Source organism: Proteiniclasticum aestuarii (assembly GCF_017368455.1).
Taxonomy (GTDB): domain Bacteria; phylum Bacillota; class Clostridia; order Clostridiales; family Clostridiaceae; genus Proteiniclasticum; species Proteiniclasticum aestuarii.
On the sequence record NZ_JAFNJU010000004.1, the window covers coordinates 114,752 to 172,422 of the forward strand.

56 protein-coding genes and 1 tRNA gene (2 of these 57 running past the window's edge) are annotated in these 57,671 nt (G+C 48.0%); 4 read left to right on the forward strand and 53 right to left on the reverse strand.

Annotated elements, in window-relative coordinates; genetic code table 11:
• The 11 genes from J3A84_RS06570 to J3A84_RS06620 all read right to left on the reverse strand — a co-directional run.
• Positions 1 to 247: the beginning of a hypothetical protein gene (locus J3A84_RS06570; RefSeq protein ID WP_207599207.1), read on the reverse strand. Its footprint begins 704 nt before the window's first position; only the first 247 of its 951 coding nucleotides appear in the window; it begins with the start codon at positions 245 to 247; its stop codon lies off the left edge, out of view.
• Positions 228 to 464 (reverse strand): helix-turn-helix domain-containing protein, encoded by a 237-nt coding sequence (locus J3A84_RS06575; RefSeq protein ID WP_207599208.1) that lies wholly within the window; start codon positions 462 to 464, stop codon positions 228 to 230. The genes J3A84_RS06570 and J3A84_RS06575 overlap by 20 nt, the downstream gene beginning before the upstream one ends.
• A 12-nt stretch (positions 465 to 476) precedes the next feature.
• Positions 477 to 1,445, reverse strand: a complete 969-nt coding sequence (locus J3A84_RS06580; RefSeq protein WP_207599209.1) for a hypothetical protein — start codon at positions 1,443 to 1,445, stop codon at positions 477 to 479.
• 153 nt (positions 1,446 to 1,598) lie between these two features.
• Complete coding sequence (locus tag J3A84_RS06585; RefSeq protein WP_207599210.1) at positions 1,599 to 2,471, reverse strand: ROK family protein; 873 nt, start codon at positions 2,469 to 2,471, stop codon at positions 1,599 to 1,601.
• Positions 2,472 to 2,762: 291 nt separating this feature from the next.
• Complete coding sequence (locus J3A84_RS06590; RefSeq protein WP_207599211.1) at positions 2,763 to 3,554, reverse strand: DUF4412 domain-containing protein; 792 nt, start codon at positions 3,552 to 3,554, stop codon at positions 2,763 to 2,765.
• Positions 3,555 to 3,801: 247 nt separating this feature from the next.
• Positions 3,802 to 4,707 (reverse strand): glycine betaine ABC transporter substrate-binding protein, encoded by a 906-nt coding sequence (locus J3A84_RS06595; RefSeq protein ID WP_207599212.1) that lies wholly within the window; start codon positions 4,705 to 4,707, stop codon positions 3,802 to 3,804.
• Between the two features lie 57 nt (positions 4,708 to 4,764).
• Entirely contained in the window at positions 4,765 to 5,604 is an 840-nt protein-coding gene (locus J3A84_RS06600) for an ABC transporter permease (RefSeq protein WP_207599213.1), read from the reverse strand.
• Positions 5,597 to 6,790, reverse strand: a complete 1,194-nt coding sequence (locus J3A84_RS06605) for a quaternary amine ABC transporter ATP-binding protein (protein ID WP_207599214.1) — start codon at positions 6,788 to 6,790, stop codon at positions 5,597 to 5,599. The genes J3A84_RS06600 and J3A84_RS06605 overlap by 8 nt, the downstream gene beginning before the upstream one ends.
• 428 nt (positions 6,791 to 7,218) lie before the next feature.
• The gene (locus tag J3A84_RS06610) at positions 7,219 to 8,862 is read right to left on the reverse strand and encodes an ABC transporter permease (RefSeq protein WP_242694054.1); all 1,644 of its coding nucleotides are present in this window, start codon (positions 8,860 to 8,862) and stop codon (positions 7,219 to 7,221) included.
• Between the two features lie 17 nt (positions 8,863 to 8,879).
• Entirely contained in the window at positions 8,880 to 9,956 is a 1,077-nt protein-coding gene (locus J3A84_RS06615) for an ABC transporter ATP-binding protein (RefSeq protein WP_207599216.1), read from the reverse strand.
• 10 nt (positions 9,957 to 9,966) lie between these two features.
• Entirely contained in the window at positions 9,967 to 10,980 is a 1,014-nt protein-coding gene (locus J3A84_RS06620; protein ID WP_207599217.1) for an ABC transporter substrate-binding protein, read from the reverse strand.
• A gap of 194 nt (positions 10,981 to 11,174) precedes the next feature.
• On the opposite strand from J3A84_RS06620, the gene bsh reads away from it, so the two are divergent.
• From bsh to J3A84_RS06635, 3 genes are all read left to right on the forward strand, one after another.
• Positions 11,175 to 12,158, forward strand: coding sequence for a choloylglycine hydrolase (gene bsh, locus J3A84_RS06625; RefSeq protein ID WP_207599218.1), 984 nt, complete (start codon positions 11,175 to 11,177; stop codon positions 12,156 to 12,158).
• Between the two features lie 152 nt (positions 12,159 to 12,310).
• Positions 12,311 to 13,186, forward strand: coding sequence for an aldo/keto reductase (locus tag J3A84_RS06630; protein ID WP_207599219.1), 876 nt, complete (start codon positions 12,311 to 12,313; stop codon positions 13,184 to 13,186).
• Positions 13,187 to 13,667: 481 nt separating this feature from the next.
• Entirely contained in the window at positions 13,668 to 15,041 is a 1,374-nt protein-coding gene (locus tag J3A84_RS06635) for an MATE family efflux transporter (protein WP_207599220.1), read from the forward strand.
• A 226-nt stretch (positions 15,042 to 15,267) separates the two neighbouring features.
• On the opposite strand, the gene J3A84_RS06640 is transcribed toward J3A84_RS06635, so the two are convergent.
• The 41 genes from J3A84_RS06640 to glmS all read right to left on the reverse strand — a co-directional run bounded on the left by J3A84_RS06640 (position 15,268) and on the right by glmS (position 53,382).
• The gene (locus J3A84_RS06640; RefSeq protein ID WP_207599221.1) at positions 15,268 to 15,549 is read right to left on the reverse strand and encodes a hypothetical protein; all 282 of its coding nucleotides are present in this window, start codon (positions 15,547 to 15,549) and stop codon (positions 15,268 to 15,270) included.
• A gap of 217 nt (positions 15,550 to 15,766) precedes the next feature.
• Positions 15,767 to 15,857, reverse strand: a tRNA-Ser gene (locus J3A84_RS06645).
• 87 nt (positions 15,858 to 15,944) lie between these two features.
• Positions 15,945 to 16,859 carry an aldo/keto reductase gene (locus tag J3A84_RS06650; RefSeq protein WP_207599222.1) on the reverse strand — a complete coding sequence of 305 codons (915 nt, stop codon included), beginning with the start codon at positions 16,857 to 16,859 and terminating at the stop codon, positions 15,945 to 15,947.
• Between the two features lie 46 nt (positions 16,860 to 16,905).
• Entirely contained in the window at positions 16,906 to 20,004 is a 3,099-nt protein-coding gene (locus J3A84_RS06655; RefSeq protein ID WP_207599223.1) for an AAA family ATPase, read from the reverse strand.
• A complete protein-coding gene (locus J3A84_RS06660) occupies positions 19,994 to 21,139 on the reverse strand; it encodes a metallophosphoesterase family protein (protein WP_207599224.1) in 1,146 nt (381 codons plus the stop codon). The genes J3A84_RS06655 and J3A84_RS06660 overlap by 11 nt, the downstream gene beginning before the upstream one ends.
• A 315-nt stretch (positions 21,140 to 21,454) precedes the next feature.
• Positions 21,455 to 21,874 (reverse strand): SRPBCC family protein, encoded by a 420-nt coding sequence (locus tag J3A84_RS06665; RefSeq protein WP_207599225.1) that lies wholly within the window; start codon positions 21,872 to 21,874, stop codon positions 21,455 to 21,457.
• 154 nt (positions 21,875 to 22,028) lie between these two features.
• Positions 22,029 to 22,502 carry a GNAT family N-acetyltransferase gene (locus tag J3A84_RS06670; protein ID WP_242694056.1) on the reverse strand — a complete coding sequence of 158 codons (474 nt, stop codon included), beginning with the start codon at positions 22,500 to 22,502 and terminating at the stop codon, positions 22,029 to 22,031.
• 105 nt (positions 22,503 to 22,607) lie between these two features.
• Positions 22,608 to 23,147 (reverse strand): hypothetical protein, encoded by a 540-nt coding sequence (locus J3A84_RS06675; protein ID WP_207599227.1) that lies wholly within the window; start codon positions 23,145 to 23,147, stop codon positions 22,608 to 22,610.
• Positions 23,148 to 23,302: 155 nt separating this feature from the next.
• Entirely contained in the window at positions 23,303 to 24,646 is a 1,344-nt protein-coding gene (glmM, locus tag J3A84_RS06680) for a phosphoglucosamine mutase (protein WP_207599228.1), read from the reverse strand.
• Between the two features lie 124 nt (positions 24,647 to 24,770).
• Positions 24,771 to 25,652, reverse strand: a complete 882-nt coding sequence (locus J3A84_RS06685; RefSeq protein ID WP_207599229.1) for an AIM24 family protein — start codon at positions 25,650 to 25,652, stop codon at positions 24,771 to 24,773.
• A 235-nt stretch (positions 25,653 to 25,887) separates the two neighbouring features.
• Positions 25,888 to 26,607 carry a bactofilin family protein gene (locus J3A84_RS06690; protein WP_207599230.1) on the reverse strand — a complete coding sequence of 240 codons (720 nt, stop codon included), beginning with the start codon at positions 26,605 to 26,607 and terminating at the stop codon, positions 25,888 to 25,890.
• Positions 26,608 to 26,691: 84 nt separating this feature from the next.
• Positions 26,692 to 26,883, reverse strand: a complete 192-nt coding sequence (locus tag J3A84_RS06695) for a hypothetical protein (protein ID WP_207599231.1) — start codon at positions 26,881 to 26,883, stop codon at positions 26,692 to 26,694.
• Positions 26,884 to 26,937: 54 nt separating this feature from the next.
• Positions 26,938 to 27,129: a hypothetical protein gene (locus tag J3A84_RS06700; RefSeq protein ID WP_207599232.1), complete on the reverse strand. Its 192-nt coding sequence runs from the start codon at positions 27,127 to 27,129 to the stop codon at positions 26,938 to 26,940.
• A 56-nt stretch (positions 27,130 to 27,185) separates the two neighbouring features.
• Positions 27,186 to 27,377, reverse strand: a complete 192-nt coding sequence (locus tag J3A84_RS06705) for a hypothetical protein (RefSeq protein ID WP_207599233.1) — start codon at positions 27,375 to 27,377, stop codon at positions 27,186 to 27,188.
• 55 nt (positions 27,378 to 27,432) lie between these two features.
• Positions 27,433 to 27,624, reverse strand: a complete 192-nt coding sequence (locus tag J3A84_RS06710; protein ID WP_207599234.1) for a hypothetical protein — start codon at positions 27,622 to 27,624, stop codon at positions 27,433 to 27,435.
• A 9-nt stretch (positions 27,625 to 27,633) separates the two neighbouring features.
• A complete protein-coding gene (locus J3A84_RS06715; protein WP_207599235.1) occupies positions 27,634 to 28,353 on the reverse strand; it encodes a polymer-forming cytoskeletal protein in 720 nt (239 codons plus the stop codon).
• A gap of 14 nt (positions 28,354 to 28,367) precedes the next feature.
• Positions 28,368 to 28,988, reverse strand: a complete 621-nt coding sequence (locus tag J3A84_RS06720; RefSeq protein ID WP_207599236.1) for a DUF4004 family protein — start codon at positions 28,986 to 28,988, stop codon at positions 28,368 to 28,370.
• 374 nt (positions 28,989 to 29,362) lie between these two features.
• Positions 29,363 to 29,911: a 2-oxoacid:acceptor oxidoreductase family protein gene (locus J3A84_RS06725; protein ID WP_207599355.1), complete on the reverse strand. Its 549-nt coding sequence runs from the start codon at positions 29,909 to 29,911 to the stop codon at positions 29,363 to 29,365.
• On the reverse strand, positions 29,908 to 30,675 hold the full coding sequence (locus J3A84_RS06730) for a thiamine pyrophosphate-dependent enzyme (protein WP_207599237.1): 768 nt from the start codon (positions 30,673 to 30,675) through the stop codon (positions 29,908 to 29,910). The genes J3A84_RS06725 and J3A84_RS06730 overlap by 4 nt, the downstream gene beginning before the upstream one ends.
• A complete protein-coding gene (locus J3A84_RS06735) occupies positions 30,675 to 31,745 on the reverse strand; it encodes a 3-methyl-2-oxobutanoate dehydrogenase subunit VorB (protein WP_207599238.1) in 1,071 nt (356 codons plus the stop codon). The genes J3A84_RS06730 and J3A84_RS06735 overlap by 1 nt, the downstream gene beginning before the upstream one ends.
• 12 nt (positions 31,746 to 31,757) lie before the next feature.
• Complete coding sequence (locus tag J3A84_RS06740) at positions 31,758 to 31,967, reverse strand: 4Fe-4S binding protein (RefSeq protein ID WP_207599239.1); 210 nt, start codon at positions 31,965 to 31,967, stop codon at positions 31,758 to 31,760.
• Positions 31,968 to 31,987: 20 nt separating this feature from the next.
• Complete coding sequence (locus tag J3A84_RS06745) at positions 31,988 to 32,650, reverse strand: nucleotide-binding protein (RefSeq protein WP_207599240.1); 663 nt, start codon at positions 32,648 to 32,650, stop codon at positions 31,988 to 31,990.
• Between the two features lie 267 nt (positions 32,651 to 32,917).
• Entirely contained in the window at positions 32,918 to 33,985 is a 1,068-nt protein-coding gene (gene buk, locus J3A84_RS06750; protein ID WP_207599241.1) for a butyrate kinase, read from the reverse strand.
• Between the two features lie 59 nt (positions 33,986 to 34,044).
• Positions 34,045 to 34,947, reverse strand: coding sequence for a phosphate butyryltransferase (gene ptb, locus J3A84_RS06755; RefSeq protein ID WP_342590945.1), 903 nt, complete (start codon positions 34,945 to 34,947; stop codon positions 34,045 to 34,047).
• Positions 34,934 to 36,025: a butyrate kinase gene (gene buk, locus J3A84_RS06760; protein WP_207599243.1), complete on the reverse strand. Its 1,092-nt coding sequence runs from the start codon at positions 36,023 to 36,025 to the stop codon at positions 34,934 to 34,936. Before buk (J3A84_RS06760) ends, ptb begins: the two co-directional genes overlap by 14 nt.
• 227 nt (positions 36,026 to 36,252) lie before the next feature.
• The gene (locus J3A84_RS06765) at positions 36,253 to 37,845 is read right to left on the reverse strand and encodes an NAD(P)/FAD-dependent oxidoreductase (protein WP_207599244.1); all 1,593 of its coding nucleotides are present in this window, start codon (positions 37,843 to 37,845) and stop codon (positions 36,253 to 36,255) included.
• A 47-nt stretch (positions 37,846 to 37,892) separates the two neighbouring features.
• Positions 37,893 to 39,176 carry a CdaR family protein gene (locus J3A84_RS06770; protein WP_207599245.1) on the reverse strand — a complete coding sequence of 428 codons (1,284 nt, stop codon included), beginning with the start codon at positions 39,174 to 39,176 and terminating at the stop codon, positions 37,893 to 37,895.
• Complete coding sequence (gene cdaA, locus J3A84_RS06775; protein WP_207599246.1) at positions 39,143 to 39,994, reverse strand: diadenylate cyclase CdaA; 852 nt, start codon at positions 39,992 to 39,994, stop codon at positions 39,143 to 39,145. The genes J3A84_RS06770 and cdaA overlap by 34 nt, the downstream gene beginning before the upstream one ends.
• A gap of 233 nt (positions 39,995 to 40,227) precedes the next feature.
• A complete protein-coding gene (gene trxA, locus J3A84_RS06780) occupies positions 40,228 to 40,542 on the reverse strand; it encodes a thioredoxin (RefSeq protein WP_207599247.1) in 315 nt (104 codons plus the stop codon).
• Between the two features lie 128 nt (positions 40,543 to 40,670).
• Complete coding sequence (locus J3A84_RS06785) at positions 40,671 to 41,105, reverse strand: DUF1801 domain-containing protein (protein ID WP_207599248.1); 435 nt, start codon at positions 41,103 to 41,105, stop codon at positions 40,671 to 40,673.
• 137 nt (positions 41,106 to 41,242) lie between these two features.
• Positions 41,243 to 41,461, reverse strand: coding sequence for a hypothetical protein (locus tag J3A84_RS06790; protein ID WP_207599249.1), 219 nt, complete (start codon positions 41,459 to 41,461; stop codon positions 41,243 to 41,245).
• Between the two features lie 140 nt (positions 41,462 to 41,601).
• Positions 41,602 to 43,218 (reverse strand): phosphoenolpyruvate--protein phosphotransferase, encoded by a 1,617-nt coding sequence (gene ptsP, locus J3A84_RS06795; protein ID WP_207599250.1) that lies wholly within the window; start codon positions 43,216 to 43,218, stop codon positions 41,602 to 41,604.
• A 64-nt stretch (positions 43,219 to 43,282) separates the two neighbouring features.
• Entirely contained in the window at positions 43,283 to 43,858 is a 576-nt protein-coding gene (gene citX, locus J3A84_RS06800; RefSeq protein WP_207599251.1) for a citrate lyase holo-[acyl-carrier protein] synthase, read from the reverse strand.
• A 342-nt stretch (positions 43,859 to 44,200) separates the two neighbouring features.
• Complete coding sequence (locus tag J3A84_RS06805; protein ID WP_207599252.1) at positions 44,201 to 44,797, reverse strand: class I SAM-dependent methyltransferase; 597 nt, start codon at positions 44,795 to 44,797, stop codon at positions 44,201 to 44,203.
• A 4-nt stretch (positions 44,798 to 44,801) separates the two neighbouring features.
• Positions 44,802 to 47,165 carry a DEAD/DEAH box helicase family protein gene (locus J3A84_RS06810; protein WP_207599253.1) on the reverse strand — a complete coding sequence of 788 codons (2,364 nt, stop codon included), beginning with the start codon at positions 47,163 to 47,165 and terminating at the stop codon, positions 44,802 to 44,804.
• 165 nt (positions 47,166 to 47,330) lie between these two features.
• Entirely contained in the window at positions 47,331 to 47,897 is a 567-nt protein-coding gene (locus J3A84_RS06815) for a Fe-S-containing hydro-lyase (RefSeq protein WP_207599254.1), read from the reverse strand.
• Positions 47,897 to 48,739: a fumarate hydratase gene (locus J3A84_RS06820; RefSeq protein ID WP_207599256.1), complete on the reverse strand. Its 843-nt coding sequence runs from the start codon at positions 48,737 to 48,739 to the stop codon at positions 47,897 to 47,899. The genes J3A84_RS06815 and J3A84_RS06820 overlap by 1 nt, the downstream gene beginning before the upstream one ends.
• A 100-nt stretch (positions 48,740 to 48,839) precedes the next feature.
• On the reverse strand, positions 48,840 to 50,087 hold the full coding sequence (locus J3A84_RS06825; protein ID WP_207599258.1) for a methylaspartate ammonia-lyase: 1,248 nt from the start codon (positions 50,085 to 50,087) through the stop codon (positions 48,840 to 48,842).
• Entirely contained in the window at positions 50,087 to 51,547 is a 1,461-nt protein-coding gene (locus J3A84_RS06830) for a methylaspartate mutase subunit E (RefSeq protein WP_207599259.1), read from the reverse strand. Before J3A84_RS06830 ends, J3A84_RS06825 begins: the two co-directional genes overlap by 1 nt.
• A 9-nt stretch (positions 51,548 to 51,556) precedes the next feature.
• The gene (gene glmL / locus J3A84_RS06835) at positions 51,557 to 52,948 is read right to left on the reverse strand and encodes a methylaspartate mutase accessory protein GlmL (RefSeq protein WP_342590946.1); all 1,392 of its coding nucleotides are present in this window, start codon (positions 52,946 to 52,948) and stop codon (positions 51,557 to 51,559) included.
• 2 nt (positions 52,949 to 52,950) lie between these two features.
• Entirely contained in the window at positions 52,951 to 53,382 is a 432-nt protein-coding gene (gene glmS, locus J3A84_RS06840) for a methylaspartate mutase subunit S (protein WP_207599261.1), read from the reverse strand.
• Between the two features lie 562 nt (positions 53,383 to 53,944).
• On the opposite strand from glmS, the gene J3A84_RS06845 reads away from it, so the two are divergent.
• A complete protein-coding gene (locus J3A84_RS06845) occupies positions 53,945 to 54,883 on the forward strand; it encodes a P1 family peptidase (RefSeq protein WP_207599263.1) in 939 nt (312 codons plus the stop codon).
• A 136-nt stretch (positions 54,884 to 55,019) separates the two neighbouring features.
• Here the strand turns inward: J3A84_RS06845 and J3A84_RS06850 are convergent, their stop codons facing one another.
• Positions 55,020 to 57,671 carry the 3' portion of a SpaA isopeptide-forming pilin-related protein gene (locus J3A84_RS06850; protein ID WP_207599265.1) on the reverse strand. It continues 4,788 nt past the right edge of the window, so 2,652 of the gene's 7,440 nt are visible here — the last part of the coding sequence; its start codon lies beyond the right edge, outside the window — the gene reads right to left on this strand; it ends in the stop codon at positions 55,020 to 55,022.

A 57,671-nucleotide genomic window follows, 5' to 3' on the forward strand; every position in this document is an offset into this window, starting at 1 on the left:
CACTCCTGTTTTCATATTCCTCCAGAATCAGTACGCCATCTTCCATGTCCTCAAACATCTCAGGAGTCAGCTCCTGCTCTCCCCACAAGGAATTCATGGAGTCTGTAGTGATCAGCGCTCCGATGAGCCTGTCCTCCACAGAAGTTTCACTGCCTTCCTCCACGGCCAGCTGACATCCTGCCAGAATCATCAACATGGACAGGAAGAGAGTCACAATTCCAGTCTTCCTACTCTTTTTCATTTTCATCATACTCCTCCAGATTTCCATCGAATTTCAGAATGTCTCCCACGTCACAGCTGAGAAAGTAGCAGATTCTGTTCACGGTGCCGAAGCGGATACCCTTGGCTTTTCCGCTTCGGAGGATGGACAGATTCGCCTCTGTGATGCCTACCTTCTGACAAAGCTCTTTGGAGGTCATCCCCCGGTCTTTCAGCACCTCTTCCAGATGCACTGTAATGGCCAAATCATCCACCTCCTATATGAACAGATCATTGTCTTCCTTCAGCCTCTTGTTCTCACTGAGAAACTGGGTCGCAAGAAGCACACCGAGCACAAAGATCATGGGCATCACCGGTATCACAAGCGATGCGTTGATGGACAGAATCTCCTTCATGAAAAGAAGCTGCAGAATGTGGATGCCCATACCCGATAAGACGATCCCCACCAGGACCTTCACGGAAAGCCTGGTAAGCACATGGGCTTTCTGCATGGTCTCCTCAGAGAATCGATCTTTTCTGATTTCATCAGAAAGCACCATGAGATGATTCACAAGGAAGATGCTGAGAAAATAGGGCAGTGCCCTGACCAGGTGCTGAAGCAGAAGAAACACCTCGCTCAGAAAGAGATTCTGACTGGGGTCCGTGTTTCCTGCAAGAAAACTCTTCCTGGCTTCCAGATAGCCTCCGAAGGACAATCCGAATACGTTGAATACGAAAAGGATGTTCAGAAACCCGAGAAGCCAGACCAGATACTTCGACACCTCACTTTTCTCCGCTCCCAGAAAAATCCGCAGGGCCTTGAGCACCCCATAGGCGATGAGGACCGAGTAGACACTTCCTCCGAGGAAGGCTTTGCCCACAGGCGCCCCTGCAGCACTGCCAAACACCATACCCATTTTGCCGGGATTGATCATGTAGTACAGAACCAGGAGCAGCACTCCGCTTAGGAGCAGAAGCAGATGGTCTTCCTTCTCCACCTTCTTCTTTCTGAATCGGAAGAGATAAATCACTGCCGGAATCAGGCTCAGAAGAAGATAGAAGACCAGGGCCAGGATATTTTCTGCACTGCCTGAGAGAGACAGCGTTCTCAGAATCTTTCCGATCTGCTCAAAAGGAAAGGCCATGAGGGAACTGAAGACTTCAGGCAGGCTTGCTTTCAGAAGGAAAAACGCCACAAGGAGAACCCCTTCGACTACGAGTATTTTCTTAAAGATATTCTGTTTCATACCATCCTCCATGAATTATTGTCTTACGATAATTTAATACCTGTAGTATACGCCATAAATTATTGTTTTACAATAATTTATAAAAAAAATAATCCGCGAAATAAAAAAAGCAGGCTCTTCGCTCTGCTTTACCACACGCTTCACAATGCTGCTTCAGTTCTGATCCGGCTGAAGGAAATTCAATACGGCTCCAAAAAGATTGGCGTCATTTCTGAAGGTGCAGGGAACAATGGATACGTCAAGAGCCTCTGCACCCCGGTCCTTCAGGTGCTGCACCACTTTCCCTGAAATGCGTTCTATGAGGTCTTCCCTTTCGGAAATTCCTCCCCCTAGAATCACAAGGTCCGGATTGAATGCCACGGAAAGATTGTAGATGCCCCTGGCCAGTGCATCCATGAGACTTTCCACATGCTTCATCGCTGCGGGTTCCCCTCGGTCCGCTTCAGAGAAAAGAAGGGTTCCATCTGCCGCATCCAGCCCCATTTCTATCCTGTAGCGCTCCGCCGCTTTCACAGGACTGCCCAGGTCACTTAACGTATGGGTCTCATCCAGCAGCATGTAGCCGAACTCGCCTCCGAAAAGATTTTTCCCTCTGTGCAGCTTTCTTCCCTGAATCACCGTGCCCCCGATGCCGGAGCCGATGATGAGAAAAAGAGCATGGTCCGCATCTTTCGCGGCCCCTTCATGAAGCTCTGCCAGGGCAGCGCAGTTGGCATCATTCTCCATGCTGACCGGCAGGTGAAAGAGCGCTTCCAGTTCTTCCCGGATCGGAAAGTCATGGATGTAGGGCACCGCACTGAGCCCCCCAATGATGCCGGTCTCCCTGTTCACTGCTCCCGGGCAGCTCAAGGCAATTCCCTGGATTTCGCCTGTGGAAGCATGTGAACTTATCATCCTGCCCATTTCCTCATTCATCTCCTCCCAGGTTGCCGGAGTGGGAAAAGCCCCCTTTCCTTCCAGATGGTCTTCTGTCCAAAGGGCATACTTTACACTGGATCCTCCGACATCAAAAACTGTCAGTCTCATAATAGTTCCCCGCCTTCTCTTTATTCTTTTGAATCCTTCTCCGCAATTTCTCCGTGGCCATGGAAACCTTACAGCTGGTCTCCAGGATCTTTCATTTCAGTATACCGAAATGGACCTCTTCAAACAATGATGATACATCCGATTTCACCCGTTCATCCTTGGCCCGCAGACTTCCTCTTTTCCTTTTTCTTGCCAGCCCTGCATATGGAAAAAGAGCCGTCCTGAAGGTGCAAGCACTCTTGGTGCTCGGGACAACTCTTTATAATCTTGACCTTTCAATGGAACTCCAGACTAAGGTGCCGTAGGCATCATGCTGTCCAGATCCATAATCTGATATCCTTCAGGTATTTCAAAGAGGTCGTCGGATAGACCGCCCACTTTGAAGTCCGTGACTTCGGACACATATATTTCATCATTCTCCATTCTGGTTTCCACTCTCATGGGAAAACCGTACTGCTCATGAAGCCACATCTTCACCTGGTATCCGGAATCCCGATCTCTGGATTCCACCACATGACAGGACACACCGTTTATGGTTTCCTTTCCCAGGTAGTTCATACTGCTCTCATCCACATCCTCCGTGAAATCCTCCAGTGTCGGAATGTCTCGATCCTCACCATCGTCCATCCCCATGGGCATCCTGATGGCTGTTTTTGACTGAGGATCCAGTGTATAGAATGCATCCTCCGTGTAGATCATCATGGCGCTCTGGCCCATGACTTCACTTTCCATCCTCATGAGTCCGCTTTTCATGTACATCTTTGTGGTGTAGTCTTCTTCTCCCATACCGGTGACTTTCATCTCATAGTAGAACTCATCCATTTCCCTTCCACCGGTGAATAGATCAGAGAGTTCCTCCTCACTGAGTTCATTCTCCGCTTCCGGCTCTTCAGCTTCTTCCGGCTCCTCTGAAGGAGTCTCTTCTCCTGGCTCAGGAGTCCCTTCTTCTCCCTGAGAAGGCTGCTCTCCCTGGGGCTCTTCCGCATCCCCGCCTCCTCCGCATCCCCAGAACAGGAATGCACCCATCAGAAGCAGTACACCAATGACAATCCACTTGTTCTTTCTTCTTCCAGTTTTGTTCATCTTCATCACTCCAAATCAGTCGAAAGTTCATGTAATGGCAAGTAAAGAGAACGAGGCTGCTGGCTTTTACTCTGCGTGTGTCACGAATCCCTATCGCTCTATGGTTATGCCCATTATACCACCTACATAAGAAATAAAAATGAAATAACTGTTACAACCCATTGCTTTTCAGCATCTGCGCTTCCTTTTTTCTGTGCACAAAGAGGCGTCCCCTTTGCGGGAACGCCTCTTCATTCGTCTTATTCTACTAGTCTTCGATGAGATCTTCTATGGAATCAATGTCCATGTATGCTGGTACGATGAGGCCGATGGCAGCACCTTCCAGGTTGGGTCCAAGATCATCGATTTCCGCTTCAAACTTCTCATAGTGGTCTCCATGGGTTCCAGGAAGCCATGCTGCCACGATGGCATCTGTCTTCGCAGAAGCTACCGCTTCCCACATAGGTCCGTTTTCCACCTGAGTCAGGGTCACATCATAGCCAAGGTCACCTAAAACAGTTCCGATGACATTGGTGGACGCGATTTCAGTGTCCCAGGCCACATAGGCCAGATTGATTTCCTGTCCATCTACAGCTTCTACGCCTTCTGTCCATACGGATACCTTCTCCTGATTGTTGTCCACCCATTCTCTAGCAACTTCTTCAGGTTCTCCGCCTTCATTGATCTGTACCATGACATCTTCCATGTCAGAGCCTTCCCAGTAGAAGTTGTCCAGTACCTGATAGGCTTCTGGCATATCCTCTTCCAGTCCCAGTCTTGCGATGGTGTGGATGTTTTCCGCTTCACCGAAGGATCCCTTAGGATCTTCCAGATACTTCAGATCATACTTTGAGAATTTCCAGTGGGGATTCCATCCGGTTACAATGATGGGTTCCTCATTTTCAATGGCATCAGACAGCGCCTGGGTCATGGCTGCCCCTGAACTGGTCTGAACCGTGTACTCAAGGCCGTAGGCTTCCACTGCTTCTTCAGCAGATCGTACGACACCTGCACCGGCATCGATTCCTGTGATGGTGTAGTCCAGCTGCTCACCGAGAGAAGTCTCTCCTGATGCAGGGTCTTCCCCTTCTGCGGCTCCTGAACACCCTGCGACGAAAATCGCCATGGCTGCTATGGATGCGGTGATGAGTTTCTTGTACTTCTTGTTTAACATATGTTGTATTCCTCCTTGTGTATGTGAAAACCTGCCTGATGACAGGTTACTTCTAACCTAGTGCTTCCTGCGGTTCATGGCCTGAATCAGTCGATCCAGAATGATGGCAAGAATGACGATGGCAAGTCCGGATGCGAAGCCCATTCCAGCCTGGTTTCTACCGATGGCTCTGTAGACTTCTGTTCCAAGACCCTCTGCTCCGATCATGGAAGCGATGACCACCATGGACAGTGCCAGCATGATGGTCTGGTTCACGCCCTGCATGATGGTGTTCTTGGCCAGTGGAATCTGCACCTTGAACAGTTTCTGGGCGCCGGTGGAACCGAAGGCATCCGCTGCTTCAATGAGCTCGGTGGACACTTCCCGGATTCCCAGGTTTGTCAGCCTGACCACCGGCGGCATGGCGAAGATCACCGAGGCGATGATGCCTGGGACCATTCCGATGCCGAAGAATGACACGGCCGGAATCAGATAGACAAAGGCCGGCATGGTCTGCATGAAGTCGAGAATCGGCTTCACGATACTTTCCACGGTGGAGTTCTTGGCCATCCAGATACCCACCGGAATCCCTATGACAATGGCCACAAGACTTGCCGCCAGGATCAGAGACAGGGTCATCATGGTGCCTTCCCAGAAATCCAGGTTCCAGATGAGCAGCAGTCCGAAGAGAATGAATACGGGCAGTCCCCATATCTTCTTCGTGAAATAGACGGTCAGGCCCACCAGAACCAGAATCAGCACCCATGGTGGAAGAAACAGCAGGGCGTCGCTGATATAACCCACGAAGGTATCCAGAAACTCGCTGATGGGTTCAAAGATCCACTGGGCATTCTGCCTCAGATAGCTGACCATGGTGTCGGTCCATTCCACCAATGGAATCTGTGGTATGTTATTCATCTGCTTTCACCTCGTTTCTGGATAGTGCTGCTAGAACTGCGCCTCTGACGATGATTCCCTTAAGGATTCCATCCTCTGTGACCGCCATGGGAATCTGTGTATTGTGGATCTTATCGAAGAGATCGATGAGGGCCACATCCTGTGAGACGGTGGGCACATTGGTGTCCACGATCTCACCCAGATCCTTCACTCCGTTTTTGATGGCCTCCGCTGCAGCTTCCGCTGTAACGATGCCATAGAGTTCATTGTTGTTTTTTGTCACGTAGACACTGGAGATCCCCGCCTGCTTCATTCTCTGCAGCGCAACTCTGGGTCCTGCTTTTCCAAGCTGGATGGTTTCAGGACGGATCATGACGTTCCCTGCTGTGAATACCTTGGATCTGTCCACGTCTTCCACGAACTTCTCCACATAGTCATCTGCAGGATTGGTCATGATTTCCTCCGGTGTCCCGATCTGAACGATGACGCCATCTTTCATGAGGGCGATCCGGTCACCGATCTTCAGCGCTTCATCCAGATCATGGGTGATGAAAAGGATGGTCTTCTGCATTTTCTGCTGCAGGTCCAGAAGCTCATCCTGCATTCCTTTTCGGATGAGCGGATCCAGCGCGGAAAACGCCTCATCCATCAGCAGAATATCCGGGTCGTTGGCCAAGGCTCTTGCAAGGCCGACCCTCTGCTGCATACCACCGGAGAGCTGATTGGGATACTGGTCTTCATAGCCCTTCAGGCCAACCAGTTCCAGCGCCTGTCTGGATTTCTCCGCAATGACGCTTTTGTCCTTCTTCTGGACTTCCAGTCCATACCCGGTATTTTCCTGTATGGTTCTGTGGGGAAAGAGTCCGAAATTCTGAAACACCATGCCCAGCTTCTTTCTTCTTGTTTCCATGAGCTGCTTCTTGTCCATCTTGGAGATGTCTTCCCCGTCAATGAGAATGGTACCGTTACTAGGCTCGATGAGTCTGTTCACCAGACGGATCAGCGTCGATTTACCACTTCCTGACAGCCCCATGATGACGAAGACTTCTCCCGCTTCCACATCAAAGGATACTCTATTCACTCCGACGGTCATGCCGGTTTCCTTTAGAATCTCATCTTTGGATTTTCCTTCCTTTAGCATACGCACACCCTGCTTCGGATGCTTGCCGAAGATCTTTGTCAGATCTCTGACTTCAATTTTCTTCATTTGACCACCTACCTTTTCATGTTGTTTATTGTAGTGAAATAAAAAAGAGCCTTAATGATATATAAAGCTCTAAACTTATATAATATAACAATATTCCAGTTATTAATTATATAATACTAATTGTGTTTCGTCAAATGATGTATACCATTTCATAGATTGGTGACACTTTATCTCGCTAAACCATATCACAAATACGCCCAAATACGCTCCTATTCTCATATATGCGGCAAATCTCATTTTTTCATGAAGTTGTCACTTGGCGGCACTTCCTGATGGGTGTCTTCCTCCTCTCCTCCAAGGTACGCATCATTCCTCTTCTCCTACATCTCCTCTGGATCCAGTTTCAGCGCACCGTCTGCGTTGGAGCTCTGTTCTCCCTTGAAATGGGGAAAGCCGGATTCCTTTCGGCATCCGGCTGAGAATAGTGATTACATTGTAATGTCTTCCGTTCTTCCTACCTTGTTCAGGATGAGAAGAGAAAGAACCGTTAATAGAGTCAGAATGGTTGATAGTGCTCCTGCAACGCCATAGTTTCCACGGATAACCTGCGTATAGATGGCTATAGTCATGGTCTGTGTTCTCACCGTATAAAGAAGTATGGCCGTAGACAGCTCCGAAATCATGGTGATCCAGCTGAGTATGGCACCGGCTATGATGCCTGGAAGCATCATGGGTATGGTGATTCTGATGAAAGTATTCAGTTTACTGCTCCCAAGACTGTATGCAGCCTCTTCCGTGGACATGGGAATCTGCTGAAGCGCATTCACCGATGACCGGATGGAATAAGGAAGCCTCCTTATGACCAGTGCAATGACCATGATGGTAGTGGTTCCGCCGATGGCAAGAATTCCTGAATCGGCAATACCATTATTGAATGCCATGAGAAATGCGATACCCATGACTGTACCAGGAATGATGTAGGGGATCATCGATACGATATCAATACTTCCCGTTGAAACATTGCTTCTTCTCACCGTGAGATAAGCAATGATCACGCCTACCGCTACAGTCAGGATCAGCGCAACAAAGGGTATCCTGATGGTATTCCAGATGATATCCGACATTCCGGAAAATGCTCTGCGATAGCTGTCTAAAGAGTATCCTTCCACAAACACCATACCGCTGGTGTTCTTGAATGAGGTGTACATGATATACACCTGAGGCAGGATCGACACCAGAACCACGATATAGATGAAGAGATGCATGATCACTTTCAGCACACCTTTAGGCTTCTGAATCTCGATGGGTCTCAAGGTATGCATGGTGATGGCTTTCCTGTTGGCTATATACTTCTGGATCAGGAATATGATGGTCGTGATGATGACGGCAATGATGGAGATGGCACTGGCAAAGCCTGCGCTTCCCCCCACTTCCCCCACAAACTCGTTGAAGATCAGCACAGGAAAAGTACGATACCCTTCCCCTATGAGCATCGGTGTTCCGAAGTCAGCAAGGGCTCTCATGAAGACCAGAAGGGAGGAAGACAGCAGTGTAGGGACAACCAGAGGCAGGATCACCTTATAGAATCTCTTGAATCCCGTTACCCCCATATTTTCCGCAGCTTCCAGAAGGGACATATCGATCTTTTTCATGGACCCACCCACCATCAGGAAGATCAGCGGATAAAGCTGAAGGGTGAACACCAGAACGATACCGAATACCCCATAAATCTCCGGTGTCTGAATACCCAGATCCGCGAAGAAATTCGTGATGACTCCGTTTCTTCCTAATAAGAGGATCCAGGAGTATGCTCCGATGAAGGGTGCGGACATGGAAGCAAGGATAATGAAAATCCGCAGGGTCTTTTTCCCGGCAATGCTGTACATTGTAAAGAAATAAGCGATGAGCGTGCCTATGATCAGTGCAAACACCGTCCCCAGTGTGGACACCACAAAGGAGTTCTTCAGTGTTGCAGAATAATAGGACTGAGAAAAGAATTTCTGGAAATATTCCAGCGTAAATCCTGAGTCTGTAAACAGTGCAAGTTTCAGCAGATTTGCAATGGGGTAAATCAGAAATACAACATAAAGTAGAACTACGAGAATGGTTTGAGCGTCCCATAGATCAAACATTCTCCTTGATTTCGTCTTCATAGGATACTGAGATTGGAAGAACCATCCAGTGTGAATACATTGATCTTATTGATCTTCACACCCAGAATCGTCTCCTGTCCATCCTCAAAAGTATCATTGAGACTGGACTCTTCCACCATCTGGATTTCTGTTCCATCTTCCAGCACACAGTAATATTCAGTATTTAAACCAAGGTACACACTGTGCACGATTTTCGCTTTCATCCCATCTGCTTCACCGGGAAGAAAGTCTTCGGGACGAATACTCACTTGTATTTTCTGATCTTTTTCATCGCTTAATCTTGGATACAGAAAGCTGTATCCGCAGTTCAGGTTGATTTTCGCCACTCCATTCTCGTGAACCAGTTCTCCTTCCAGGAGATTGGTTCTACCGATGAAGGAAGCCACGAACACATTCTGTGGTCTGTGATAGATTTCTCTGGGTTTGCCCAGATGCTGTATGATGCCATCCTTCATTACTGCGATCTCATCGCTGATGGCCATGGCCTCTTCCTGGTCGTGGGTCACATAGACGGTGGTGATGCCCACCTTATGCTGGATGTCACGAATGGCTTCTCTCATCTCCACCCTGAGCTTTGCATCCAGGTTGGATAAAGGCTCATCCATGAGCAGCACATCCGGCTCTATGACCAGAGCTCTGGCCAGGGCCACACGCTGCTGCTGACCACCGGATAGCTTGTCCGGCTTGCGGTCGGCATAATCATAGATCTGCATCAGTTTCAGAAAGTGGTCGACTTTTGAGGTGATGGTCTCTTTATCCATTTTTCTCTGTTTGAGACCAAATGCAACATTTTCACGGACGGTCAGATGCGGGAAAATCGCATAGTTCTGAAACACCATGCCGATGTTTCGTTTGCTTGGATCCATATTGTTGATGAACGTTTCATTGAAATAGAATTCTCCGCCCTCGATGGTATTGAATCCGGCAATCATTCTCAGCAAAGTTGTTTTTCCGCATCCGGATGGACCCAGAAGGGTAAAGAGCTGTCCGTCCTTTACCCTCAGGCTCAAATCCTTTATCACCGTGATGCTGCCGAATCGTTTCACTGCATCATTAATGATAATTTCACTCATATGAATCTCCTTATTTGTTCGATTCTATTTCTGCAAATATGGTCTTATACTTTTCCACCATTTCATCCTTATGCTCTCTTACATAATCAATATCCTCAGTGATGGTATTGATTTCACTCATAGGTGTCATGGTATCACTGGTCTCCACATCTTTCAGTACAGGTCGGTTGGTTGTCTGGGTTCCATATACATTCTGAATTTCCTGGGAGATGATGAAGTCTATGAACAGCTTCGCATTGTCCATGTTCTTTGCGCCTTTGATGATGGCGGACCCTGCGGGAAGAAATACAGTTCCTTCTTCAGGATATACGATGGTGACATCGGCGCCGTTATTCAGAAGTGCAACAGATGGATCTTCATAGGTCAGCCCCACAACCATTTCTCCATCGGATACGGATTTGTATACGTTGGAAGAACCGGAAGCCAGCTTACCATCGATGTTGGTGAAGAGTTCCTTGACATAATCCCAGACACCTTCATCTTCATATCCGCCCATGGCCAGAAGCATATTCGTCAGCTGGGCAAAAGCACTGGATGAACTGGCAGGGTCCGCTGTGGCGATCTTTCCTTTCAGCTCAGGATTGAGAAGGTCGGCATAACCGTTGATCTCCAGATCTCCGATGAGATTGTTGTTCACGATGAGCACACTGCCATCCAGAACATATGGCGTGATGTATCCGGTCTTGTTCTGGTAATCTTCTATGACCATATCATTATTGGGTGAGGTATAGGGTTCGAAAAGATTCTCATTCTGTGTGAATGTGGAGTATGCACCACCGAACATGACGTCTGCCACAGGGTTGTTCGCTTCAGAATTCATCTTTGTGAACAGTTCCCCCGTCCCTGCCTGAATCAGATCCACCTTGATGTCATACTTCTCTTCAAAAGCCGGAATGGTGGAGGCGATAAGTCCTTCTGAGTTTGGAGAATACACCACCAGCGATTTGGAATCTCCCCCATCACTGGACCCGCAGCCTGCAAGGATCATTGTTGCAGTAAATAGAGCAGCCAATACTTTTTTCATTTCTCTTCCTCCTTGATATCTTGTTCGAAAACATCAGATAACGTTTTCATATCACCATTGTAAACTATTTTGTCCATTTCGTAAACGCATCCGTATTTCGTTCAAAAACTGTTCTCTTCTGATTCTCAAATCCTCTGAACTCATATGATATGATAGCGGAAACGGATAACTTTTATTCTGAAGGAGGAAGACAAATGTGCACAGCGATAACCTATAAAACAGAAGACAGCTATTTCGGCAGAAATCTGGATCTTCACTATTCCTATGACGAGAAAGTCACCATAACACCAAGAAATTTCCCTTTCCATTTCAAAGCAGCAAGCCTCTCTCTGGAGCGGCACTATGCCATGATCGGCATGGCTACCATTATAGACGGCTATCCATTGTATTATGAGGCATCCAATGAAAAGGGCGTAAGCATGGCTGGACTGAATTTCCCTGGAAATGCGGTCTTCAAGCCTTTTGATGAGAACAGAACCAACATTTCGCCCTATGAGTTCATCCCCTATATTCTGGGACAATGCAAGAACATGTCTGAGGTGAGAGAACTCCTTTCAAAGATGAATCTTGTGGATATTCCTTTCAGCAAGGACCTTCCCTTGGCACCCCTACATTATATGATTGCCCATGGGGAGGAATCTCTCACTATTGAAGCGGTGGAAGAAGGACTGAAGATTTACGACAATCCTGTGGGTGTTCTGACGAACAACCCTCCTTTTCCTTACCATCTCCAGCGGCTTCAGGACTTCATGCACGTCACGAGCCATGCCCCCGAAAATCTGTTTTCTCCTAAGATCAAGCTCAGAGCAGACAGTCTTGGCATGGGCAGTATAGGGCTTCCTGGAGATTATTCCTCAAACTCCAGGTTCATCCGCGCTGCTTTCGTGAAGCTGAACTCCCCTTCTCCTTCTTCCGAGAGGGAGAGCGTCCATCAGTTCTTCCACATTCTCTCCTCGGTCTTTCAGCCTAAGGGCTGTTCTCTGGTCGATGATGAGCACTATGAGTATACGATCTACAGCTCCTGCATCAATACGGACAAAGGGATCTACTACTACAGAACCTATGACGATTCTGAGATCCATGCGGTGAAACTGTTCCTGGAAGATCTGGAATCCACTGGACTGACGTCCTACCCGCTGGCCCAGCCGAAAGGCTTCCATGTTCAGAATCCCAAATAGCATCCAGAGGTACAGATTCTCCTTTTCTGACCCACTGCATATCAGAACTGGTCTGCAGGAGAACTCCGAGGGCAGAGACTGTTCCTTGCTGTCAGAAAAGAATCCGTTCCTGTATGGTATGATGGAATCACTATAATAAAGGAGATTGATTAATGAATACATATACTTTATCCAATGGATTCGAAATCCCGGTGATCGGATACGGCACCTGGCAGAATGAGGATCCCAAGGAATGCATACGTGGCGTGAAGGATGCCTTAGCAGTGGGATTCAGGCACATAGACTGCGCCAGAGCCTACGCCAATGAAGATCTGGTGGGGCAGGGAATCCGTGAAAGCGGTGTGCCCAGAGAAGAGATCTTTCTCACCGGCAAACTGAGAAACGCTGCCCATGGCTACGAAAATGTCCTGAGAGAAGTGGAAACGACCCTGAAAGATCTGGGCACCGATTATCTCGACCTCTATCTCATCCACTGGCCGGTGGTCAAAGGGCATAAAAGCGACTGGAAAGAAGATAATATCGAGACCTGGAGAGCCTTCGAGAAACTCTATGAAGAAGGAAAACTGAAAGCCATAGGCGTCAGTAACTTCTCCAGAGAGCATCTCGAGAATCTTCTGGAAAACGCGAAAATCAAGCCCATGGTGAATCAGATTCTCATTCACCCCGGTGTGCTCCTTGATGAAGATATGGCCTTCTGCAGAGAAAACGGGATTCTTCTGGAAGGATACTCACCCCTTTCTCCCATCCATACACTAAGTGAAGAGGAAACCTTCAAAGAGATCTTGAGAAACCATGGGAAGACGCCCGCACAGGTGCTGCTTCGCTTCGTACTGGAGCTGGGTGCTCTTCCTCTTACAAAAACCATCCATAGGTCCAGAATGGAAGAAAACATCGACGTATTGGACTTCTCCCTCACGGAAAAAGAGATGGACTACCTGAAATCCTGGTCTCATCCGGATTTTTCTCCAAGAGATAACGTGAATGAACGTCCCCCTCAGAAGCTGGATGAAGTGCTGGCTGGAAAATAATAGTTGTAATGAACCTGCTTCTGACTCCATGAACAGATCAGCCATCTCGAATACCCTAATCAGGTGTCACCCGCGGATCTTTTCAGTGCACTGATACTGATCACACCATAGATCCGTAATCATTAAGGGAGTACACCGGTTTCGATATCTTTCATAATTCAAGAAAAAGCAGCATCTCTGATAATGATTCAGGGATGCTGCTTTTCTTACATGACTGTACGATTATTTCTACTTTTCTCATCCATAGCCCGCTCAGCAGGAAGATCTCCTGTTCTGGTTAAAAATGAGCTTATGCATTCTTATTTCTGATTTATCGGAGATTTTCTCCTGCATTTTTGCTACAATGTATAGAGATTATCGGATCCGTTTCGAACGGTAGGATTACTCGGAATCATCCCTGAGCAGATCGCCTGAATCTTCAGGTGAGCGTATATCAACCGGTTGCCTAATAATGAAATCAGACTGGATTTTGGAGGCCTTCATGAAAGATAACAACACTTCCTTCTATAAAAAAATGCTCTATTTCGCTCTACCCGTCACCCTGCAGCTGCTTATCACTTCCGGACTCAATATGGTGGATTCTCTTATGGTGGGTGGACTTGGTGTCACTGCCATCGCCGCAGTGGGCATCGCCAATAAGTACTCTCAGTTTCTCATCATTACCCTCGCTGGCTTTGTCAGTGGGGCGTCCATCTTCTCCGCCCAGTATTTCGGCAGAAAGGACAAAGACGGCGTGAAGAGGACCCTGGACCTGGTCTTTATCTATGTGACGCTGTTCTCGCTTTTCTTCGGCGCAGTGACACTCTTCTTTACAAAAGAGATCCTGGGCATTTTCTCCAGCGATCCCGTCGTCATCGATTCCGCCGTCTCCTATGTGAGAATCATCGCTTTCACCTATCTTCTGACAGGGTGGAGCATGCTTTTCGGTGTGATACTGAAAACCATGGGGATTGTGCATAAACCCACTGCCTACAGCATCACAGCACTCATCGTGAACACTTTTTTCAACTGGGTGCTCATCTATGGAGCGCTGGGGTTTCCGGAGCTTGGTATAAAGGGTGCTGCCTTTGCCACCCTTCTCGCCCGTCTGATTCAGACGCTGCTCCTTCTTCAGCTTCTCTTCAAAGAAAAGCTCGTCGGAAGAAAGACCTACGGGACTCAGAAGAACTACGGATTCACACGCAGATACTTTGCGCTCACCCTGCCCTCCATTTTCAATCATCTCACCTGGACCCTGGGCGACATCACCTTCTTCTATATCTTCACCCAGGTGGGCACCAATGAAACTGCAGCTGTTGCCCTTGTTGACCCTCTTGTGTTCATCTTCGTCTGCGTCTATACCGGCATCAGTGACGCTTCCTCTGTGATGATCGGTCATGAGCTGGGGAAGAAATCCTTTGAGAAGGCAAAGGAATATGCAGGGAAATTCCTGCTTCTTACGCTGAAGCTCTCGGCTTTGACCGCTTCACTCATTCTGCTCTTCAGCCCGAGACTGCTTACGCTGTACAACATCACTCCGGAGGTGGAAGAGCTTGCAAGGACCCTTCTCTTCATCTTTGCCGGGCTCTCCGCCTTCAAGCACCAGAACTATGTGAACAATGTCGGAATCCTCCGCGTGGGCGGAGATACCACCTATGTACTCTGGCTGGATACCCTGACTGTATGGGCTTTCAGTATTCCGATCACATTCTACCTGCTTTCGATCTCCGCCCCCTTCCCGCTGATCTATTTCTCCGCAGGAGCGCATGAAATCCTTCGTATCTTCTTTGGTCTGTCTCGTACCAGAAGCGGTAAATGGGTAAACTCTCTGGTGGATGACACTGTGGATGGAAAATCTCAGGCAGAGATCTTATGAACTCTTTTATCAGATCCTTCTCCTCATGAATAGCTGGGCGATTCCGAGGGATATAAACTGTACAAAGAAGATCTCATGCCTGAGTCTCGAAATCATCCTATTAACCGAAAATATTATGATTAAAGCAAGCGAAAAAGCAGCATTTCTCTCCGAGAAACACTGCTTTTTCGCTTTTTAAGAATCCGGGTCAAACTGCCTGATAGGATGTTCTTCTGATGTTTACAGGCTAAAGATTCATAATAAATGTAACACCAAAAACAGCAATACCAATGAAAGAAACAAAGAGTGACTTTCCTTCTTCTTTCATATAGTAATAGATTGCACCTCCGGCAGTCAGGGCAAAGGGAATCAGAAGCCCCACATATTTACTGGCGTTGTTTCCCATGGACCCATCCATCTGAATCTGAAGACCTATGGTCTCTGGCAGTATTATGATTCCTATGATATACAAAGCCAGGGCAATCAGAACGAGAGCTCCACTAAGCATGATTCGACCATTTTTACTCATATTGCACTTCCTTCCATTATTGTTAATATTACTAAAACCACTTTTCTCAATACTTACACCTAAATCTAAATCATTTTCCATAAGACATCAGTTATTGATTAAATTATAACACTATCTGAAACCGATATTAATTTTTAAGAAAAAAACACACCCGTTAATGAAAGTAAATAAGTTAAAAGCAGCTCCCCTCATCACAAGGGAAGCTGCTTTTCATTTCTGGCGGAGAGAGAGGGATTCGAACCCTCGGTACGCGGTTAGCGTACAAAAGTTTTCGAGACTTTCACCTTCGACCTCTCGGACATCTCTCCACAACAGAACTAGTATACCTTTTTTTAGGGTGTTTTGACAAGAGAGAAGTGCAATCTTACCAGACATAAGACTGCACTTTTTTCTGTCTATCTGAAAATCGTACTGATTTCTTGGAACTCCTCTTCCGTGACCTTCACCTTTCTCGTCTTCTGATTGGCTCTGATCTGATCCGCTTGCTTCGCTCCTGGAATCACTGCATCAATGAAGTCCGTTTCCAGATACCAGGCCAGTACCAGCTGATAGACTTCGCAGTCCTTTTCCCGTGCCATTCTCCTCAGCAGATCGATCTTTCTCAGGTTCTCCTCGTACTTGGTGGAGAAATTGAGATTCTTTCTTCTTCTTTCGGGAATCTCCGTTTCCATCGTGTATTTTCCGGTCAGAAGACCAGCTGCCAGAGGAAAATATGGAATAAAGGCGATGTTGTTTCTCCTCAGATAGGGAATGAACTTCTCTTCCTTGTCTCTAACCAGAAGATTGTACTCATCCTGAACCACATCGATGTATCCGTCTCTGTTGGCTTCCTCGATCTGTTCCAGAGAAAAATTGGACACGCCGATTTCACGGATGATGCCTTTCTCTCTGAGCTTCTGGAGGGCTCCTACAGCCTCGTACTTCGGTGTCTTCTCATCAGGAAAGTGGATGTAGTAGATGTCGATATAATCGGTCTTAAGCCGTTTCAGGGACTTGTAGACCTCCTCCACCAGAAAGTCCGGATGGTTGTCCACCACAATCTCTCCCTTTTCCATTCTGTGCGCACCTTTTGTTGCCAGAAGGATCTTGTTTCTCGCATTGCACTTCTTCAGCACATCACCGATGACTTCCTCGGAACCGCCCATGCCGTAGTAGTAGGCCGTGTCGAAAAAGTTCACCCCCAGGTCCAGCGCCGTCAGAATCATGTTATGGGATTCCTCGTCGCTGATGGGATTGTAGCCGGGATTGCCCACCGCATTGGTGCCCAGCCCCACCGGATTCAGCTGAAAATCGTTGTAGATTTCATTCATTCTCTCATCCCTCTTTTCCTTCTTTTCTTTCTATTCTACCATAGCTTCAGTCAAAAGCGCTCAGCTTTGTGACCTCCGTATCCGGAAGCTCTTTCGCCCACCCAAGGATTCGCTCATGGCAGGTGAAAAGAACGCTCTGGACCGGCACGTCCCGGTCTCTACTGAATTCATGGAGAAACTGAAGCCCTTCTCTGGCCCTCTTGTCATCATACTGGGTGAACACATCATCCAGGAATAAGGGTCTTGTGATGTCTTCCTGAATGATCAGGTCCGATATGGCCAGTCTTAGAGAGAGATAGGCCTGATCTATGGTTCCCCCGCTTAGGAAGGCCCAGTCATACATCTTCTTCGAATCCTGATCCTGGAAAGAGATGGCAAGGTCTCTCGACACCATAACCTCCTCATACTTCCCGCCGGTGAGTCTCTGGAAGATCTTCTGGGTCTTTTCATTGACCCTGGGACCAAAGGAGCTCTGCATCCTGGCGAACGCACCCATGAGGGTTTCTCTGGCAAGTTTCAGCGCTTCATGGTCACTTTCCATTTCCTCATATTCCGTGCGTGCTTCCTCCATCTCATTCTCGATCTGGCTGATGTTCTTTTTCCGTCTGTATTTTTCCCGCACTTCGGACTGCAGGGAGATAATTTCCTCACGGATCTCCTGGATGATACCTTCCTGTTCCTCCAACGCCTTTCTGATTCTCGACTTCTCCTCTTCATCGGTGAAGTCTGTCTCTTCCGCCAGAGAAAGTGCATCCACCTTCTCTTTCTGTGCAGCGAGCTTCTCTTCCAGTTCAGGGATGCTGGTTCTTCTCTCCAGGTCCTTTCGATGCTCCTCCGCCGATTCCAGCTGAAGGGTCAGTCTCTCCTTCTCCGTCAGCACTTCACTCAGGGCGCGTAGGATGTCATCCGCTTCCTCCACAGTGTCCAGCTCCTTGTAGATTCTGAAATGTTTCCGGATTTCCTCTTCGGAGTCTTTGCGTCTTTCCAGATATTCCCCGAAGCTTCTTCTGCTGTTTTCCACTTCCTCGGATTTTCTGTCCAGACGCTCACGATGATTCTTGTAAGCATAGTATTTTCCGGAAAAAGCATCCAGATCCTCACAGCTGTGAGCCTCAAGAATTTCCTCCAGCTCCTTCTTCAGGGCCTGGAGTTCTTCCTCCTGCTGGCTGATCTTTCTTTCCAGCTCCAAGATATCCTCTTCACTCACCTGCTCCTCATCGTCTTTCAGAAGAGCTGAGGCTCTCTTGAGCGCTGCCTCCGAAGCTTCCATGAGACCAAAGAGTCTCGTGACCTGGGTCTTCTTCTCGTCCAGCTTTTCACGTAGCTCCATGCGCCTCTTCTGCACTTCCTCGAATCCTGGCTGCAGGGCAGCCAGTCTTTCCGCCAGGCGGCCGATCTCCCTTTCTGTTTCCTCCAGCTCGGATTTCAGTTTCCTCACGTCGGCTTCTTCCGCCGCATATTTTCTGATGGATTCCCCTTTGGCTTTCTCCAGTCTCTCTTCGCTATCTCTTATGAGCACCTCATTGATGCTTTCCCTCTGAACGATTCTCTTCTCCGTCTTCCGGAAGGAAAGAACGAAGAGGACTGCTGATACAAGTAGCCCTGCAAAGATCAGCTCATCCACCAGGATCCCAAGAAGGACCACAAGGACTGTAAGAAGGATGGCACTGCCAAGCACAGGCTTTCTTAGTTCTCTGCCGCCAGGAATCTCCTCTGTATAGATCTGAGGTTTTCTGGCCTTCTCCAGCTGCTCTCTGGCATCTCGTATTCTCTCTTCCTGTTCCTTCTGAAGCGTAAGGAGATCCTCTTCCTTCTCCAGAAGATTAGAAGACTTGTTCTCCGCCTTACTGGCAAGACCTGATTTCTGCTTCGTGAGCTCTTCCAGGGCATCCTGCTTACCCGCAAAATCTTCCTCAACGGCATCGTAATCCCTTTGAAGATTCGACAGTTCCAGATCTTCCAGCTGGAAGTTTCTTTTCGCTTCGCTAAACTCTTTCCGGAGGGTTTTTCTCTCCTTCTCTTTTTCATAGACATCCCTGCGGTGGCGCAGAAGGTCTCTGTTTTCGGAAAGAACGCCACTTACGATCCTTCTTTCCTTGTCAATGCGGAAGGCATCCCGGAAGGTTTCATCCGATACCGCCAGAGGCACCGTCTCCGTCAGCTTCGCAAGAAGGTCTTCGGATTCCTGAAGCTCCTCCTTCAGATATCTGCCGTCGGAGAGAAGCCCCTCATAGGCCTTTCGCTTCTCCTCCCCCTTCACAACAAACGCTCGATCGATGTTCCCGTAGGGTGTGGTCAGTTTCTTCTTTGTTTCTTCCAGGGCTTCCATAAGCGCAGCTCTTCTCTTTTCCCTGCTTATGGCTTCCTGATATTCTTTCAGGTTGGCGAAGAGAGAAAAGCCTTCATAGTGCGCATCAAGAGACTTTTTCTTGTTCACCTCTTCCTGAAGCTGGGCCTCCTTCTCCTCCACCTTCTTCTGATAAAATGCTTTATCTTCTTCATCGATTCTGGCCTGCCGCTTCTCCTCGGAAAGATCTTCCAGGAGCTGCCCGGCTCTTACAAGAAGTCCGTTCTTCCTGCTTTTCGAAACCAGGGTCTCCTCCTGACTTTGGAGAAGATTCTTCGCTTCCTCATAATTCACTTCTTCACTGCCTGTGGTCACAAGGTTTAAAAGCTTCTCCGTAATCTCATCCTTCTTTGTGGAAGTGCCTAGAAGCGTTCCGCCCTGTCCGATGAAGACACTTCTTGAAAAAGCCTCTTCTCCCACACCGAAAAACGCTTCTCCGGGACCCGATTTGGAGGAAAGCTTCACCTTTTCGGAAGTATCCTCATTCCATAATGTAACCTCATCGGTGGTATTACTGCTGCCAAAGGTTCTTTCCAGACGGTAGTTCTTCCCCTCATGCTCAAAGAAGATCCTGCCTCTCATCTCTTTTCCGTTCCAGGGTCTGTATTTCCTCCTGGGATTTTTCGTAAGATCCGTGGATCTTCCTCCATGGCCATAGAACATCATGAGGATGAACGCCATGATGGTGCTTTTTCCGTCCTCGTTGTCTCCATAGATCACGTTCAGCTGGGGTCCCAGTTCCAGTGCGTAGTCTTCGAATTTTCCGAAATTGTCCAGTTTCACGCTTTTAATAATCACCAAGTCCCACCTGCCCTTCAAATGCTTTCATGCCATAGTCCAGTGCTTTGTCGATCCTTGTAAGGGCCTTTTCATCCCCGCTTTTCTCCGCCTCTTTTCTCTGCAGAAGAAGCTCCTGCACGAAATATCCCCTGAGAGATTTTTCCCGGGCCATCTCCTCATAGTCCACAGCCATTCTTGTTTCATCCACAAGCTTCACGAAGTAGAGCTCCTCTTTCAGCGCCAGCTCCACATTCTTCCAGGGAATCTTCTGGTCCCGGTTCATGGTGCCTTTCACCCTGATTCGATAGAAATGCTTCTCGAAGGACTCTCGGTAGCGCTCCTTCAGTAGCGCGAGAATCTTCTTCTCCGCCTCGATTTCATTCTGAACCTCGGAAAGGTCCATCTCCTCCACGAGATACATTCTCTGGCTGAGCGGTCTGAATTGAAGGTCCATCTTCTCCCTGCTTATAGTGCCCATATAGACGCCCTTTTCTCCCAGCTCATCGAACCCTCTGCCTTCGGGACATCCCGGGTAGGCATACCAGGTGCTGCCTGCCTTCTCTATGGAGGATCTCAGATGAATATGCCCCAGGGCCACATAATCCATGCCGCTTCCCGATAGGACAGACGGCGTGATGCCGTGGTAGTCGCTTTCCTGGTTCTCCGACACCAGATCTCCATGGACAACGCAGAGATTCAGGTACTCCCTTTCCACGGGAAGCTTTGGATCAAATAGGGACCTTCTTACATAGGTGCTTTCAAATCCCGCCCCATAGACTGCCGTCTTCAGATCCGGAAGAACCACCCTCTCCATCTTCCCTCTGAAAATCGTCACATTGTCCGGCCAGTCCTCTTCTGCATAGGGGGAATCCATGGCCACATAGTCATGATTGCCCGGAGAGATGAAGACCCTGGCGGGCACTTCCGCCAGATAGGTTTTCACCGACGCTGCGATCTGAGGATCCACATTGGCTCCTTCAAAAAGGTCTCCTGCGATCAGCAGCAGATCCATCTTTTCTTCTTTGCACAGCTGGGTGATTCTCCGAAAGGTTCTCAGAAGCTCTTTCTTTCTGGCTTCCTGCTTTTCTGGCACCGTGGCGACCTCTGACCCCAGGTGCACATCCGCCACATGCATCAGTCTGATCTCATTCATCTGTCATGCTCCTCCTCATCCTCATTGGCTCTATTCTCATTATTACCTATTCACTATCCCGTTTTATGGACAGAATTTACTCTTCCTTTTCATTATAATATAAAACCCCATGAAATGAGAACTTATGTTTCAGATTTCTCTTTGTGAAGGCACTGTACTTCCCTGATCCTTAGCTTGCATTCATGAAGCCCACGAAAAAACAGCCCCTTGATTAGAGGCTGCATCATCTGCTGAAGTGCTTCTGCCTTAAGGGCTGCCTGCGGGCATCGCTCACTTCTTCATCAAATTCTATCTGGAATCTCCTTCTGAGACAGCTTATCCGAGGCTCTCCGCATAGGCCTGGAAGCGGTCCAGAATCGCCTGCCATCCTGCCTTCTGCATCTCCACGGGAAAGGTGTTCTCCGCTTCGAATACACTGACGATCTCCGTTTTGCCCTCTTTCTCCGTAAAGGTGGTGAGCACCTTTCTACCGTCATCCAGTGTATAGGCGATGCGCTCATAAGGCACGACCTCATCATAGGTTCCGGTGAAATCAAAGCCTTCCTTGCCGTCCTTGGATTCCATGCGATAGGAAAATCTGCCGTTTTCTCTCAAATCATTCAGTGCTCTGGGACTGTGCCAGTCATCCGATGCGCTGTTCCACTGCACAATGTGTTCCGGGCTGGTCCAGTAGGTCCACACTTTCTCTGGTGAGACTTTTACAGTTGCCTGAATCGTTACGTTTGTTTGTTCCATGAGCTTGCCCCTCCTTTCAGGTTTTCTACTCCCACAATTATATTGCTATTTTTTGTCAATGTAATGAGCTGTGTGAAAACATTATGTGAAGGCAGAAACTTGAAGGAACAAGACTCTGTCCGATGGCCTGAATTTCCCCCACCGGTACCAGTGTTTACAGCTTCAGTAAGGCGATGACCTCTCCGCCGATGACATCTCCGGTCTCCTGAAATCCTGTGGAAGTGTATAGCTTCTTTGCCACCGTATTTTCCGGTTCGTAGGAAAGCCAGCAGAGCTTCGCTTCCCCGCAGGGAAAGCTTCTCAGATAGTTCAGGGAAATCTCCAGCGCCTTTCTGCCATAACCTTTTCCCTGAAAATGTTCATCAATCATGAAGCGCCAGATGCCGTAGCTTCCTTTGATGTAGTCCGGGTCCCCTTCCTCGTATCCGTCAAAGCCGAACATGACAAAGCCCACCAGCTCGTCCTCCTCATAGATGCCGAAAGGCAGCGCTACCCCTCCGCTGGTGATGGTGGTATAAGCCTGTAGAATACTCTGCGTATTGGTCGCCACGAAGTTCTTCTGGTCCTCTCTCACACGGAGTCCAACGATTTTCCAGATGTTTTTCTCATCCACTTTTCTAAGCTTCAATTCTGTACCCCCTCTTTTCTCTTCATCATAGCATTTTTCCATATCCGTCTACGAAAAAACTGCAGAAGATTCATGCGATCCTCTGCAGCGTCTTTCACCTGTTTCCTATTTCAGACTGCTGGTTACTTTGACCTCATCCACATTTTTCAGCTCTTCCTGGCTCACCGTAAAGAGGACATGTCTTGTGGCGATATCCATGGTGCCGATTTCCGCTTCCGTTCTGTTGATGAACGCTTCCGCCATGTTGTCCTTGATCACAAGATTTTCTCCCACAACGCTGTTGGAACCGGAACTCTCAACGAGGATCACAGCCACAAATCCCTGTCTTTCAAAATAGGCTTCATCCACTTTCTGAAGCTTCGTCAGACTCAGTTCATCAATGAAGAAGGGATTCTCTAGAATCGTGTAATCCGCGTCATATTGCCTGAACTCCTCATAGGTCCGGATGATGCGATTCTCACTGATCATATCCAATCCGTCTGAGGTTCTGAAATTCATGATTTCGGTCATGGGCGCCTCCATAGGTGACTCAGCCGTAACCGGCGCTCTCGCTCTTTCCAGCATGACGCTGTCACCTGCTGATTCTTCTTGTGCACAGGCAGTCAGAAGAAAGAGAGATAAGAGTATCAATGCGATTTTCTTCATGGCTTCACCTCCTTGTTTTCTTACTTCATTTAAACATATGCAACCCTTCAAGAGATTGCGAAAAAATAACATTTTAGTATAAAAATAAATCATTGCTCAGGAAAGGAGAACCACACCACAAGATGATGTCGTTCTCCATCCATACCTGTCTTTGTCTATAATCTGCTCTTGATGAGATCTGCAATGTTTTCAGCTGATTCGGTGATTTCCTCTAGGTCTTCACCCTCCAGCATGATTCTCACCAGCGGCTCGGTACCCGACGGTCTGATGAGCACTCTGCCCTTGCCTTCCAGTTTCTCTTCCACGGAACGGATGAGACTCTTCACTTCCTCATCGGTTTCGTGGATCTTCTTCATCTCATTGGGAATCTTCACATTCACAAGAACCTGTGGCAGCTCCTTCATGATGGACGCCAGCTCGCTGAGGTTCTTCCCTCTGTTTTTCACAATTCCTGCCAGCTGAACCCCTGTTACGATTCCATCCCCTGTGGTGTTGAAATCCTTGAAGATCACATGACCTGACTGCTCTCCTCCGATTGAGTAGTCATTCTCCATGATGTTCTCCAGCACATAACGGTCTCCTACAGCGGTGATGGCCACCTTCAGTCCCAGCTCCTTGGCTGCCAGCATCAGTCCAAGGTTACTCATAACGGTGACCACAATGGTGTCATCCTTCAGTTTGCCCATTTCCTTGAGATACAGTCCTGCCACAAGGATGATGAAATCCCCGTTCACAAGATTTCCCTTCTCATCCACAGCCAGACATCTGTCTGAATCCCCGTCAAAGGCCAGACCCAGATCGCACTGGTTCTCCACCACAAACTTCATGAGATCCTCGGGATGGGTGGACCCGCAGTGTTCATTGATGTTGATTCCGTTGGGCTCATTGTGAATGACATGGACCTTCGCACCCAGTTTTTCGAAGGTGTCCACTGCAGCTCTGTAGCTTGCCCCGTTGGCACAGTCCAGGGCGATTTTCATGCCCGTAAGATCCCCTTCCAGGGTCTTTGCCGCAAACTCCACATAGTCTCTTGTTGCGTTTTCCGCATGACTCACATGGCCGATGTCTCCACCTATGAGAACGGGAATGCCGTCAAAATCCTCTTCGATGATCTTCTGGATTTCATCTTCCAGTGCATCGCTGAGCTTGAATCCCTCTCTATTGAAGAACTTGATTCCGTTGAATTCAACGGGATTGTGGGAGGCTGATATCATGACCCCCGCATCCGCTCCATATTCGCGCACAAGATACGCCACAGCCGGTGTAGGCACGACGCCCAGAAGCACCGCTTCAGCGCCTACGCTGAGCATACCGGAAACCATGGCGCTCTCCAGAAGGTCTCCGGAGATTCTGGTGTCCTTCGCCACCAGGATTTTAGGCTTATGGGTTCCCTTTGTTAGTACCAGCGCTCCCGCTTTCCCAAGCTGAAAAGCCAGTTCAGGAGTCAGTTCGCTGTTTGCGATTCCTCTCACTCCATCTGTTCCGAACATTCTACTCATAATTTACCATCCTTACTATTTACTCATTTCTTCAATTGATTCGCATAACGATAATATTATATAACACATGGCCGGATATACCAAATCACTTCTGACCATTCGCCCCTGAAATATGATTACCGTATCATTTCTCTTCCTTGTGATCTGCTTCCTTTTCCCTGGGATGTTTCTTCCAGGTGTCCCCCATCATGTTGTCCATCCCACCGACGCCAAAACTCAGACCTTCAGTAAGGATCCTGTCGTAGACCACCTTGGTAGGCATGAGCCACACTTCACCGGTTCCCCGGAAGACATTGAGCAGTCCCTCTCCGCTGAATCCTGAACCGATGAGGGTCTTCGTGGTCTTTTCCACGGTGAACTGGATGCCTGCTGTTCGAAGAACCGAGAAGTTCCCGTCAATCTTCAGCACATCGTCCACCAGGGAATACTTGAAGATTTCCGTTTCTGGCACGGGAATTTCAAGGACCACGATACCGGATCCTTTCAGCTTCGTCTGAAAGAGACCTTCTGTCCCGAAAAGGGCACTGCTGACGGTCTTCATGGAGCTGATGCCGATTTCGATGCCGTCTTCCGCTGCAAAGAACAGGGAATCATAGATGATGATTTCCTCCTCTTCCAGCTCCAGAAGGGCATAATGACCGAAGGAAGGTTCCAGAAGAATCTCTCCCACTCCTTTGAAGTGGGGCTTGATCACAGGCTCTCCTGAGATCTTGGAGGATACGAACTTCTTGGACAGACTGAAGAGTCCGCCCGTGTTGGTGGATACTTCAATGGGTCCTCTCATGAAACTCAGAGCATTGGCCTCCGTGTAGACGCCACCGCCGCTTAAGACGATTCTCAGCTGTCTCAGCTTGATATTGGCTTCTCGCATGTAGGACAGCATGAAAGCTGTCTTCACATCGGTACCGCCTTTCAGATCCTCATACTCCAGCACCTGAAATGTGGATACATTCTTGAATTCACTGAGTTTTGTCAGGGTATTGTTCATACTGATATTGGTTTTCAACGGGGATTCACCACCTTCATTATTTTAGCTTTTCAATGTTCTAACTCTATTTATCATTATACCATCAAGAGCTTTATGCTGTCAGAAAAACCGCTATGTTCACTTATGGATATCCTGATACTATCTATCCATATTTCCCGATAGGCTGCAAAAGGAAGAAGGATGCGCAAAGCGCATCCTTGTAAGAATGACAATCCATGGACTGTTCTTATGCCATGGAGCATGGGGTGCAGGACTAGAACTCTTCTTTCAGGTCCACAACGCCATCATCGAAGATTTCCAGGGTATCACTGTACTCCACTTTTCCGATTCTCGATCCTTTGCCGATCTTGACGATTTTTCCTCTGACCACATCCGCTGCTGTATTTTCCAGATGGATCTCATCCCCTTCGATGACCCCCACCTTCAGTGTACCGCCTTTTCCTTTGGAAATCAGTCCGGATAAGATTCCATGGAAGGATTCCATCCCATTATGGACTTCCAGCTTCTCACAGAAAATCTCTTTGGCCTCGGATTTCCCGCCAAGATTGAATTTCCCGTAGCCCAGATTCATGGAGGTTGTCACATGAAATTCTCCATTTAAGGTGAGCTCTTCCGCGCTGATTTCATCGACCTTCTCCAGTTCTCCGTTGATGGTGATTTTCTCACCCTCCACCACGGTGCCCTTCATGGAACCGTAGATCTTGATTTCCCTGCCCTTCACACGCTGATGGAAATTCCCGTCTCCGTAGACGCTGATTTCATCCGCTTCGAGATTCCCCTTGAACTTTCCATCGCCATAAACGGAAATCTTCACGGCTCTGACATCCTTCTCCGCAACGAGATCCCCTGCCGCTTTCACGTTCTCAGCAGAAACGCTGCCACTGAACCTCAGATCACCCGCACAGGAAATGTCCCCATAGTCTCCCGCCTCCAGATGGATGTCTCCCACACTCTTTATATTGTTCTTATCCATAATTACACTCCCTTTCGAGCTGTAGGGCTATCTTTTCTGATAGCCCGTTTAGATTATTTCCGTTTCAGGGAATTCTTAAAGCAATCACCATCTCATTTTGATGATCCATTCCCTCATGGCACCCTGCTGAGCTTTGTAGATATTGTCAGAAGGATAATCCAGATCCGCTTTTCTGCCGTTCAGAAGATTTTTCATCTTCCAGGAGATGCCTTCTGTCGCTTCCGGATGCACAACCTGTCCTTTGTCATTGACATAATGCATGTTGTATTTTTTCATTTTTACTTCCTTTCAAGTGATTTCATCACTTCGCAGCAGGAAACTTTCGGGTCTTCACCACTTCATTTTCATGGCCCATATACTCAGTGCTCTTCTCTGTTTCCTGTGATAGTCTCCGGAGTCTTCGTCCATCCTGTACTCTTTTTCTTCGGGCAGCGGTTTCATCTTCCAGGATTTTCGTAAAGCCTCTTCAGGATGGACCAGCTGTCCACGATCATTGATATAATGCATGTTATATTTTTTCATTTCTCTTCTCCTTACTTTCAGGATTTATCCTAGAGCAGCATCCCCATGGTCTGGACTTACCATCTCATTTTCATGATCCATTCTCTCATGGCATCCTGCTGAACTTTACAGATATTGTCAGAAGCGTAATCCAGGTTATAGTCTCTTCCATTCAGAAGGTTCTTCATTTTCCAGGAAATGCCTTCTGTTTCATCCATGTGGATGAGATGTCCCTTGTGATTGATGAAATGAATATTATGTTTTTTCATTTTTACTCCTTACCTTTCGATTTTCAGATCTTCAGCAGTATTCAGATGGAATGGATTACCATCTCATTTTCATGATCCATTCCCGCATGGCATCCTGCTGAACTTTACAGATATTGTCCGTAGCATAGTCCAGGTTATAGTCTCTTCCATTCAGAAGATTCTTCATCTTCCAGGAAATGCCTTCTGTTTCATCCATGTGGATGAGATGCCCTTTATGGTTGATAAGATGGATATTGTATTTTTTCATTTTTACTCCTTACCTTTCGATCTTCTCTTTCACAGTGGAATCCGGGTCAATGCTGAGCTCCTCACTGTATTCCACAGTTCCGATTCGGCATCCGGGTCCCAGGGTCACGCGCTCCCCGCTCACTCTTTCGCAGGTGGTGTTTTCCAGATAAATGTCATCGCCTTCGATGACATGGACTTTCAGGGAACCTTTTCCTTTTCCGAAAATGGTTTTGATCAGCCCTCCGGTATAACTGTTTCCTTCTCTCACTGTAATCTTTGCGCCAACCAGCTCAGATACTTCAGAACGAGTCGCCAGATTCAGTTCACAGGTTTCGCAGTTCACGACGCCGCCTGATAGGATGCCTCCATCCAGCCTGAAATCCTCGCACTCCATATCTCCGTCCACTTTGATTTCACCAGCAAGCTTCAGGTTTGTGCTTTTTATGGATTTCCCTACCTTGATTCCTCCGGAAAGCGATATTTCCTTTCCCGTCAGGGAACCTCCGATGGTGGACCCGCCTGAAATCTTTATCACGTCAGCCTGAACGTTACCGTTGATCTTGCATGCGCCGGATACTTTGCAGCTTCCTGCTTTCACGCTTCCATCCACTGTGATGGCTCCGGAGATGCTCATGGTCTCGCAGATGATGTCTGATGTGATTTTGCTTGCGCCGGATACTCTTACGTCTTTATACTCTCCACCTGTGGATACAGATGCTCCTGATATTTTCAGATCTCTTTTTTCCATGATTCTCCTCCAAATTAGATGATTTTCAGTTTCAGCTTCTCTACAGCACTTCTGATGCTGTAGTTGTCTACGATCGGTGTCTGGTCCGAATAGAAGATTTCTCCATTCTTGTGCAGCAAGGACACGCTCACGCCGAATTTTCGGTATACAGAAAGACTTGGATCTTTATCCTTGATGGTCTCATAATTGTCGCTGAGCATGCGCAGAATCCTCGACATATCTTCGATACTCAGATGTCCCTGGTTGAGCAGATCTTCGGAGATATACATGTAGAGGATATCCTCGAAACTGTACTCTTCCTTTCCTTTGAAGATCTCCTCATACAGATTGATGATCTCTTTGCTCAGAATCTGAAGGCTCAGAAGCTCTTCTCGTCTTCTCACCATGGATTCCGGAATGTCGGATGAAAACTTGTCTGCCAGATCATCCAGCGAAGCGCCGTCTTTCATGTTGAGAATCTGATGGATTCGGTCCATGATCTTTTCTCGGGGAAAGAAGGTTTCCTGTCCCGTATAAGTCGATTTCTTCATGAACCATTCTTCGGGAATCAGTTTCTTTCTTTTCCATCTATATAGCTGTCCATAGGATATACTCATTTCTACCAGTAAATCTTTCTTGGAAATTAGTTCTTCCATATTGCTCACCTCTTGATGAGAGTGTAACATAACATTGTTACGTTGTAAAGAGGGTAAGCATAATAAACCCGTATTTTCATGAATTATTGTCATATTGAAAATAATTCATGGTATTCAAGCGTTTTAGCTGATTATATTTAATAATTCACCTCATTTTCCCTTGAAATCATCAACGTAACAACCCCCTGGTCTCTTATGTACTATATTTTCAATAAATAGTCTCAGCGTAACAGACCTTATCCTAAAACAAGCCTTTGTCCTCTGTATACCTATATTCCTTACAGTATTTTGACATGACCTTTTCATTCATTCCAATAAAAAAGAACCCCCTAAGGATTCATGGGAATCCCTAAGAGGTAATTATAAAAATCCTATTACGCCATGACAGCTTCTTTCTTCGCGTATTCCACGCCCTTATCGATGGCTTTCTTGTTCATTTCAAAGAATGCTTCCTTGCCATGACCCTTCAGGGCAGCAAGCAGGGCTTCTTCGGAGATGATCTGTATCTTTTCCACAAGCGCGCCGAGAAGAACCATGTTGGCGATCTTCACGGAACCAATGGCACCGGCTTCATCCTGAGCTGGAATTCTGATGACTGTTACGTCCTCTCTCTTCACATCTCTTGTAACAAGATTGGAATCCAGAATGATCAGTCCACCAGGCTTCACCGTGCTTTCGAACTTATCCAGGGAAGGTCTGTTCATGACAACCAGTGTGTCTGGGGCGGTGATGATGGGTGCACCGATTTCCTCGTCGGATACGATGACAGAACAGTTGGCTGTTCCTCCTCTCATCTCAGGGCCGTAGCTTGGGCACCAGGATACATTCATATCCACATCCATGCCACCGAAAGCAAGGAACTTACCCATGGAGAGGATACCTTGTCCACCGAATCCTGCAAAAATAATTTCCTGTGTCATTATTTCGCCTCCTCTTTGCTCAAGTCCTTCTTTACGCCTAATGGATAGTAGGGAATCATGTTTTCTCTCAGCCACTTCAGAGACTCTTCTGTATTGAGGCCCCAGTTGGTAGGACAGATGGAAAGCACTTCAACCAGATTGTATCCTTTTCCGTCGATGGCATTCTGGAATGCTTTCTTGATGGCTTTCTTGGTCTTCGCAACACCGGCCACCTTATCTACAGATACTCTTTCGATGTAGTAGGAACCATCCAGCTGTGCAACCATTTCGGAGAATCGGATGGGATATCCCTGTGTCGCCACATCTCTTCCATAAGGTGATGTTTCGGTCTTCTGTCCTGGAAGAGTTGTTGGCGCCATCTGGCCACCAGTCATTCCGTAAATACAGTTATTCACAAAAATGGTTACAATTTTCTCCCCTCTAGCCGCAACGTGAACCGCTTCTGCTGTTCCGATGGCTGCCAGATCTCCGTCTCCCTGATAGGTGAAGACGATCTTGTCAGGATTGGCTCTCTTTATTCCTGTAGCTACCGCTGGCGCTCTACCATGGGCTGCTTCAAACATGTCACATGCGAAATAGTCGTATGCAAGTACCGAACATCCGACCGGTGCTACACCGATGGTCTTGTCCACGATATCAAGCTCTTCCATAACCTCACCAATCAGTCTGTGAATGACACCGTGGGTGCATCCAGGACAGTAGTGTGTAGGAACATCCAGTAAGCCGTTTGTGGGCTTAAACAGAATTTCTCTATCCTTTAACTCCATTATTTATTCCCCCCTACAATTTCCATAGCCTTATCCAGTATTTCTTCTGGTGAAGGAATCATTCCACCTGATCTTCCATAGAAATGTACTGGCTTTCTGCCTTCCACGGAAAGTCTCACGTCTTCCACCATCTGACCCTTGCTCATTTCCACTGCCAGGTAACCATGCTTGGTGCTTCCGATGGTCAGGTCAAAAGCTTCCTGTGGGTATGGCCATAGGGTGATCGGTCTGATGAGACCCAGGTTGATCCCCTTCGCTTTGGCAAGCTTGATGGTATTCTTGCAGATTCTTGCTGTGGTGCCATAAGCCACCATGATCAGGTCCGCGTCTTCCGTATTCATCAGTTCATACTTGACTTCATTCTTCTTGATTTCATCATACTTTCTGCCCAGGTGATCATTATGCTTTTCAAGCTCTTCACTCTTCAGGAACAGGGAGTTGATGACATTGTGATGTGCTCTGCCATTTCTTCCATTGGCAGCCCATGTCTTTTCAGGAAGCACTCTTGTGGATGTGGAAGGTCTGAATTCAACAGGCTCCATCATCTGACCCAGCATTCCGTCTCCCATGATCATGACTGGTGTTCTATACTGATCTGCCACATCAAAGGCTTCTGTAATCAGGTCCACCATTTCCTGAATGGAGGATGGTGCATAGACGGGCATATGGAAGTCACCATGTGCTCCACCCTTGGTCGCCTGGAAGTAGTCAGACTGTGCAGGCTGAATGCCACCTAGTCCTGGGCCTCCTCTGACGATATTGATGATGACGCATGGAAGCTCGGCTCCCGCGATATAGGAAATTCCTTCTGCTTTCAGTGAGATTCCAGGTGAAGATGAACTGGTCATGCATCTGACGCCTGTACCTGCAGCGCCGTAAATCATGTTGATGGCTGCAATTTCACTTTCCGCCTGCAGGAACACTCTGTCAATTGTAGGCATCTTCTTCGCCATATAGGCTGCGACTTCTGTCTGTGGTGTGATCGGATATCCGAAGAAACACTGACAGTTGGCTCTGATGGCCGCTTCTCCAATGGCCTCGTTTCCCTTCATGAGAACTTTTTCACTCATTTGCTCTACCCCCTATTTATACACTGTAATAACAAGATCTGGACACATTCTTCCACAGGATGTACATCCTATGCACTTTTCCATGAGTTCATCCGGAATACCGGCGGGTCTGTACCCCTTCTCATTCAATCTGTCCGTGAAACCGATGATCTTCACAGGACAGGCAATCACACACTGTCCGCAGCTCTTGCATCGTTCTTCTCTAAATACAACTTTTGGCATATCATATCCCCCTTAATATTTTAATTCCATGGTGTTTTCATGAAAATGTCGATGGGAAGAAGCTCCCCATGTAACTTACCCTCTAGCGATTCCGCCAGATCTCTTCTGGCCACGGTGTATAGATGCGGTATGCCAAGTTCTTTTGACAAATCATGAACAATTGCATCTCCCTTGATGATTTCCTCCGCGGTGGTCTCATAGGAGAGATTGGTATTGGAAATCAGATGCGTCACCTTCAGTCTTGAGGATCTTTCGATGCTCGCGATGTACTCCTTGATTCCCTTTTCGTCCGGTGTGAAAGGTCTCTGGGTATTGATCACGAAATACATGCTGTAATCCGTTTTGATCAGCTCGTGATTATACTGCCCCAGTACCGTTGCACCCATATCGTCTCCGCCGATATCCAGGATGAAGTTCGTATCTTTTTTTACAAAAATACTGGAAACTTCTCCAGGTACCACCATCAGCTCTGCATTGGACCATTCCGGGTTTGCCGCAATGACATCAATGCCGTCTTTGGCCAAGGTGCCTTTGAAGTCTCTGATACAGAAGAAAGGATTGACGATGTCGATATCAACAAGTGCCACCTTTTTCCCCTCATGATTCAGTTTTTTCGCCAGGTTGATGGAAATCTCAGATTTCCCGCTGCCAAAATGCCCTGTGATGATAGTGATTCTTTCCAAGTGGCATCCCTCCATTTTTACTGTACCTTTATTTTATTATAAAATCTTCCCTTAATCTAATTTCCAATTTCATGGCAAAATCCTGAATTGGTTTGAAGATTCATGTCTACATCGGTCAGCAAAGCGGATTTTCACAACAGAAACCCCAGTTTGTTATCAATAACCCCTGTATACCTTTACAAATCACGATTTTTGACTTATTTTAGATTTTTTCACTTTTTATTATTAATTTGATAATATTTTATCACGGTTTTGCACTTTCACATATTATTCGTAGGTGATGGCTTCCTCTTCTCCGGAAAGGACTCTGTTGGCCGCTTCAGCCAGTGCCAGCAGCTCGTCTTCTCCTGGATACACCACAACGTCCGCGATGAATTCCACTCTTTCTCTGATCAGCTTCACCATCAGCTTGGAATAGGCGATTCCGCCCGTAAGAATGATGGCATCCACCTTCCCGCTAAGCACCGCCGCTGCAGCGCCCACTTCCTTTGCCACCTGATAGCCCATGGCGGAATAGATCTTCATGGCATAGGCATCTCCGGCCAATGCCTTATCTTCCACTTCTCTTGCATCATTGGTGTCAAGATAGGAAACAAAGCCTCCTTTTCCGGTGATCATCTTGAGCACTTCCGCCTTTTCATGGGTTCCTGCATAGCATAGCTCCACAAGGTCTGCCACTGGAAGGCTGCCGCTTCTTTCAGGAGAGAACGGACCATCGCCATTCAGCGCATTGTTCACATCTATGACTCTGCCCTTCTCGTGTGCTCCAACACTGATGCCGCCACCCAGGTGAACCACGATGAGATTAAGGTCTGAGTAGCTGACACCCTTCTCCTTCGCATAACGCTTGGCCACCGCTTTCTGGTTCAGCGCATGGAAGATGCTCACTTTCTCAAAAGCCTTGTGTCCGGAGATCCTCGCCAGATCCTCCATTTCGTCCACAACCACAGGATCCGCAATGAAGGATTCCTTGCCAAATTCTGTGCCCAGACCATGGGCGATGATGGCACCGAGGTTTGATGCGTGCTCGCCTTTGATGCTCTTTCTGAGATCGGACAGCATGGCTTCATTCACTCTGTAGGTACCGCTCTTGATCGGTTTCAGAAGTCCGCCTCTTCCCACAAAGGCATCGAAGGAGTCCAGGCTCTCATTGTTCTCTGTGAGGATTTTCTTGATTTCGTCTTTTCTCCACTCGAACTGGTCGATGACCTTCTTGAAGCTGTTGATGACGGACGCTTCGTGTCTCAGCGTGAAGGACTTCACTTCCCTGTTGTCTTCGAAGATTCCGATTTTCGTTGATGTGGACCCCGGATTGATGATAAGTAGTTTATTCATAAATTCTCCCCTTTTGTTATATAATATCTTTTCTGATCTGATCACTGTCTGCGCTTACGCTATTTCACGGACGCATTGAGAACTGCCATGGCAATGGAGTTCACTTTGCTTTCGAAGGAATCTGCTCTGGATGTGACAACCACCGGCGCCTTGGCACCTAGGAGCACGCCGCCTGTTTTGGCATATGCGGCATAGGTCAGGGACTTATACAGCACATTGCCGGATTCGATGTTGGGCATCAGAAGAATATCCGCATGGCCTGCCACCGGACTCTTGATACCCTTGTGCTCTGCCGCTTCCACACTCAGGGCGTTGTCCAGCGCCAGAGGTCCATCCACCAGGCAGCCCCTGATCTGTCCGCGGTCGTTCATCTTGGAGAGCATGGCGGCATCAATGGTGGCCTGCATGGCTTCATTCACCACTTCCACTGCGCATACCACCGCCACCTTGGGCTTTTCCACACCCAGACTGGTGACGAAATTCACTGCGTTATTGAGGATGCCTACCTTTTCCTTGAGTCCAGGATAGGTATTCATAGCCGCATCCGTCACAAAAAGCATTCTGTCATAGCCTTCCACTTCAAAAGCTGCCACATGGCTGATGAGGTTTCCTGTGGCCAGCCCTTTTTCCTTGTCCAGCACTGCTCTTAGGAGGGACTTGGTATCCACAAGACCTTTCATGAGAATGTCGCATTCTCCCTCACGCACCAGATTCGCCGCAATCTTCGCTGCCTGTGCGGGACTCTTCTCATCGATGATTCTGAATTCATCATCGATATGAAGCTCTTTCAGAAGGCTTTCAATCTTCACCTTTTCGCCCACCAGAACCGCATTGCAGAGTCCCATCTCCTTCGCTTTGGCCACAGCCTGAAGAACCGGCTCGTCCTCTGCGGCTGCCACGGCAATGGTTCTCATACGGCCATTGCCTTTTACCTTTTCATAGATCTCACTAAAACTTTTCACTCAGTATTTCCTCCCTGTAACGCAATGGTTCTTCTTCATTCATCAGTACTCTTCTTGCTCCCTCATAGAGGGACTTCATTTCCAGTTCCCCTGGCACCAGTTCCACCGGTGCGATGAAGGATACATATTCCTTGATCATGCCGGTCATGAGACTGGAGTAGGCCAGACCTCCGGTGATGATGATGGCCTTGACATCACCTTTCAGCACCGCAGCACAGGCTCCGATCTCTTTCCCGATCTGATAGGCCATGGCCTGATACACCTTCGCCGCATAATCATCTCCATCATGGATCATTCTCTCCACTTCTCTTGCATCACTGGTGCCCAGATGGGATATAAGACCCGATCCTCTCTGGAACTTCTTGAGCAGGTTTCGCTTCTCATAGTTCTTGTCGTAGGCATATTTCACGAAAACGCCCAGAGGAAGCGTTCCGACGCGTTCCGGACTGAAGGGTCCTCCGTGGTTCGCGTTGTTCACATCCACCAGTTTTCCTTTTCTCAGTGGTCCTATGGAGAAGCCTCCCCCCAGATGCGCCACAATGAAGTTGTCCTCATTGAAGTCATAGCCTTTTTCCCGGCAGACTTTTCGTGTGACACCCTTGATATTGAGATAATGGGCAAGAGAGCCTCTCTCTTCGCCCTTGAGCCCTGTGAATCTGGCCAGGTCATCCATCTCGTCGCAGGAGACCGGGTCCACGATATAGGCGTTCACACCGGCTTCGTCGGCGATTTCCTTGGCAAGGATCGGTCCCAGATTGGACGCATGTTCTCCCTGCACCGCATTTTTCAGATCGTTTATCATATCCATATCCACAAGATACGCACCACCGATGATGGGCTTCAGAAGTCCGCCCCGGCCCACAACGGCAGCCAGGTCTTCTTTTCTGATGCCTTTTTCACGCAGGACGGAAACGATGGCTTCTCTTCTCATGGCATCCTGATCCGCTATATGGTCGTATTTCCTGATTTCTTCTGCGCTATGCTCCACCACTTCCGTATGAATCTCCATGGATTCCGTGCTGTAAATGGCAATCTTTGTTGAAGTTGAACCTGGATTAATTACCAAAACATATTTCATGTGTTTTCACCCCCAAACTATTTCCTTATAATCATATCAGAAACCCTTTACATTTGAAAATACCTAAAACTCGCTTATTTTCAACCCATCTGTTAAAAAATCACAAAAAAAGTAGGACTATCGTTAGTTGATTCTCATTTTCTGACCATTTATCGGATTTTTAATGCGAAATTGTCAAAAATGAGTGATTCAAGATAGTCCTGATTTTTCTATGTTTATTGAATATACTATATATCTAAAGGCTGGTACTTACTGATCACCGCTTCCGCGATTTTCAGTCCATCCACCGCGCTGGAGATGATACCGCCCGCATAACCGGCCCCTTCCCCTGCAGGATACACGCCTCGAACTTGAGCACTCTGCAAGCTTTCGTCTCGGACGATTCTCACGGGAGAGGAGGTTCTGGTCTCCACACCGGTCATGATGGCGCCATGCCCAGTGAATCCTTTAATCTTCCTGTCAAATTCCGTAAGTCCTGTCTTTAATGCTTCCGTGATGGCAGAAGGAAAGAGTGCGCCCAGATCGGCAAACTTCACCCCCGGCATGTACGTAGGGAGTACCTCTCCGAAGGAAGTACTCATACGCCCTTCCAGAAAATCCTCCACCTTCTGGACAGGTGCATGATAATTGCCACCGCCCATCTGGAATGCCCTGGTCTCCAGGGCTCTCTGAAAGCGGATCCCATCCAGCGGGTGCGGACCATAGTCTGTTGGTGTCACAGAAACCACCACGGCGGAATTGGCGTTTCTTCCATCTCTTGCATGGTAGCTCATGCCGTTGACCGCAAGCATGCCCTCCTCGCTGGATGCCGGAACCACCAGGCCCCCTGGACACATGCAGAAGCTGTAGACCCCTCTGGCGTCCTTTGCCTTGGCCGTGAGTGAATACTCTGCGGCTTTGAGCTTCGGATTCAGATGCACGCTGCCATACTGGCTTTCATTGATTCTCCACTGCAGATTCTCCACACGCACACCCACAGCCATGGACTTGGCGATCATGGTGAATCCCCTGTCAAAAAGCATGTCATAGGTATCCCTGGCGCTATGGCCTAAAGCCAGCACCAGCACTTCACAGGGAATCTTCTCTTTGTTCGCTGTGATGGAAACCACTTTTCCGTTTTTTACTTCAATGTCTTCCAGTTTCGTCTCGAACCGGACTTCCCCGCCAAGGGCGATGATCCTTTCTCTGATGTTCTTCACCACGTCCTTCAGAAGGTCCGTGCCCACATGAGGTTTGGCCTGGAAGGAGATTTCCTCCGGTGCTCCGGCTTCCATGAGCTTTTCAAGAACCTCTCGCACGCGGATGTCCTTGATCCTCGTGGTGAGCTTTCCGTCTGAATAGGCGCCTGCTCCCCCTTCTCCGAACTGGATGTTCGAAGACGGATCCAGTATCCCCTTCTCCATGAAAAGATCCACGGCGCGGTCTCTTTTTTCAATTTCCTGTCCTCGTTCAATGACCAGGGGGCGATACCCTTCCTCCGCCAGCTTCAGCGCCGTGAAGAGTCCGGAAGGACCCAGTCCAACCACCACAGGGCGCACGCCAAGCTTTTCACTTCCAGGCACGACCTTTTCCGGTTCCTTCTCTTCGTAAAAGGAGACATTTCTATGTCTTGCTTTCCGGAGCACTTCCTGTTCACGCTCTGTTCGGACCAGAATGCTGTAGACGAATTTCAGCGGCTCTTTTCGCGCGTCCACAGATTCTTTTACAATCCGTATTTCTCTGATCTCCTCTTCTGAGATTTTCAGCATTTTCGCCGTTTTTCTCACAAGATCCTCTTTCTCTTCCTCTAAATGCAGTTCCATGTTATTGATTTTAATCATCTGTTTTCACTCCAAAAATGGAAGCCCGAAGGCTTCCACTTATATATCTAAGGGGTTTCAGTATTGGTCGGGGTCTCTTCCTCCGGCGGCTGTTCCTCCGGATTCTCCTCTGGAGGTATTTCATTTTCATCTCGGATGATTACCGTGATGGTCTCCGGCGTCGTGGTGACCAGACCGATATTTTCCGGCAGTCCGATCTCAGGTGTGATTTCATGTTCTCCCGCTTCCAGACCCGAAAGATCGATTTCCACGGTGATGCCCGCTTCTGTCAGTGCTTCCAGTGGGTCCTGTGGTCCACTGACCACCACCTCCACCGTATCAGAACTGAACTCTGCAACAAGACCCTCCGCCAGTCCAAGGACCGAAATGCTCTTCTCAAGGGTCCTCGATTCGTAGGCTCTGACTTCAAAGGACACCGTTGCGGTGCTTCCGCCGTTGATGGAGATGATTCCATCTGGAATCACGAGATTCTGTATGACATCGGTGGTCTCCGTGAGACTGGACAGATCAAACTCCGCCGTTCTGATTTCATTTACCTGTTCCAGCAGTCCATCCGGTCCTGCAATGAGGAGTTCTCCCGGTGCCACGGAGCTGCCCAGAAGTTCGTATCCTTCTCCGATTTCTCCTGAGGTGTCAATGACAACCGGCACGGTCTTTGTTTCAAAGACCTCCACATTGACTTCCACATAGAGCGGAGAAACTATCACATGATTCACCTCATTCCCGTTCTCATCGATGGGCACAAGGGATATGATTTCCTTATAGTCGATGTCCAGATTCTCTCTGCTTCCTCTCGCTGCCAGTGCAGTGACTCTGTTGACATACTCCGCAGGTCCTTTCACCGTGGCCGAGCTCGGATTGAATGTGATGCCGGCAACAAAATGTTCTTCCGTAGCCACTGCCTCATATTGAGATACGATGGTCACTTCTCTTTCCAGATAATCATCCAGATAGATGATGGCTTTCACATTGCTGCTGGGGGTCACATCGATATCCGAAGGATAAGAGGTGATCTCGATGGGCACTTCATTGGGACCTGCCTTCAAGGCGATATCATCCAGGTCTGCAATGACCCTGAAATTACTGGCCACACTTCTGTATACTTCCGATGCGGGTCCTTTCACAGTCAAGGTCACCATCACATCCTGGTTGGGAAGAAGGGCCAGATTCTGCTCATCGATGTTTTCCAGATTCTCCAGCCTTACGGGCACATTATAGACCCTCATGGTCTTGATGGGATTCTCCACATTGATGATGTAGATCCACAGACTGAAGGAAAGAATCAGGCTGATGATTTTCAGGAGGATGTCCGATCCTTTTTGCTTAGCCATTGATCCATCCTCTCCTTCCATGTCTGTTTTTTCTGAATCTTGCTGGTGAGTATCTTCACCAGAATCTTCTGCAGTCTGTCTCTGTCATAGTTTCTTACGAGCTTTCCATTCAGCGCCAGAGAGATGGTACCCGTTTCCTCGGAAACGATGAGTATCAGAGAATCCGACACCTCACTCAGTCCCAGAGCCGCTCTGTGTCTTGTACCCAGTTTCTTGCTGATATCCTTGTTGGTGGTCAGTGGAAGCACGCATCCCGACGACATGATACGGTCTCCACGAATGATGGTGGCTCCGTCATGCAGAGGGGTATTGGGCACAAAGATATTCTCCAGCAGAGAGGTGGAGACCAGCGCATCGATTCTGATTCCCGTTTCGCTGATGTCACCAAGACCTGTGTCCTGCTCTATGACAATCAGTGCTCCCGTTTTCGTCTTGCTCAGATTGTCCATGGCCGCCACAATCTCATTGACCACCTTGGTCAGGATATCCGTATCCCGCAGCACCCTTCGGTCGCTGAAGGCGGAACGTCCGATGTGTTCCAGCATTCTTCTGATTTCAGGCTGGAAGATGATGACCAGGGTCAGTACTCCGATGGTAATGGTCTTTGAAATGATGGTGTAGACCATGGTGAGGTTGAAAATATAGCTTATGGGGATTAGAAGCAGTATCAGAATAATTCCTCTAAGGAGAAGCTCCGCTCTCGTTTCAATGATCAGCTTATACATTCTGTAGATGAGATAAGCAACGATCAGGATATCAATGACGGATGAAATGTTGATATTTCGAACGGTATTCAGTATGGTATTGAGCGTTTCCAACATGCACCTCCTCCTTTTCCACATATTTGTGTCAATATACCTAAATTATACAATATAAAGGGCATCTGTTGTGCACAATTTCAGCTTTTTCCAGATTTATTCATGAATTCGTCTGCGAAATTCAGAATTCATTCTGCAAATTTTAAGTTTTGCCATGCTCTCTTTCTCCGTTAGGTTCTCTTCCTCCTGAAAAAATGCAGAAAACCCGAAGACTGCACTCCGGGTTTCACATTCTACTTATTCTTTTCGATGAACGCTCTGATCTCTTCCTTTGGTCTGAAGCCCACAAGCTGTCCTACGATATTGCCGTTTTTAAACGCCAGCAAAGTCGGGATGCTTGCCACTCTGTATCTTGCTGCCTGCTGCGGATTCTCATCCACGTTCAGCTTTACAAATTCCACATCATTTATTTCATCATTCAGTTCTTCAAATAAGGGTGCCAGCATCTTGCAGGGTCCACACCATGGTGCCCAGAAATCCACAAGAACCAGATTCTCATTTTTCAGTACTTCCTGCTCGAAGCTTTCTCCATTTACTGCCTTAATCATTTCTTTCCTCCTCAAAACATTATACTACCCATTATACACATTCTCTCTGTTTTTTGTAGGGGCGAAGATAAAAAATAACCCATATTTCACTTCCCAGTAAAAGAGATTCCCGCTCCCGGGCCTATTCATCAGCCTTCGCTTGTTTCGTAATTTTCCTTCATATAGGCCATGGTTGTCCGGATCATCTTTTCAAGTTCTGACAGGTCGATATCACTGACCTTCTTCACGTAGATGCAGGCTTTGCCCATCTTGAACTTGCCCAGGTTCTCCAGAAGATACGCATGCTCCTCCATCCCCGTATAGGTATAGAGACTGATGGCGGATTTTCGAGGGGAGAATCCGATGAGCGGCCAGTCCCCTTCCTGCCTGCTGCGCTGGGATTTGTAGTGATACTGTCCGAATCCGATGATGCTCTCTCCCCACATGACAGGTTTGTATCCTGTAATCTTCTCCATTAATTCAAGAAGGAAGAGACTATCCTTCACCTTCTGCTCTCCCTCTGCGAAAGCATGGATGAACTCCACCACGTCTCGATCGTTTTTCTGCGTCTTAAGCGCTGCCATTTTACACCTCCATGGTAAATAGTTCCATTTTATTCCATTTATACATTAAGTACTCAATAAATCATTTTCCATTACCTGATGAGCTAAACGTTTACATATCCTGCACGAAGAACCTTTTAAAAAGGTTCCCGTTCTCCCTAGAGAGAATCTAGCCACTCCTGCGCTTTCACCTTCAGAATCTGGGTAATCTTCTCCTCACTGTAAGGACTTTCTGCTCCACCTCTCTGAAGAAGAACATATCTGTTGTTTCTCGTCCTGTAGAGAATTTCCTCATATCCTTTAGGATCGCCATAGTAGCCATGTGTCACTCTTCTCAGTTCCGTCGCTGTTTCCAGGTTCGGTGTCTTCTTTACCATGGTTCATCCTCCTTTCCAATTCGGATAATCCATATTATACCACCCTTCACGAAATTCTTCAAAAGGCTGGATTCCCAGCATCTTTGATGATTCCAGGAAGGCGTAAGAAAAGCCGGCTTCCGCCGGCTTAAAAGGATTTTCTATTTCTGCTCCAGAATGACCTGTTTCGCTCTCAGCATAGAGGAAGCGGACATGGAGAACTCGTCCAGCCCATATTCCACCAGGGTTGGAATGGCGGTTTCATCTCCTGCCATTTCTCCGCACATGCCTACCCACTTTCCCTGTGAGTGAGCACCATCTATGGTCATCTTGATCAGTCTCAGCACTGCTGGATGCATCGGATCGTAAAGGTAGGATACCTTTTCGCTCATTCTGTCAGCTGCCAGTGTGTACTGAATCAGGTCGTTGGTGCCTATGGAGAAGAAGTCCACATGCTTTGCCAGCTCATCCGCCATGACAGCCGCTGCTGGAATCTCCACCATGATGCCCCATTCGATGGAGTCACTGACTTCCTTTCCTTCCGCCTTGAGTTCCTTCGTGCATTCTTCCACAATCTCTTTGGACTTCTGGAACTCATCCAGGGAAGATACCATAGGGAACATGACTTTGAGGTTTCCATATACGGATGCTCTTAATAATGCTCTCAGCTGAATCTTGAAGATGTCTGTACGATCCAGACAGAGTCTGATGGCACGATAGCCCAGGAACGGATTCATTTCGTTTGGCATGACCAGATAAGGAAGCTGTTTGTCTCCGCCGATATCCAGGGTTCTGATGACAACAGGCTTGTTCTCCATCTTTTCCAGTACATATTTATAGCTTTCAAACTGCTCTTCTTCCGTGGGCATTTCTTCCCGGTCCATGTAGAGGAACTCGGTTCTGAAAAGACCGATGCCGTCTCCACCATTTTCCAGTACCTTGTGCACATCTTCAGGTTTTCCGATGTTGCCTGCCACTTCTATTCTCTTGCCGGATTTCGTCACCGCTTCCACTTCGATAAGTTTCTTCAGTTCTTCCTTCTCCTTGTTGTGTGCTTCCTGAAGGGCAATGAACTTTGTCACTGTATCATGGTCCGGATCGATGTATACTCTTCCTTCAATACCATCCACGATGAGGATATCCCCGTTCTTCACCACTTCCGTGATGTCCTTCAGTCCCACCACCGCAGGAATCTCAAGGGTTCTTGCCATGATAGCACTGTGGGAGGTTCTTCCGCCCACATTGGTCAGGAAGGCTATGACCTTTTCCTTATCCAGCTGCGCGGTATCTGATGGTGTCAGATCGTCTGCCACCACGATGGTGTTGTTCTCCTGAATGAGAATGCTGTCTTCGATGCCTGCCAGATTGTTCATGAGACGTTTGGAAACGTCCTTGATGTCTGCTGCTCTTTCTCTCATATACTCATCATCCATGGACTCGAATATGGCTACGTAATTTTTCATCACATCATTGGTTGCCTTGATCGCGTTGCTGCCGTTGTTATCAATCTCCGCTTCGATTCCACCCATGAATTCGGGATCATCGAAGAACATCAGATGCGCATCAAACACCATGGCTTTTTCCTCGCCCATGGACTCGAATGCTTTCTTTCTGATTTTCTCCAGCTGGGTTTTTGAAGCCTCTGCTGCTCTTCTGAGGCTTTCCTTCTCCGCAGCCACATCCGTCACTTTTTCATCTGTGATCTTCAGTTCCTCATGCTTCTTGATAAATGCCTGTCCTATGGCATATCCTCTTGACGCCGGTATTCCAATTTTCATATTAACCCTCCAAAATAAATTTGCTGTAGTGCGCTATATATTGTCTTGAAATTATTTGGTAGCCTTATTCTTTGTTTCTGATGTACTCCTTCACTCGTTCTTCCATGAAGGCAATGAGCTCTTCCACGGAATGCGTCTTGTTCTGACTGCATTCCTTGGCGGATTTGTCGCAGAGAAAACACTTTCTGGGTTCATAATGCAGTTCGAACCTTGTGATGGCGTATTCTTCATCAATGTCATAGACATCAATATCCACAAACCTGCCCAGCTCATGATTCTGCTCGATGAAGACCGCATTCTCCTTCAGAGTTCTGGCATCTCCGCTCAGGACATAGAACGTGGTAGGACCTTCCGGTGTATCATAGGTTTCTTCCGCAAGCATCTTATCATGAAAAAACGCATCAAAGGTCTTCCCGATTTCTTCGATGACAAACCTTGTGGTCTCGTTGTTCTTCAAAATACCAGGATAATTGGCCCGTATGGTGATGACCGGCAGATTGTAGGTATGATGCAGCTTTTCAATGGTCTCACATTTTTTCACACGATAATTCACAAGCTTCTCGTACATTTCCTTTGTCATCTTCGGATGAACCTGTTTCACAGGCATGACAAACGTCTCATTTGTTTTCTTATTTTCCAAGTGATCTTCTCCTTGCTCTTATACATGAATTCCAACAGCAGAATATTGTTTCCGCAGGAAAACAGCCAGTAATTCCGTAAGCTCAGTTCAGTCTTTCCAAATAAGCGGTTCTTCCATCAAAGCGTTTCAGAACACTCCGTTTCTTTCATTATATCACAAGAGAAACAGGGAATTTTCCAATTATTTTGAAAAAAAGAAATCACCAAAGGAAACTAAATCTTCCCCCCGGTGATTTCAGTGCATACAGAATAATTCTTCTTATGAATAGTTTACCGAACAATCCGACCTTAATCAAGGTGTCTTCTATCTATATAGGAAGAAAATGTTTCAGTGCATTCTCCATTACCCTTTCAGCCGGATAATTGCGGTAGACCACATTTCATCTTTCCTGTCTTCACGTACATCCTCTGTGGTGTAGAGATGAAGAATCTCATAGTCTTCTGCTTCCACAATCATATCCTGCAGCGATTCCAGTGTATGACAGAAGAACCTTCTTCCGTCTTTCTCATAACTTCCTTTTCCGTATTTGAAGGACATGAAGAAAACGCCCTCATCATGAAGAAACCGCTTATACCGAAGAAGGACCTCTCTCTGCTTTTTTTCGTCTATATGAAGCAGGGAAGCACAGGCCCATATGCCATGAGCCTTCTCCGATGGTTCAAACTCCAGAAAATCACAGTGGATGACCGGAACCCCTGAATGTCTTTCTGCGATTTCCACCATTTTCTCGGAATAATCGAAAGCTTGAACCCTGTACCCTTTCTCTTTGAAGTGCTTCACGTCTCTGCCCGATCCGCAACCTGCATCGATGATGGTCCCTCCTTCTGGGATGTAGGGAAGGAACTTCTCATAGTGCGCACTCATATCCGCGGTTAGCGTCCCTTCCACGAAGAGATCTGTATGTTTGTCATAATAATCGATTGTATGCTTGTAACTCATCTTTCTACCCCTTGATAAAACTTCTTGCAAAATAACGCTCTTCCAGCATTTCAAGTATGTCGTACATGTGCGATGCCAGATCCTCACTCAAGCTTTCCTGTATACGGTCATTAAAAAGAAGACACTGAATTTCCCTGTCGTGAATCAGGAGTTTTTTGGTGAGAAAGCGCACCGGCATCTCCAAGGCTTTTTTCAGATAGTCTTTCTGTGTCCATGTTCTCCAGTTCTCATTTCCTCTGTTCATTTCAAGATCCATCGCTCGTCTTGGATTGGATGTGTAAAATCTCATGAAATAATCCCCCAGCTCCTCATAGGACACTGTACCATCATTTTCCGTCAGTGCAAGCAGAACGGGAATCTTATAGGACCTGGACATGGAGGTTTTTTCCATTTTTCGAAGAAACCCTTCTACCTCTGTACCTATCCAGCTCTCCTCGACTTCATTGAGCTCTCCGATGGAATAAAGATACTTCAGATACCCATCTCTCATGAACTCTTTATGGTCCATATCAGAACCTGTGAATAGATCGGTTCTGGTGGGTCTTCTTCCAAGGTCGGCTTTTAATCTGTAGAACTCATCTCTGAGTCTTACCGCAAGGGGATCTCTTTTCTGCATTTCCTTGAACAGATCGATGACCCGAAGATCAAAGGTCACCTGGCACCCTACAGGATAACCCAGATCTTCCGGATGAACCCCTCTCTTCTCGCTCAGCATGGGATTCTTCCCCGCGAGAAGAAGCGGTTTATAATGGGCTCTTTTGTAGTTTCCGATGAAGTCAATGACAGTCAGCCTTTTCTTATCTTCATGTTTTCTCAGTCCTCTGCCCAGCTGCTGAAGAAACACCACATAGGATTCTGTCGGTCTGAGAAACATCACCGTATCGATCTCTGGAATATCCACACCTTCATTGAAGATATCCACTGTGAAAAGCACACGGATCTTTTTCTCTCTGAACTTTTCCACAATAATCTCTCGGTCTGACTGTCCGATTTCCATACTGCTGTGCATCGCCTCAGCAACGACTCCTTTCCTTCTGAAAAAAGCGGCCATTTCCTCAGCATGCCCGATGGAAGCGCAGAAGCCGATGGTATGGGCTCCCCCGTAATCCTTGTACTTATTATACACTTCCTCGGATCTCTCGTGGAGTCTGTAGGCCTTTTCCAGATCGTCCATGACATATTTTCCGTTCACAGATTTCACCTGACTGTAGTCCACCAGGTCATAGACGCCCAGATAGCGATAAGGGCATAGAACATCTCTGTTGATGGCAGAGGACAGGTTCAGTTCATAGATCATATTATTCTCGCATAAGGCAAGAATATCCTGATTGTCCATTCTATAGGGCGTGGCTGTAAGGCCAAGGAGAAACCTGGGACTGAAGTAGTCAAGGACTTTTCTGTAGCTGTCCGCAGCGGCATGATGAAATTCATCCACAATCATATAGTCAAACTGATCTGGCTGGAAATACGGAGATTTCAGATACTCTTCCCTGGAAAGAGTCTGCACACTGGCAAAAATGAAATCCGCATCCGGATCCTTCCACTGACCATTGAAGAGCGCCATGCTTCTGTCCGGATGAACATTTCTGAAACTTTCCATGGCCTGCTTGAGAATCTCTTCCCGATGGGCGATGAAAAGCACTTTCGAAGCACCAAACTGTTTCGCATCAAAGGCACCGATATAGGTTTTTCCTGATCCTGTGGCTGCTGCCACAAGTCCTCTCTCTACCCCTTCTTTTCTTGCTAAGTCCAGCTCATAGAGGGCTTCACTCTGGATCCCCCTTGGTTCAATCCGGGTAATCTCCTCCGCATCCCCTTTTTCATCGGACTCCGCTTCTCTGATGTATGCGGTTTTCTTCCAGCTGGCAGAATACCTTCTGAGAAAATCCATATCCATTTCATAGGACTCCTTCTCAAACAGTGCATCAAAGGAAGATTCGAACCTTTCCACTGATTCTTCATCATATTTCTCATCGATGATATAGTTCCATTCCAGTCCCAAGACAAGTCCCATCCGTGAGATATTGGATGAACCCACATAGACGCGCCTTCCCTTCTCCTCTCGGATGAAATAGCCTTTGGGATGAAAGGAGTTCTTCCCCGTATAGATTCTGATTTCCCCCCTATCCTGAAGCAGATTCTTCAGTCTGTAGAGTGCAGAGGGCTCTGTAATCCCAAGGTAGGTTCCTGTAAGAATCTCTATTCGGGCTCCCCTATTCAGCGCAGTCGCAATGCTCTCTTCTATGAGCTTCACACCGGATTCCATGATGAAGGATACGATGATCTTAATCGTATCCGCGCATCTCATATCCTCATTCAGAGACTCAATCAGATCTTCGTTTCTCCCTGTATATACTCTGCTTTTCATGTTCTCTCCCTTATTCTCCCGTGATTCAGTGACAATCATCATATCTTATGAATATTCTAGCATATTTCTCTTCACAGGAAGATGGGAATTGAAATATATTCTCTCTATGATTGAATCCATGAAAAGAAGCCTGTCAAAAGCGACAGACTTCTCGAGTTACATATATTATCTTTCTTCTCTCTTCCAGTTGAGATATTCATCTCTTCCGATCTCATAGAGATCTTTTCCCTTGCTGTCGATGATCACCGTCACCGGGAAATCCTTCACTTCCAGCTTTCTGATGGCTTCCGGTCCCAGCTCCTCATAGGCGATGGTCTCCTGAGAAAGGATTCTCTTCTTGATGAGGGCACCCGCACCTCCGATGGCAGCGAAATACACTGCGCCATGCTCCGTCATCTTCCTCTTCACTTCATCGTTTCTCTTTCCTTTGCCGATCATGCCCATGAGGCCCAGATCCAGAAGCCTTGGTGTATAGGCATCCATGCGAAGGCTTGTGGTGGGTCCTGCGGAACCGATGACTTCCCCTTCTCTTGTGGGCGTCGGTCCCACATAGTAGATCACTGCGCCCTGGATGTCAAAAGGCAGCTCTTCTCCACGATCCAGCCTTTCCATGAGCTTCTTATGGGCCGCATCTCTGGCCGCATAGATGGTCCCTGAAATGAGCACATTGTCTCCAGGTCTCAGGTTCTCCACGTCTTCTTTTCTTAAAGGTGTCGTAAGTCTCACTTCCATTATAGAACAACCTCCTTATGTCTTGTGGCATGGCAGTTGATGTTCACCGCCACGGGAAGACCAGCGATATGGGTGGGATAATACTCGATGGCCACTTTCAGCGCAGTGGTCTCTCCGCCGAAGCCCTGGGGTCCGATGCCCATGGCATTGATCTTCTCCAGAAGCTCCTTTTCCATATCCGCATAGTAAGGATTCTCGTTGTATTCTTCCAGTCTTCTCATGAGGGCCTTCTTCGCAAGAAGCGTGGATTTGTCGAAGGTTCCGCCGACGCCTACCCCAACCACCATTGGTGGACAGGCATTGGGACCCGCCAGCTCAACAGTCTCCAGAATGAATTCCTTCACGCCTTCCACCCCTTCAGAGGGTTTCAGCATCTTCAGCCTTGACATGTTCTCGGAACCGAATCCCTTGGGCGCCACCATGATCTTCAGCTGATCTCCAGCCACCAGGCTGTAATGGATGACCCCTGGCGTATTATCACCGGTGTTCTTTCTGTTCAGAGGATCCGCCACCACGGATTTCCGGAGAAAGCCCTCTTCGTAGCCTTCACGGATTCCCTGATTGATGGCATCCTCCAGAAGACCGTTTTCGATATGGACCTCCTGTCCGATCTCCACAAAGACCACCACCATGCCCGTATCCTGGCACATGGGCGCCATGTCTCTTTCAGCGATCTCGGCATTTTCGATGATCATGCCTAAGGTGTTGGTTGCAAGGATCCACTTCTCTTTCTTCTTCTGCTCTCTTAAAGAGGCCATGACATCCTCCGGCAGAAAAAAGTTCGCATCCATGACGAGTTTCTTCACTTCTTCGGTTACGCGCTTTGCGTCTATGCTCTTCATAATAATTTCCACCTTTTTTCGTTCATTACTTCCTATTATACAGGAAACGCCGCCATTTTCCGGACAAAAGTCCGGCATGTGCGGCATCTAAATCTATTCCCTAGTTTTCCTGTCTTCTCTTTGCCAGAGCCAGCACTCTGTTCATTTCATTGTTGACGATCATGAATCCTTCGTCAAAGCCCATGCCCGGTTTTGCCAGGACCTGCTTTGCACCGCAGGCGATGCCGATGTTGGTGCAGACCTCTGCACTTCTGTTGGTTTCGTTGCATGTGCCGCCCAGGTATGCGCCCACACCCTTGTCCTTGCAGTAGAGGATGGCCTTGATGGAATTGTTCACGCCGCCAAGGTCCGGTGTCTTCACCTGAATCATGTGTCCTGCCTTATTGTCAGCAAAATACACCACATCATCGAAGGTGTTGCACCATTCATCCGCAACCAGCTCCACCTTGATGTCCCGGTCATCCAGCATCTTGGTCAGGTCTCTTAACGCTTCCATCTGCTTCGTTCTTTCGCCCACATCCATAGGTCCTTCGATTCTGAGAAGGAAAGGCTTCGCCGCTTCCTCCAGCGTCTTCAGGTAATCCGCCATCTTTTCAAGATCCTGATGGAAGATCCTGCCGATGGTGCCATAGACATCGATGTGGAAGATCGGATCATAGGATTCCTCGCTTCTGTACTGAAGCACACGGTCTCTCATCCACTTGACGTAATTCAGAAGAATCTCCCCGTTTTCGCCCAGCTTTTCTTTGACGTTGTTGATCAGTGCATGGGGCATCACATCGGTGCCCTTGATGATCATCTTGTCCACATTGGTGTATCTATCGTCTCCGCTCTGTGCGAAGATCGGAACACGCTGCAGTGTAACGCCGGTTCCGTATTCCTTCTTCACCACTTCCGCCATGGTCATGCGGCTTGATTTCGCAGCAGCATCCAGAAGGGCCTGGGTGACGCCATAACGGATGGCGGTATGCAGTCTTCTGTTTTCATAGACCAGGCTGTCGATCTCTTCTGCCAGATGCTTGAAGGTGGATGCATCCTTTCCGATGAGATGCTTTCTTGCCACATCTTCTATGACAGGGATGAAATCCTTGGCGATGAAAAGAGGGTCTCTTCCGCCTGCACCGGAGTACTGCACGGCAGCGCAGTCTCCATGGGCGATTTCTCCGTTTTCCAGAATCAGCATGACGGAGATGCTTTCGCCTGGCAGACGAATGGCATCGAATCCTTCCGTCTCCGGCTCTCCCACATACATGAATCCGTCATGACCGGCACCATTGACAATGGCACGCTGGTCGTCGAAATAAAACCCTGTTCTGCCTTCTGAACACACTATATCTACAATTTTCATTATTTCTTTTCCTCCGGTCTGCCGATGAGGTTTCCTTTACCCACAGCAAAAATATCGTCTACAGTCATCTGGAATGTCACATCTCTTTTTTCGAACTGTCCTCTTTCCACAAGCTTCGCCTTGTTGAAATCGATGATGTCCTTGGTGAAGGGGATGTTTCCGGTCATCAGGTATCTCACGGCACCTGAATTGTCTCTGGCCGGCATCATCTTGCCTGCATTGTACTTGGATGGTGCGAAGGGAATATCCACAATGCCGAGCTTGAAGGCTTCCACCGTTCCACGGGCAAAGTCTCCTTTTCCTACTTCATAGACACTTTCCAGCATACATCTGGTCTCGGCCTTGATGATGTTGATCTCTGTCTGGAGCTCCGGACTCATGGGCATTCTCTGCCCTTTCAGCATATTCAGCGTCATGATGGTGTCTCGGATGCCCTGGGCATTGGCTTCCATGGTAGGAATACCGATGGCTTCATGGGGAGTCTTCACGATGACCTTGGTGGCACCGGCCATGGCCGCTGTGGCAGCACCTACGGATATGACACCGAAAGCCTTGGCTTCATCCGCCGGGAATCCGCCCATCCACTGATGGAATACCGTGGTGACGAAGACATCGCTGTAGCCGAAACGCTTCAGGTATTCTTCCGTCTGCTCCTCCAGCGCACGGATGGCTGCAATGTCCTGTACCATGTTGCCGCACTGTCCATAGCCCACGGTGACATTCTTCACGCCCTGCTCTGCTGCAAGAAGCGCTTCCAGAATGGCCACTGTATTGGAGATGGAGGGTGGAACGAGGGTTCCTGTCAGGGGACCGAAAGGTTCACGGTTCAGCTCGATGCCCTGCTCTTCATACCATCCCGTGAGTCTGTCGCAGTACTGCCAGTCTCTGATGGTCTTTTCCATGGAAACACTCTTGGCATAAGGAATGTTATAGCTGATTCCGCCTCCTTCGTTGGATGTCCAGCCGGAAGCGGTGATGATTTCACTTAAAAGACGGGCATCCGGTGTGCCATGTCTTGCCTGAATGGGATTCTTGATGGACTCATAGACTTCTCTGCATCCCTTGACGCCATGATTCACCGCAGGGAATCCGTTCAATAGAGAACGTCCTGCTTTCAGAGATTCATCTATACCGATCTGACATTCATTGTACCGGTTCTGTCTGGTATAGGAGTCGATGGTGGATGGGAGAAGATCCGCTCCGCCTTCGTCTTCCAGATAGTTGAGCAGCTTGATGTGCTCGCTGATGAGCGCAACACCCGCTCTAGGCTGAGCAAGGGTGACCCCTTCCTCTTTGGCCTTCCTGAGCTTCTTGGCAAAGTTCTTTTCATCGGGCACCTTCTTCAGATACTCCACTGCTTCCTGAAGATCCACTTCACTGCCTGTAGGCCAGTGGGTGAGCACCTCTTTTCTGATTCCAAAAAATTCTTCTTCGGTGAGTTTTTTGTTTCTTAAGTCCATTTTTTTCTCCTAACATTCCACAATATATTTCTTGAGCATTCTTAACGCTTTTTCTTCATCCACCATGGCCAGTAGGCCTAAGGCGGACAGGACATACTTTTCATCCAAGAGATACTTCGGATGTCTTGGCTTCAAAGATTCCAGGTCCTCTTCATGGAAAAGTCCCGCTTTCAGGATATCCTTGGGATTCTTGGAATTGACAATGACGCCCCCGGTCCCCACCAGGTAGGGAAGCTCCATGAGATCCTTTCCTTCCTGGGAATACATCATTCCCAAGGGGGAGTAGACCTGAGTCACAGTCCCTGCATGTCTTTTCATGGAGATGTCCACGCAGATTTTCGCCATGACCTCGTCAAAGGCGATGTCTTCTTCCTTTGTCGGTACAAAATCCGTATGCCGGCTTCGATAGTCAAATTCCTTCCCCACATCGATGTCCGACAGGTTCTTTAGCTGGTGTCTCCTCAGGTATCTTTTTCCTGCTGCCTCATACAGAGACAGAGCAGAATAACGCATCCCCAGATCCCCTTCCACCGTTCGCTTGGCGACAGGCTCCTCCAGTCCTCGTAAGATGACGGAGGGCTTGCTGGGTGCCCCCTCACAGATGGTATGCACATCCGTCGTGGCGCCCCCGATGTCGATGACGGCGAGATCCCCGATGCCGTCTTCATCCCTGGTGCCTTCACTGAGCACTTCAGCCGCTTTCAGAACCGCAGCTGGTGTGGGCATGAGAATGCCGCTGATGAACTCCTTCACATGGGACATGCCTCTGGCCTTCACGATGTTCTCCATGAAGATCTTACGGATGGTTTCTCTTGCTGGCTCCACATTGATGTTGTTGAGGCTTGGCATGACATTCTCCGTAATATGGTAGTTCATGTGTCCCTCAAAGATGTCGATGATCTCATCATTGCAGCTCTTGTTTCCGGCAACCACGATGGGCACCTTGATATCCCCGTCTCTGAGCATCCTTGCATTATGCAGAATCACATCCGTGTTTCCACCATTGGTTCCACCTGCAAGGAGGATCATATCCGCCCTGGACTCTCTGATCTTCTTCACTTCACTTTTATTCATCTTGAAGCTGAAGACATCGGTGACCCTCGCTCCGGCACCCAATGCCGCTCTTTTGGCCGCCTCCATGGTCAGTTCCGGAACCAGTCCTATGGCCACAATTTTTAACCCGCCTGCAGCAGATGAGCAGGCGAGTTTTTTTGTGAATTCTATTCCATTATCCAGTCTGGTCACAAGGTCCTCATAGGCCTTTCTGTAACCATCCATTACGTCTGTTTCCACTGTTGTATATGATTTTGCTGTAGCAAGAATAACATCTTCCTCTGCACTTACTGCTGTCAGTTTTGTATACGTGCTCCCAAAATCAATAAATAGAAATGCTTCCATCATTCTTATGCTCCAATTGCCGCCTCAAGTAAACCCAGGTCTTCCTGAAGATCGTTTAATGCTGTCTCTACAGATGTTCCGGGTGGATAAACCCTGTCGAATCCCATCTGGATGAATCTCTTCTTCACTTCGCTGAAATCCTGTTTTCCTACAACGATGTTCCCGCCGACATATAATTTGATGCCTTCAAGACCCGCTTCGTCGCATTTTTCTCTCATGCCTCTGCAGTCAATTTCGCCGTGTCCGTAAAGAGAAGATACCATGATCACTTCTGCATTGGTTTCAATGGCTGCGTTGATGAAATCTTCCTGTGGAGAAAGAACACCAATATTGACCACACTATATCCTGCTTCAGTCAGTGAATAATCCAGGATCTTGTTTCCTACTGCATGACAGTCAGCACCTATGACGCCTAGAACGATAGTTTTTTTACTCATGTGTTTTGTACACTCCTTATAAGTGAATGATTATTATAATTTCCATGTAGTCGGTTAAAACGATTTCCACTTTCATCCTGCATACGTTTCCTGCAAGAATTCCGCTTCTTTCACCCCTTCTATACCCTAATAATAGCACAGTTTTATCAGGAATCAACCCCTCCAGGAAATCCGAAAACCCTTGAAAACACAAGGATTCCATAATCATACATCCAATTGGAAGCCATCAGAATTCCACTCCTGCTCCATATGAATCTTTCCTTCCGGAAACTTTCATTTTCAGCACTTTATGAATGAAAACCTGCATTAAACGTTATCATTCTGCAACTCAAACCGCCAACTTATGCAGAGCTCATGTTATAATTATTCGATTATATTCCACTTTTATGCATAAAAATTCACAATTATTTTTATAAAATATTTTTCTAACTTTGCACTTCTTAATAAAGTCTTAACACGTAGGCTCCATGAAAGGATACGAATCCAAAGTACTCTATGCTATGATGAAATTAACATTTCAGAGAAACCTGCAGTCCGATGCAGGATCAGGAGGGAGCAGTTCATGAAACAGATCAATATACAGGATATCCAGGGATTTCATATCGGAAACAGCGAAGACCCCTACAAAGGAACCGGCGTAACCGTCATTCTTTCTGAAGAAGGTGCCACCCCCGGGGTCGCAGTGAGGGGCGGCGCACCCGGCACGAGGGAAACGGATCTCATCCGATCGGAAGAGATGATCGAGAACATACACGCTGTGGTCCTGGCGGGCGGAAGCGCCTTCGGACTGGACGCCGCTTCCGGCGTCATGGCCTATCTCGAAGAGAAGGACATCGGTTTTGACACGGGATTTTCAAAGGTCCCCATCGTGCCCGCAGCGGTTCTCTTTGATCTTGGCTATAAGGACCCGAAAAGAAGACCTGATAAGGCCATGGGCTATGCTGCGTGTAAAAATGCATTGGACAGAAATTACCGGGACGGCTCGTATGGGGCCGGAACCGGAGCCACCGTGGGTAAGATTCTGGGACCAGGCAGCGCCATGAAGTCTGGGATCGGCTCCTACGCTGTGGAGATCGGACCTGTGAGAATCGGAGCAGTGGTGGCCGTCAATGCCTTTGGTACCATATATGAGGGAGAAAAACCCCTGGCAGGACCCCACAGAGACGGTGAAATCCTGAGTACGGAGGATTTCATGGTTCAGGGCATGGAAGCCTCCTTTAAAGGTAACACCACCATCGGGTGCATCCTGACCAATGCTTCGCTTTCCAAAAGCCAGGCGAACAAGCTGGCCTCCATGAGTCATGACGGATATGCCAGAGCCATCCGACCTGTGCATACCATGGTGGATGGAGATACCATCTTCGTCATGGCCTCGGGAAAGGAGGAGGCGGATTTCAATCTCCTTGGCACCCTTGCTTCCATGGTCATGGAAAAGGCCATCCACGCTGCGGTGAAAAGCGCTACCTGTGATAGGCTGAAAACCCATGGAGATTTTCTCTAGAAGACTCTTCTGAAATCATGCTTCACGGCAGAATCAGACGAAAAAGGAAAATGCAGACCATTCAATCAAGATGGTCTGCATTTTCTTTTTTCGATTCAAAGCTTCATATTATTGCCGGCCTTTCAGGTTCTGCCGCCTACGCTCTTTTCTTCTGTTTCATCAGATAAGAGAGGCCTGCAGCGATGAACAGCATACCCAGTATTCCCGGAAGGAATCCTGAATCCTTGGAACCAGCACTGGGCAGATTGCCCACATTTTCCTCCTCCGGCATTTCCTCGTTGACCACAGTCACGCTGATGGCTTCCGGCTCTCCTTTATGAGAGTCCTTGATGTCAAAAGCATGCTCGGTTTCACTGAGGCGATATCCTTCAGGAGCTTTGGTTTCCACCAGCACATAGCTTCCTGGCTTAAGCCCAGTTACCACGATTTCACCAGCCGAATCACTGACAAGCTTTTCTCCGTAGATGTTTCCGCTGGAATCACTCAGACGGAATTCAGCGCCTGCCAGAGGTTTCCCTTCTTCATCCACTTTACGGATCGTCAAGGCTCCCTGATGGTTCACAAATACGCCAAGATCCACCGCTTCGGGCTTGCCTAAAAGGGTACTTTCAATGGTAAAGGTCAGCACGGTCTCATTTCGTATGTATCCTGAAGGTGCTTCCACCTCATTCATTGAATAGTTTCCAGGTGCCAGACCTTCCACACGGATGGATCCATCGGCATCCGATTCCACCGTAGCGATCAGGTTTCCTTCACCGTCTCTAATTGTAAAGACGGCTCCTTCCAGACCCAGTCCTTCTGCATCGGTTTTCTTCAGGAATACGACTCCCTTATAGTTTACCGCATCTCCTGCTCTTATCACTTCAGGCTCTCCGAGCGCTTCCGCCAGAACCGTAAAGTCATAGATCGTCTCATCCAGAATGAATCCTTCTGGTGACTGCACTTCCTTCAGGGTGTAATTCCCTGGTGCCAGTCCATCGATGCTGATTTCGCCTTCTGCATCCGTCGTGTATGTATCCAGAACCTCGCCTTCAAAGCTCAGTGCAAAGACTGCACCTGCCAGAGCGTTGCCTTTTTCATCCGTCTTCATCAGCATCACCTTGCCCTGATAATTGACCAGGGTTCCTGCATCTACTGTTTCAGGTTTTCCTACTGCCTGTGCATGGATCGTAAAGGTCAGGGCATAAAGGTTTCGGATATGCCCTTGCGGCGCGCTCACTTCTCTGAATTCATAGTTTCCAGGTGAAAGATTATCCACCCGGACCTTTCCTTCTTCGTCGGTGAGGAGCTCGTCTTCTACCAGTTCTCCCCCTTCACTGTACAGTGCAAAGATGGCTCCGCTTAGCGGGGTTCCCTCTTCGCTGGTCTTTATGAGCTCAGCGCTGCCCTTGTAGTTCATGAGGGCACCGGCCTCCACCGTCAGCGGTTTTCCGGAAGCCTCTGCTTCGATTTCGAAAGCAAGAAGCTCCTCATTCAGAAGATATCCTTCCGGTGCCTTCGTCTCCTGGAAGTAGTAGCGTCCTGGTGCAAGTTCTTCCGCAAAGACCTTTCCGTCTTCCTCAGACAGCAGTCCTGTCAGCACAGGTTGCATTTCAGCATTCAGCACCTGGAACTCTGCTCCCGCCAGCGGATTGCCTTCTGCGTCTGTTTTGACCAGCTCTGCACTGCCTTTGTAATTCACTGCAGTGCCTGCTTCCACACGAGCAGGTCTTCCCGCCGCCTCGTTCAGGATGGTGAATGGGATGGCATCGGTATTCAGAAAATATCCTTCCGGTGCCGTCTTTTCCATGAATGCATAGTTACCAGGCATAAGGCCTTCCACCGTGACTTCTCCATTCTCATCGGATGTATAGGTGCCCACCAGCATACGGTCCATGTTCTCTCCAGACAGAATCTGGAACAGTTCAAACACCGCACCCGAAAGTGTTTTTCCTTCTTCATCGGTCTTCAGAAGAAGTACCGCTCCTTTGTAGTTGATAAAATCTTCCAGCACGATGAGCTCAGGGATGCCCTTTTGTTCTTCAGGAATGATAAACCCTACAGACTCTGTGTTTCTCAGGTATCCTTCCGGTGCCTGTACTTCCGTCAGGGTGTATTTCCCTGGCACCAGTCCATCGATGCTGATTTCGCCTTCTGCATCCGTCGTGTATGTATCCAGAACCTCGCCTTCAAAGCTCAGTGCAAAGACTGCACCTGCCAGAGCGTTGCCTTTTTCATCCGTCTTCATCAGCATCACCTTGCCCTTATAATTGACAAGGGTTCCTGCATCTACTGTTTCAGGTTTTCCTTCTGCCTGTGCATGGATTGTAAAGGTCAGGGCATAAAGGTTTCGGATATGCCCTTGCGGCGCGCTCACTTCTCTGAATTCATAGTTTCCAGGTGAAAGATTATCCACCCGGACCTTTCCTTCTTCGTCGGTGAGGAGCTCGTCTTCTACCAGTTCTCCCCCTTCAGTGTACAGTGCAAACACGGCTCCGCTTAGCGGGGTTCCCTCTTCGCTGGTCTTCATCAGCTCGGCGCTGCCCTTGTAGTTCATGAGGGCACCAGCCTCCACCGTCAGCGGTTTTCCGGAAGCCTCTGCTTCGATTTCGAAAGCAAGAAGCTCCTCATTCAGAAGATATCCTTCCGGCGCCTTCGTCTCCTGGAAGTAGTAGCGTCCTGGTGCAAGTTCGTCCGCATAGACCTTTCCGTCTTCCTCAGACAGCAGTCCTGTCAGCACAGGTTGCATTTCAGCATTCAGCACCTGGAACTCTGCTCCCGCCAGGGGATTGCCCGCTGCGTCTGTTTT

Bases quoted from the DNA above. Each gene is read 5' to 3' on its own strand.
- trxA (WP_207599247.1), bottom strand. From the start codon at position 40,542: ATGATTAAGGCAGTAAATGGAGAAAGCTTCGAGCAGGAAGTACTGAAA.
- J3A84_RS06705 (WP_207599233.1), bottom strand. From the start codon at position 27,377: ATGAAAAAACATAATATTCATTTCATCAATCACAAGGGACATCTCATC.
- J3A84_RS06815 (WP_207599254.1), bottom strand. From the start codon at position 47,897: ATGGAAGTGAGACTTACGACACCTTTAAGAAAAGAAGACGTGGAGAAC.
- J3A84_RS06605 (WP_207599214.1), bottom strand. From the start codon at position 6,790: ATGAAGAAAATTGAAGTCAGAGATCTGACAAAGATCTTCGGCAAGCAT.
- J3A84_RS06700 (WP_207599232.1), bottom strand. From the start codon at position 27,129: ATGAAAAAATATAACATGCATTATATCAATGATCGTGGACAGCTGGTC.
- J3A84_RS06720 (WP_207599236.1), bottom strand. From the start codon at position 28,988: ATGGAAGAACTAATTTCCAAGAAAGATTTACTGGTAGAAATGAGTATA.
- glmL (WP_342590946.1), bottom strand. From the start codon at position 52,948: ATGATGGAAGCATTTCTATTTATTGATTTTGGGAGCACGTATACAAAA.
- J3A84_RS06600 (WP_207599213.1), bottom strand. From the start codon at position 5,604: ATGAATAACATACCACAGATTCCATTGGTGGAATGGACCGACACCATG.
- buk (WP_207599241.1), bottom strand. From the start codon at position 33,985: ATGAATAAACTACTTATCATCAATCCGGGGTCCACATCAACGAAAATC.
- J3A84_RS06735 (WP_207599238.1), bottom strand. From the start codon at position 31,745: ATGAGTGAAAAAGTTCTCATGAAGGGAAACGAGGCCATTGGAGAAGCG.
- J3A84_RS06790 (WP_207599249.1), bottom strand. From the start codon at position 41,461: ATGGTAAAGAAGACACCGAACCTGGAAACAGCGACGGAACTGAGAAGA.
- ptsP (WP_207599250.1), bottom strand. From the start codon at position 43,218: ATGAAAATTGGAATACCGGCGTCAAGAGGATATGCCATAGGACAGGCA.
- J3A84_RS06615 (WP_207599216.1), bottom strand. From the start codon at position 9,956: ATGAGTGAAATTATCATTAATGATGCAGTGAAACGATTCGGCAGCATC.
- J3A84_RS06580 (WP_207599209.1), bottom strand. From the start codon at position 1,445: ATGAAACAGAATATCTTTAAGAAAATACTCGTAGTCGAAGGGGTTCTC.
- J3A84_RS06695 (WP_207599231.1), bottom strand. From the start codon at position 26,883: ATGAAAAAATACAACATGCATTATGTCAATGACAAAGGACAGGTTGTG.
- J3A84_RS06830 (WP_207599259.1), bottom strand. From the start codon at position 51,547: ATGGACTTAAGAAACAAAAAACTCACCGAAGAAGAATTTTTTGGAATC.
- J3A84_RS06770 (WP_207599245.1), bottom strand. From the start codon at position 39,176: ATGGCTAAGCAAAAAGGATCGGACATCCTCCTGAAAATCATCAGCCTG.
- J3A84_RS06740 (WP_207599239.1), bottom strand. From the start codon at position 31,967: ATGCCAAAAGTTGTATTTAGAGAAGAACGATGCAAGAGCTGCGGACAG.
- J3A84_RS06730 (WP_207599237.1), bottom strand. From the start codon at position 30,675: ATGGAGTTAAAGGATAGAGAAATTCTGTTTAAGCCCACAAACGGCTTA.
- J3A84_RS06585 (WP_207599210.1), bottom strand. From the start codon at position 2,471: ATGAGACTGACAGTTTTTGATGTCGGAGGATCCAGTGTAAAGTATGCC.
- J3A84_RS06765 (WP_207599244.1), bottom strand. From the start codon at position 37,845: ATGATTAAAATCAATAACATGGAACTGCATTTAGAGGAAGAGAAAGAG.
- J3A84_RS06715 (WP_207599235.1), bottom strand. From the start codon at position 28,353: ATGGAAAAAAGAGATCTGAAAATATCAGGAGCATCTGTATCCACAGGT.
- glmM (WP_207599228.1), bottom strand. From the start codon at position 24,646: ATGAGTAGAATGTTCGGAACAGATGGAGTGAGAGGAATCGCAAACAGC.
- J3A84_RS06595 (WP_207599212.1), bottom strand. From the start codon at position 4,707: ATGTTAAACAAGAAGTACAAGAAACTCATCACCGCATCCATAGCAGCC.
- J3A84_RS06690 (WP_207599230.1), bottom strand. From the start codon at position 26,607: ATGGATAAGAACAATATAAAGAGTGTGGGAGACATCCATCTGGAGGCG.
- J3A84_RS06640 (WP_207599221.1), bottom strand. From the start codon at position 15,549: ATGAGTAAAAATGGTCGAATCATGCTTAGTGGAGCTCTCGTTCTGATT.
- J3A84_RS06820 (WP_207599256.1), bottom strand. From the start codon at position 48,739: ATGAAGAGCATAGACGCAAAGCGCGTAACCGAAGAAGTGAAGAAACTC.
- J3A84_RS06635 (WP_207599220.1), top strand. From the start codon at position 13,668: ATGAAAGATAACAACACTTCCTTCTATAAAAAAATGCTCTATTTCGCT.
- J3A84_RS06675 (WP_207599227.1), bottom strand. From the start codon at position 23,147: ATGAAGAAAATCGCATTGATACTCTTATCTCTCTTTCTTCTGACTGCC.
- J3A84_RS06590 (WP_207599211.1), bottom strand. From the start codon at position 3,554: ATGAACAAAACTGGAAGAAGAAAGAACAAGTGGATTGTCATTGGTGTA.
- J3A84_RS06665 (WP_207599225.1), bottom strand. From the start codon at position 21,874: ATGGAACAAACAAACGTAACGATTCAGGCAACTGTAAAAGTCTCACCA.
- J3A84_RS06630 (WP_207599219.1), top strand. From the start codon at position 12,311: ATGAATACATATACTTTATCCAATGGATTCGAAATCCCGGTGATCGGA.
- J3A84_RS06825 (WP_207599258.1), bottom strand. From the start codon at position 50,087: ATGAAAATTGTAGATATAGTGTGTTCAGAAGGCAGAACAGGGTTTTAT.
- J3A84_RS06805 (WP_207599252.1), bottom strand. From the start codon at position 44,797: ATGAGTTACAAGCATACAATCGATTATTATGACAAACATACAGATCTC.
- J3A84_RS06845 (WP_207599263.1), top strand. From the start codon at position 53,945: ATGAAACAGATCAATATACAGGATATCCAGGGATTTCATATCGGAAAC.
- J3A84_RS06810 (WP_207599253.1), bottom strand. From the start codon at position 47,165: ATGAAAAGCAGAGTATATACAGGGAGAAACGAAGATCTGATTGAGTCT.
- glmS (WP_207599261.1), bottom strand. From the start codon at position 53,382: ATGAGTAAAAAAACTATCGTTCTAGGCGTCATAGGTGCTGACTGTCAT.
- J3A84_RS06785 (WP_207599248.1), bottom strand. From the start codon at position 41,105: ATGGCAGCGCTTAAGACGCAGAAAAACGATCGAGACGTGGTGGAGTTC.
- J3A84_RS06710 (WP_207599234.1), bottom strand. From the start codon at position 27,624: ATGAAAAAATACAATATCCATCTTATCAACCATAAAGGGCATCTCATC.
- J3A84_RS06650 (WP_207599222.1), bottom strand. From the start codon at position 16,859: ATGAATGAAATCTACAACGATTTTCAGCTGAATCCGGTGGGGCTGGGC.
- J3A84_RS06620 (WP_207599217.1), bottom strand. From the start codon at position 10,980: ATGAAAAAAGTATTGGCTGCTCTATTTACTGCAACAATGATCCTTGCA.
- buk (WP_207599243.1), bottom strand. From the start codon at position 36,025: ATGAAATATGTTTTGGTAATTAATCCAGGTTCAACTTCAACAAAGATT.
- J3A84_RS06610 (WP_242694054.1), bottom strand. From the start codon at position 8,862: ATGTTTGATCTATGGGACGCTCAAACCATTCTCGTAGTTCTACTTTAT.
- bsh (WP_207599218.1), top strand. From the start codon at position 11,175: ATGTGCACAGCGATAACCTATAAAACAGAAGACAGCTATTTCGGCAGA.
- J3A84_RS06660 (WP_207599224.1), bottom strand. From the start codon at position 21,139: ATGAATGAGATCAGACTGATGCATGTGGCGGATGTGCACCTGGGGTCA.